The sequence below is a fragment of the Streptomyces indicus genome (genome assembly GCF_900100315.1).
Classification (GTDB): domain Bacteria; phylum Actinomycetota; class Actinomycetes; order Streptomycetales; family Streptomycetaceae; genus Streptomyces; species Streptomyces indicus.
In genome coordinates this window covers 1-56,963 of record NZ_FNFF01000006.1, presented here as the reverse complement: position 1 = coordinate 56,963, position 56,963 = coordinate 1, and the positions used below count along the sequence as shown (strand labels likewise).

Genomic DNA, 56,963 nt, shown 5'->3' with positions numbered 1-56,963 from the left:
GTCGTGGCGGTATCCGTTCGTCATGGGCCTCCGCTGCGCGTACGCGAAGAAGGCGGGACGGTACGCGTCGCCGAGGATGACCGGCAGTTCGGGCGCGACTTTCGCCACCACGTCCGCGCGCTTGGCGGTCAGCGCGCGGCTCTGCACCGCGAGCCGCCTGCGGTCGAAGCCCTCGGGTGCCGGGGTCCCCGCGACCAGCGCCGAGAGCAGCGCGGTCTGTGCGAGGGCGAGCCGGTCCCGGGCCGCCTCCGTGGAGGCGCCGGTCGGCGCCGCGGGACGCGAGAGTTCCGTGGGGCGGGGCTGCGAGGGGCGGTTGGCCCGGACCGTCTCGCGGATGGCGTCGAGCTCGCGCTCCAGCTCGGCCGGCTCGGGGAAGTGCTCGTCGCGCTCCAGGAGCACACCGGGCGGCGCCACGCGCGAGGCCAGGTCGGCCAGGATGTCGAGCACCGGCTGCGGCACGGGGTGCGCGTGGCTGTCGTGCCAGACGCCGTCCCGCTCGAAACCGCCCGCGACATGGACGTACGCGATGGCCTCGACGGGCAGCTCGGCGAGCGCCTTCGCCGGGTCCTCGCCCCGGTTGACGTGGTTGGTGTGCAGGTTGGCCACGTCGATGAGCAGCCGTACGCCCGTGCGCTGCACGAGCTCGGTCAGGAACTGCCCCTCGGTCAGCTCCTCGCCGGGCCAGGCCACGAGCGCGGCGATGTTCTCGAGAGCGAGCGGCACGGGCAGGGCGTCCTGCGCGATCCGCACGTTCTCGCAGAGCACGTCGAGCGCGTCCCAGGTGCGCGGCACCGGCAGCAGGTGCCCGGCCTCCAGCGGGGTGGACGCGGTGCGCTTCCCGCCCGCTCGTACGAACGCGATGTGCTCGGTGACCAGCGGCGCACCGAGCGCCTCGGCCCGCTCCGCGAGCGCCGTGAGCTTGCCCGCGTCCGGCCGCTCGGCGCCGCCGAGCCCGAGCGAGACCCCGTGCGGGACCACGGTCACGCCGCGCTCGCGCAGCCGTACGACCGGCTCCGGCAGGTGGCCGGGGCAGATGTTCTCCGCCACCACCTCCACCCAGTCGATCCCGGGCATCCGCTCCACCGCTTCGGCGATCTCCGGTCGCCAGCCGATCCCCGTCCCCAGTACGGGAAGGGTCGTCCCCTGTGCGGTCACGTGTGTCTTCATCTGTCGCCCCCCTTGCTCCTGCGGGCTGTGCCAGTCCGATCCAAGAGCACGACGTTGTGCGTGCAGGTGTCATGGCCCCGGCACGAGACGGTGAACCCACCCAGGGGGACGTTCAGAGCTTGATTTGAGGTTTCGGGGTGTGGGCCGTACGGGTCCGGCGTGCGGACGGAACCGGGCCGTGGCCGGTCAGTCCTCGGGCTCGGGACGTGAGGTGTTGATGTCGCCCGGACCCGGTGCGGACGGCCGTGACGTGAAGGACTTGTCGTCGGCGGTGGCCGAGACCGGGGGAGCGGACGGCGCCACGTCGTTCGGCGGCGGGGGACCGGTGGGGCTCGCGGTCAGCTTGCCGGCCGCCTCGTCGGCGATCCCGTCGAAGTCCACGCGTCCGGTGCGCTCCAGCATCGTGATGTGGTCGAGGACGGTCTGGTTCGCGTCGGTCGCGAGCTGCCGTACGAGGGTGTTGCGGGTGGTGTGCCGCACCTCGGCGATCAGCGCGAACACCTTGCCGTGCGCGTTGCGCAGCAGGTTCGCGAACTTCTGCTCGTACTCGATGCCGCGCGCGGCGGTCAGTTCGTCCAGCCAGCCCTGCTGCTGTTCGGTGGGCTGGTTGGGCAGTTCGATGTTGAGCCGTGCCGCCACCGAGCGGGCCCGCCGGTCCAGGTCGGTGTGCCCGACCACGAGGTGGTCGCCGCACTCCTTGATCGCCTCGGTGGGCGCGCGCTCGATGGCCTGCTGTCCGGCCGGCAGCTCCCACAAGCCTGCCAGCCGGACCTTCACTATGAAGTCGCGGTCGGTCGCGGTGAGCGGGCCCCACTGTGTGGAGACCGTGCCGGCGTCCACGTTCGCCTGCCCGGTGCCCGAGCGGTCCGCGTACGACCAGACGGGGAAGGCGAGCGCGGTCAGCGTCGCCACGAGTGCCGCGATGATGAGAGCCGTACCGTTGACGCGTCGCAGCAAGAGTGCCTCCCGGGTAGTGCGCGTTCCCGCACGAACCAACCGCCAACTGACCGGCCGTTCAACCTACTTGGCGGTATTGAGAGATACGCAATCCCGGGATGTTGTGTTCAGAGTGAGCGTGGCGGTTCCTGGTCGTCGGGTGACCAGTGGGGGTCGCGGCCGAGCAGTTGCAGGGTCGCGGTGAGCGGATCGGAGCCGGTGCCGGTGTCCGGTGCCGGCGGTACGGGCGGGGCGAAGTGCGGGGCCCGTCCCTCGGCCGGGACGCGGCGGGCGGTGCGCAGCACCGCGTCCCACACGGAGCCGGGGAGCCGGGGCCGGGCGCCCAGCGCGACGGCCAGGTCCCAGGCGTGCACGGCCAGGTCGAGCAGATGGAAGGCGACGGCCACCCGCGCGGGGAACGCTCCGCCGAGCGTCGGCAGCACGAACTCCCGCTCCCCGCCGCCGTGTTCGGCGAACGGCACGATGAGCGCGCCGACCGAGGCCCCGTACGCCGCGACGGGATCCGCGCCGAACTCCGCCGGCACGCGCCAGTGCGCGGGCAGCCCGCCCTCGCCGCGCGCGGCGGCCGCGAAGCCGTGGTTGAGGGAGGTCATATGGGCGAGCAGATCGCGGACCGTCCAGTCGGTGCAGGGGGTGGGCCGGTCCCAGTCCTTGTCGTCGAGGCCGCGGACGATCCGCAGCGTCTCGGTCGCGGCGACGCGGTCGAGCTCCACGCGGTCGATCACGCTTCCTGCGCGGGGATGACTCATGCTTCCTCCAGGTGAACGGGCCCGTGGGGCCAGGGAGTTGGACCGGTGATCAGGGAGTGGGCCCGGGACCACACCTCGTCGGGGTCGAAGTCCTCGGCCGTCCAGGCGGTGGCCCGCAGGGCGCCGCGGCCGCGGTGGGCGCGGACGATCGCGAGATGGTCGGGCCGGGTCACGAACTCCTTCAGGGCGACCTCGTCGGTCCACACGGAGACCGAGCCCGAGCGCCGGCCCGCGAGATCGGCCCAGAGCCACAGGCCGAGGGCGCCCGGTGTGCGGTGCCATGTGCGGCGCAGCCGCAGCCCGGCCAGCGCGACGGCGCCCGCCTGGACGTGCCCGCGGGCGGTGAAGTCGGTGACGCTCACATGGACCGGGCAGAGCGCGAAGGGGGTCGGGCCCGGGGTCCAGCGGGTGCGCAGGATCCGCGGCGGGCGGGGCCGGGTCGTCGTCATGCCGTCCAGCATAAAACTAAACGACCGGTCGTGCTATTAGTTTTCGGCCACGCATGAACGGGCGCCGGTTCGGCCACGCATGGCCCGGCTCCGGCCGGAGGGGAGGGAGGAGATCCGCCTCAGTCGAGGCCGCGTACGAAGGAAGGATCGGCCGCGGCCGCCCGCAGCCGCGCCACGACCCCCTTGCGGGCCAGCTCGTATGCGCGGGTGTCCCGGTGCAGTACGGAGTGCGCGTTGGCAGCCTCCATCAGCGCCGCCAGCTCGAAGGCGACCTGGGCCGCGTCCGTGTCCGGGGTCAACTCCCCGGCCTCGCGCGCCTGTTGCACGTACTCCTCGATCTGACCGAGCCAGGCGTCCTGCGTCCGCACGAGCGCGTCGTGCACCGCGCCCACGCGCGCGTCGAACTCCGCGAACACCCCGGAGAAGAAGCAGCCCCCGGGAAAGACCCGCCCCTGCGAGTACGCGAGCCACGAGGCGCACAGCCGCCACACCTTGTCCGCGCCCGCGGGCAAGTCCTGTACGGGGACGATGACTTCGTCGGTGAAGATCCGCGCCGCCGCGCGGATGGTGGACAGCTGGAGCTCCTCCTTGGAGCCGAACAGGGCGAACACCCCGCTCTTGCTCAGCCCGAGCTCCGTGGCGATCCGCCCCACGGAGAGTGCTTCGAGCCCTTCGACGGAGGCGATGTCCACGGTGTGCCGGAGCACGAGCCGGCGGGTGCGGTTGCCCCGCTCGACCCGGCCGTCGCGCGCGCCGGCCCCGGTCTCCTCGGTGCGCTGCGCGCTCATCGCCGCAGCGCCGGATGGTCGGCGACGACCGTGCAGCTGCCCGGTGCGATCTCGGTGAAGCCCGCGTCCCGTACGACCGGCAGACCGCTCGCCGTCAGGGCCGCCCACTGGTCGCGCGCCGCCGTGCGCACCGCCAGCGGGAAGCCCGCCTCGCGCCACTCCTCGCGCGCGGCGGCGGACAGCTCCCACCAGGCGAGCTGGGCGCCGTGGCCGGCCTGGGCCATGGCCTTGCCGGCCGACATGTCGACATCGGGGCTCATCCACAGGACCGGGCGCGTGGGGTCGGGGTCCGCGGGCGGCTCCGGATCGTCCAACTCCGTGCCGGACACCTGGAGTTTGGCCAGTTCCTTCGGCCAGCCGTCCAGCGGGACCGGCGGGAAGACGCGCACCTCCGCCGACTTGCCGGTGACGGTCAGGCCGGGCAGCGCGGAGGCCTTGCGCCACTCCGCGCCGCGCGCGCGGCGCACCACCTTGCGGATCCGGGCGTCCTGCCAGTCCCGCATCGCCTGCGCCCACTCGCCCTCGCCCAGCGAGCGGGCGTCGCTGAGCATCACGAGCACCGCGCGCGCCGCCGTCTCCAGGGCGTCGGTGCGCGCTGGGGGAGCGGTCTTCTCCAGGTGCACGACGAGCGGCAGGACGAACTGCGGTGCCTCGTCCCGCCGTACGCTCTCGTGTCGGAACGGGCTGTCGGCTGCGGTACCGGACGGTACGGGGGCGGTGTTCTCGCTGCTCACCCGTCCAGTCTGCCAGGCGTCCCCGTCCGCTCCGCCAGGCGTTCGCCCGGCCCTCGACGAAAGTCTGCCCTGCCGTATCCCTTGGTCTCTTGGCGCGCCCGGTGCCGCGCGCGAGGATGCACAGCATGAAGAGCGACCTGTTTGCCGCGCAGCACATGGCTCAGCCGGCGTCCGTACCGGGCATGAGCCTGCAGAACTCCAAGTCGATCAAGTACGTGGTCAACGGCGAGATGTTCGCCCGCCAGGGCGCCATGGTCGCCTACCGCGGAAGTCTGCAGTTCGAGCGCAAGGGGCAGGGGATCGGCGGCATGCTCAAGCGGGCCGTCACCGGCGAGGGGCTGCCGCTCATGGCGGTGCGCGGCCAGGGCGAGGCCTGGTTCGCACAGCAGGCGGCCAACTGCTTCATCGTCGACGTCGAGCCGGGGGACGCGCTCACCATCAACGGGCGCAATGTCCTGTGCTTCGATCCCACGCTCTCGTACGAGATCAAGACCGTGAAGGGGGCGGGGATCACCGGGGGCGGCCTGTTCAACAGCGTGTTCACCGGGCAGGGCAAGCTCGGCGTGATCTGCGAGGGCGAGCCCATCGTCATACCCGTGTCACCGCAGGCCCCGGTGTTCGTGGACACGGACGCGGTGGTCGGCTGGAACGCGCAGCTGCACACCTCCCTGCACCGCTCGCAGAGCATCGGCTCGATGGTGCGCGGCGGTTCGGGCGAGGCCGTGCAGCTGAAGCTGGAGGGCGAGGGGTACGTGATCGTCCGGCCCAGCGAGGCGCCGGCCACACAGCCGAAGGCGCACTGAGCCTGAGCCGACCGCGTCCGCAGGCCGGTGGTCAGCCGGAGCAGGCGGCCCGCTCCGCCTCCCGCCACTCGCACACGGGACACAGCGTGCTGCCCTTGGTGGACTCCGGGTACTCCGTCGGCTCACGGCACAGCACGCACTCCGCGTACGGCGGTCCGGAGGCCTTGTCGGTGTCGGGTGCCGCAGCCGGCGTACCGGATGCGCAGAAGGTGTCGTCGTCGGACATGCACCTAGCCTAGGACCGCGAGACAGCAGAGGATCGAGAGGCAGCAAAGGACCGCGAGACAGCAAGGGACCGCCCGGATCCGGGGAGCCGGATCCGGGCGGTCCTCCGTGCGGTCGGGCGGGTCAGCCCGCGAGCTGCTGTCCCACCCGTGCCGTGGGCGACGCCCCCGGGCAGTAGGTGATCTTGAACTGCGAGCCGGGCTCGACCAGTACGTCCCCGTCGCGCGAGTCGCTGATCGTCACATTGCAGAGCTCCGCGTCACCGCGCGCCCCGCCCATCGCGAGGATCCCCGAGCCGTTGTTGGACTTGGTGATGGTCACGTTCTGCACCTTCACGCCCGGCATCGCGCCGCCACCCGTCTTGAACTGGATGCCGTCGTACGTCGAGTCGTGGATGTCCGTGTCGCGGATCGTGACCCCCGGGATGTCCGGGCCCTGCGCGAAGAGCGTGATCGCGCCGAACTCCTGGTCCTCGTTCCAGAACGCGCCGCCCGTCCGGTACAGGCCGTTGTTCGCGATCAGGGTCTGGCCCGTGAACGGGATCGGGTCGTGGTCGGTGGCGAGCATGATGCCCGGGTAGTTCATGGTGTCGTAGACCAGATTGTTCTCCACCTTGTTGCCGTAACCGCCGTAGATCGCGATGCCGTTGGCGCGCCACGGGAGCTGGATTGTGTTGTTGCGGAACACGTTGTCGTGCCCGATGTCGACCGAGGTGTCCTTGACGTACTTGCTGGCCCAGACCGCGAGCGCGTCGTCGCCGGTGTTGCGGAAGGACGAGTTGTAGACGGTCGAGTTCCGCGTGCCGTTGGTGAAGTTGATGCCGTCCGCGTACGTGTTGCGGATGCGCATGCCGCTGAACTCCAGGCCGTCGCCCGGGTTCCACAGCTCCGGGATGTTGGAGTAGTCGCGGCCCACCCAGGCGCCGACGTTGGCGTGCTCGATCCAGACGTTGCTGATCTTCGTGCCCTTGCCGAGCCGTCCGTTGATGCCGACTCCGCCCTCGGCGTTGCCGTCGCCGCCGCGGATCTGGCCGGAGCCGAAGATCGCGATGTCCGAGATCTTGGTGTTGTCGTCGATGTCGAAGCCGAAGTTGCCCTCGTGCGGGTGGTTGATGCCGCCCGCCTGGTGCGGGGGCGTGAGCGTGTAGAGCTGGGAGTGCCACATGCCCGCACCCCGGATCGTCACGTCACGGATGCCCACCTGGTTGAACTGGCCGCGGTTCTGCGGGTCGTCGGTGAGGATCTTCTGCTCCTGGCGCCACTGGCCCGCCGGGATCCACACGCAGGAGATGTCGCCGTTCTGGTCGGCGGTCACCGCCTTCTGGAGCGCGGTGGTGTCGTCGATGCCGTCGTTCGGGATCGCCCCGTACTCCGTGATCGAGGTGCACTCGGCCGGCTTCTCGGCGGGCGGCGCGACCTGCTCCAGGTCGATCAGGTCGACGATGTAGTACGCGGCGTCGTCACCGGCGTCGCGCTGGAGCCGGAACTTGGTGCCCGCCGGGTAGGTCTGCGCGAGCAGCGCGTGCGACTCGTCGAAGAGGCGCCGTGCGTCCCCGCCGGGGGTGTTGGTCAGGCCCTCGGGCTGGTCGGTGTTCCCGTACAGCCAGCTGTGCTTGGAGGACAGCGTCACCTTCTGCACGAACTTCCCGTCCGCGTACAGGCTCAGCGTCTTCTGCTGGCCGCCGCCGCCCGGTGCGTCCGGGATGGAGTTGCGTACGACGATCGAGTTGGACGCGTTCGTGGCGGTGAACTCCACGTACTGGCCCGTCGAGTTGAGGCGCACCGACTTGCGCCCCGATGACTCGGTGGCGAAGTTGGTGTGCCCGAAGGTGCGCTCGGCGTCCGCCTCCAGGAGCGTGCCCTCGTACCGCGCGTCCTCCGCCTCGTACTCCACGTACGGCAGGGCGGCGCCGCGGCCGACGACGATGGAGCGCGCGAAGACGTTGTTGTCCTCGTTGGTCTCGGCGACCGTGCCCGTGGCGTCGGCGGTGGCGGTCAGGGTCGCTCCGCCGCTGGTCGCCGTCCAGGTGCCGTTGATGTCCACGGTTGCGGTCGCACCCGCGGCCACGGCGGGCGTCGTGCCGTTCAGGGTCTTGTCGCCGACGGTCAGGCGGGTCACCGAGCCGGCGCTGACCGCGCTGGTGCCGCGGTTGTGCACCTTGACGGCGAAGGAGACGTTCGCGCCCACCGCGGGGCTCGACGGGTTCGAGGTGATCCCCGTGACCTCCAGGTCCGGACCCGGCGTCTGCCCGACGGTCAGCTTGCCCTCGGCCGTCAGGCTGTTGTTCTCCTCGTCCTGCTCGGTGACGGTGTCCTTCGGGTCGACCACCGCGGAGACGGTGTAACTGCCCTGCGCCCGCTTGCCGAGCGCGACATCCACGGTGGCTGACTCGCCGGCGCCGAGCGCGGGCACCTGGGCGCTGCCGGCCACCGTGCCGCCGAGGCTCACCTCGGCCGCGGTCGCCGCGGAGGCCGCGTTGCCCGCGTTGCGCACCGTCGCCTTCGCCGTGATCGTGTCGCTTTCGCTGGGCGAGGACGGGGTCCAGGTCAGGCCCGAGACCGTGAGGTCGGGGTTGGGCGCGGGCTCGCCGAGGACCTGGAACTCGGCGACCTGGCCCGCGTAGCCGGAGGAGTTGGCGGTGATCTTCAGCTGGACGTCGGCGTAGCGCCCGGAGACCGGGATGCTCACCGTGTTCTGGTTGCCGGCCGGGTCGAACTCGTAGTCGGCCGCCGCCTTGATCGTGCTGAAGCTCTGGCCGCTCTCGGTCCGGCCGAGCACCTCGATGCGCTGGGTGCGCTTGGACCAGGCCGGGTCGGGGTTGAGCTTGAGGACCACCGAGGAGAGCTCGGCGTCCGCGCCCAGCTTCACGGTCAGGGTCGAGGGGTTGCCGGCGGCCTCCCAGTAGGTGCTGGTGGAGCCGTCGTTGGCGTTGGGGGCGAAGTAGTGCTGCGTCGAGGACGAGGCCTCGATGGGCTTGCCCTGGGCGAGGTTCTCGGCGGCTGCCGCCTTTGCCGCCGCCTTCGCGGAAGCGGCGCCGGCGGTCCGCGGCGCGGAGGCTGCCGCCGCCGTGGCGGGGACGAGTGCCGTGGCAAGCAGCCCGGCACCGAGGCAGGCGGCCAGCAGCCGCCTGGAGGTTCGACTTGCTCTCGTTGCGTTCGACCTGGTCGAAGGCGTGTGCATGACACGTCTGGACATCTGCGGGTGCGCCTTCCTGATGGGGGATGGGGGGAGCGGCGGGCCCGGGCGCCTACGGCCGCACACTCAAGCATCGCGACCAGGTGAGCACAAGATGTGTGCGAGGGATTGCAAATATTCGACAGCGCTACGAAAGGTTGGATCACAGTCGAGAGTGGGTGCGATATGCCCGCAATCTCCCGTAGGTCATGGGTCTACTCCCCGTTACGGCCAGCCGAAGTCGGGTTGCAACGAACGCGGCGGCCCGAGCAATGAGTCGACGCCTGTCGATGGGAAAATTGCCCGATGGGGTGGATCTGCTGGCCTGAAACGGGCCTCAAGTGTCTGAAAGCCTGCCGAACGCAGCGCCTGACGCTGCGTCACAGCGCTGCGCTCGTGACGCAGTCGTAATCTTGCAATTCTGGATCGAAATATTGCGCAGCTCTGGCTGCCGTCCTATGGTGACGCTCCGATCAGGGCAGTGCTTGGCGTCACCCCCAGAGGAGCCGTAATGAAGCCCCGTAATCTTGCGATCTTTCTGACCGCAGGTCTCGTCATGACCACCGCCGCCTGTGGTGGCGACAAGGACTCCGATGCGGGAGGCGACGTCACGATCACCGTGGCGTGCCAGCCGGCGAAGACCGCGGCCAAGCAGCGCGAGGCGTGGAACGCCGACGTCGCCGCGTTCGAGAAGGCCCACCCGGGTGTGAAGGTCAAGAGCACCGACCAGCAGCCCTGCTTCGACCCGAAGACCTTCGCCGCGAAGCTGGCCGGCGGCCAGATGGAGACGGTGTTCATGGTGCCGGTCACCAACTACGCCGATGTCATAGCCAAGGGACAGGCGAAGGACATCACCGCGTCGACCGGCCTCGTGAAGAACTTCGGCGACATCAAGCAGGACGTCCGGGACATGCTCACCAAGGACGGCAAGGTCTACGGCGTCCCCAACGTCAGCTACAGCGTCGGCCTCGTCTACAACCGCGCCGTGTTCGAGAAGGCCGGCCTCGACCCCGACGCGCCGCCGAAGACCTGGGACGAGGTGCGCGCCGCCGCGAAGAAGATCGCCGGCCTCGGCGACGGGTACGTGGGATTCGGCGAGTACGGCGGCGGCGGTACCGGCGGCTGGCACTTCGCGCAGGCGATCTTCAGCCGCGGCGGCGAGATGGTCGTGGACGGCAAGGCCGCCTTCAACAGCCCCGAGGGCAAGGCGGTCCTGCAGACCCTGCACGACATGCGGTTCGAGGACAAGTCCACCGGTTCCAAGCTGAACATCGGCTGGGAGTCGCTCATGCAGCAGATGGCGGCCGGCAAGACGGGCATGATGCTCGGCGCCCCGGACGTCGTCACCGACGTGGTGCAGAAGTTCCAGGGCAAGAAGGACGACTACGGCATCGCCGCCATCCCCGAGGGCAAGGCCTCGCTGACCGGTGGCGAGGCCTACATGATCAACCCCGAGGCGAGCGCCGCCGAGACCAAGGCGGGCCTGCAGTGGATCGACTTCCAGTTCAACACCCCGGGCAAGGGCCGGCACGACTACGCGCGCGGCAAGGCCAACGGTGAGGCCGTCGGCGTCCCCAACAACGACTACATGGGTGACTCCCCGACCGGCCAGAAGATCGCTGAGGACCGCAAGGCGAACGCCGTGCTGCCGGTCGAGTACTACCAGCCCTACGTCGAAGGCTCGAAGAGCGTCGAGTTCAAGCTGGAGCCGGAGAAGGCGCAGGAGATCTACGCGGTGCTCGACGTGGCCATGTCCGCGGTCCTGACCCGCGAGAACGCCGACATCGACAAGCTGCTCGCCGACGCCGAGTCCAAGGCGAACGCGATTCTGGCGAAGAGCTGACGCCCAGGTTCAGGGGTGCCGCCGAGCGGGCGGCACCCCGTACCGCGGGAACCGAACGGGAGATCACCTTGGACACACTCACCATGCCGGCGAAGCGGCCCGCGCGGCCGCGGCGCAGGCCACCCACACGCAAGAAGCGGACCGTCCGCACCAACCTGACCGCGTACGGATTCCTGTGTGCGGCCCTGTTCTGCTTCGCCCTGTTCGCCTGGTGGCCGATGATCCGCCAGATCATCATGAGCTTCCAGGAGACCAATCTGGTCGACGAACCCAAGTGGGTGGGCCTGGACAACTTCCGTACGGTCGTGGAGGACCCGGCGTTCGGACAGGCCTGGAAGAACACGTTCGTCTTCAGCGGGCTCGCCCTGCTGTGCGGATATCTGATCCCGTTCACCGTGGCCATCGTCCTGAACGAACTGCGCCACGCCCGCGCGTATCTGCGCTTCGTGGTCTATCTGCCGGTGATGCTGCCGCCGATCGTCTCGGTGCTGCTCTTCAAGTGGTTCTACGATCCCGGCCCCGGCCTGTTCAACGCGGTCCTCGACGGCGTGGGCCTGCCGACGCTCCAGTGGCTCGACTCCACGGACACGGCGCTGATCTCACTGGTGATCGTCTCCACCTGGATGAACATGGGCGCCGGCGTCCTCATCTACCTCGCCGCGCTCCAGAACATCCCCGGTGAGCTCTACGAGGCCGCCGAACTCGACGGCGCCGGCATCTTCAAGCGGATCTGGAACGTCACCATCCCGCAGACCCGGCTGATCCTGCTGCTCATGCTGATGCTCCAGATCGTCGCCACGATGCAGGTGTTCATCGAGCCGTACATGCTCACCGAGGGCGGTCCGGAGAACGCGACGGTCACCGTCGCCTACCTGATGTACCAGTACGCCTTCCGGTTCGGCGGCAACTACGGCGCCGGCAGCGCACTCGGCGTGATGCTCATGATCGTTCTCCTGGTGGTCGCCGCGGTACAGCTCCGGCTGACCCGCGACGAGAAGAGGTAGCACCTGATGGCCGAAACAGCGCACACCGTCCGCACGACAGAACGGCCCGACGCGGTGGAACAGACCCGCAAGGTGACGCCCCCGCCGGCGCACCGCAGGAGGAAGCGGCGCCGCGCCGCCTGGGCCGACGGCCACACGCGCACCGTCGTCTCACCCCTGGAGCTCAAGTCGCGCTGGGGGACCCGGATCTACTGGGCCGTGCTCGCCGGCGTCCTCACCGTCTTCACCCTGGTGTTCCTCTTCCCGCTGTACTGGATGGCCACCAGCGCCATGAAGTCGAGCGACGAGATCGCCCAGGTCCCGCCGACGCTGTGGCCGGAGAACCCGGACTTCTCCGTGTTCACGGACGCCTGGGAGCTCTTCGACATCGGCACGCTCCTGAAGAACACCCTGTTCTACGCGATCGGCGCCTGGCTGTTCGCGCTCGCCGTCGATGTCACGGCCGCGTACGCCCTGTCCAAGCTCCGCCCGCTGTTCGGGAACGTGATCCTCGGAGCGATGCTGGCCACGCTCATGATCCCGCCGATCGTCGTGATGATCCCGGCCTACATCACCGCCACCGACGTACCGATCTTCGGCTGGCACCTGCTCAACTCGCCCTGGGCGATCTGGTTCCCGGTGGCCGCCAACGGCTTCAACATCTTCCTGCTCAAACGGTTCTTCGACTCGATCCCCGACGAGATCCTCGAAGCGGCCGAGATCGACGGAGTGCCGCCCTGGCGGGTGCTGGTCTCGATCATCCTGCCGATCTCGCGGCCCATCCTCGGTGTGGTCTCCATCTTCACCATCGTGATGGTCTTCAAGGACTTCCTCTGGCCGCTCCTCGTCCTGCCCGACAGCGAGAAGATGACGATCAGCGTGGGCCTGTCCCAGACCGCGGGCGCCGTCCCGCAGAACCAGGTCATGGCCGGACTGGTGATCGCGAGCATCCCGATGATCATCGTGTTCTTCTTCTTCCAGCGAAGCATCATGGCGGGCCTCACCGCCGGCAGCCTCAAGGGCTGATCCGCACCCCTCACCTCTCTCGTCACCTCCGTTTCTTCGCTCCCTTTTCGTCACCTCCCTTTCGCCCCACCCATGAAAAGGCTCTCCGCCGCCGGTCAGTACATCCATGCCCCCGCTCTGACCGGCGGCGGAGCACCCACCTGCCCGAAAGGACCGTCACGTGGCAGCCGTGCCCTCCTCCCGAACCGACACATGGTGGCGAGACGCCGTCATCTACCAGGTCTATCCACGCAGCTTCGCGGACGGCGACGGAGACGGCACGGGGGACCTCGCGGGCGTCCGCGCGAACCTGCCGTACCTCGCCGAACTCGGCGTGGACGCCGTGTGGTTCACGCCCTGGTACCTCTCCCCGCTGGTCGACGGCGGCTACGACGTGGCCGACTACCGCACCATCGACCCCGCCTTCGGCACCCTCGAAGAGGCCGAGAAACTCATCGCCGAAGCAGGCGAGTTCGGCATCCGCGTGATCGTCGACATCGTCCCCAACCATGTCTCCGACCAGCACGCCTGGTTCCAGGCCGCGCTCGCGGCCGGCCCGGGCAGCGCCGAGCGGGAGCGGTTCCACTTCCGGCCCGGCCGCGGCGAGCACGGCGAACTCCCGCCGAACACCTGGCCGTCCCAGTTCGCCGGCGACACCTGGACCCGGGTCCCGGACGGCGAGTGGTACCTGCACCTGTTCGCCCCCGAGCAGCCCGACCTCAACTGGTCGCACCCGGAGGTGCGCCGCGAACACGAGGACGTGCTCCGCTTCTGGTTCGAGCGCGGCGTGGCCGGGGTCCGTATCGACTCGGCGGCGCTGCTCACCAAGCACCCGGATCTGCCCGACTTCACCGAGGGCGTGGACCCGCACCCGTATATCGACCAGGACGAGATCCACGACATCTACCGCTCCTGGCGGGCGATAGCCGACGAGTACGACGGCATCTTCGTCGGCGAGGTGTGGCTGCCCGACTCCGAGCGCTTCGCCCGCTACCTGCGCCCCGACGAGCTGCACACCGCCTTCAACTTCAACTTCCTCGCCTGCCCCTGGGACGCGGAGCGGCTGCGCCGCACCATCGACGACACCCTCGCCGAGCACGCCCCCGTGCGGGCCCCGGCCACGTGGGTGCTCTGCAACCACGACGTCACCCGCACCGTCACCCGGTACGGCCGCGAGGACACCGCCTTCGAGTTCGCCACGAAGGCCTTCGGCACCCCCACCGATCTGGAGCTCGGCACCCGCCGCGCCCGCGCGGCCGCCCTGCTCACGCTCGCGCTCCCCGGCTCCGTATACCTGTACCAGGGCGAGGAGTTGGGCCTGCCGGAGGCCGACATCCCGCTCGACCGCATCCAGGACCCCATGCACTTCCGCTCCGGCGGCACGGACCCCGGCCGCGACGGCTGCCGCGTCCCGCTGCCGTGGTCGGCCGCCGAGGAGCACGCCGGGTTCGGCGGCGAACCGTGGCTGCCGCAGCCCGCGTACTGGCCCTCGTACGCGGTGGACCGGCAGAGCGCGGACCCGGACTCGATGCTCAGCCTCTACCGCACGGCCCTGAAGCTCCGCCGGGAGATCCCGGGTTTCGGCGACGGCCCGATGACCTGGCTGCCGGCCGACAACGGTGTCCTCGCCTTCGCGCGCACGGACGGACTGGTGTGCGTGGTGAATCTCGCCGCCACCCCGGTCGACCTGCCGCCGCACGAGGAACTCCTGCTCGCCAGCGGCCCGTTGGACGGCGACGGACGGCTGCCCGGTGACACGGCGGTATGGCTCCGCCGGTGACCTGACACCGGCGGCACGAGCCCGGCTCCGCACCGTGCGGGGCCGGGCTCGTCTGCGGCGGGCGGCCGGGATGGCCGGTGGCGGGGCCGGGATGGCCTGCGGATCGGCTTGCCCGTCCGGCCTGTCCCTCGACTTGCTCCTCGACCTGCCCTTCGACCGACAAGAGGGCGTAAGTTGCTTGCATTCTTTGCGTTATTCTTGCGGACATGACACGACGACTTGCTCATGTGGCCAAGAAAGTAGGGGTCAGCGAAGCGACGGTCAGTCGTGTCCTGAACGGCAGGCCCGGGGTCTCGGAAGCGACGCGGCAGTCCGTGCTGACGGCACTGGACGTCCTCGGCTACGAGCGGCCCACGCAGCTGCGCGGCGAGCGCGCCCGCCTGGTCGGCCTGGTGCTCCCGGAGTTGCAGAACCCGATCTTCCCCGCGTTCGCCGAGGTCATCGGCGGCGCGCTGGCCCAGCAGGGGCTGACGCCCGTGCTGTGCACGCAGACCAGGGGCGGGGTCTCCGAGGCCGACTACGTGGACCTGCTGCTGCAACAGCAGGTCTCCGGCGTCGTGTTCGCCGGGGGACTGTTCGCGGAGGCCGACGCCTCGCACGAGCACTACCACCGGCTTGCGGAGCGCAACATCCCGGTCGTCTTCGTCAACGCCCCGGTCGCGGGCCTCGACTTCCCCTGCGTCGCATGCGACGACGCCGTCGCCGTCGAACAGGCCTGGCGGCACCTCGCCTCGCTCGGACACGAGCGGATCGGCCTGGTACTCGGCCCGGCCGACCACGTGCCCTCGCAGCGCAAGCTGGCGGCCGCCCGCAAGGTCGCGCAGGACGAGGGCGGCCGGCTGCCCGACGCGTTCGTCGAGCGGGCGATCTTCTCCCTCGAAGGCGGCCAGGCCGCTGCCGCACGGCTGCTCGGACAAGGGGTCACGGGCATCGTGTGCGGCAGCGACCCGCTCGCTCTCGGGGCCGTGCGGGCCGCCCGCAGGAAGGGGCTCTCCGTCCCCGCCGACGTATCGGTCGTCGGGTTCGACGACTCGGCCTTCATGACCTGCACGGAGCCCCCGCTGTCGACGGTGCGGCAGCCCATCGAGGCGATGGGCCGCGCGGCGGTCGACCTGCTCTGCGCGCAGATCCGGGGATCACAGGCCCACCCCGGAGAGCTCCTCTTCGAGCCCGAACTCGTCGTCCGGGGCTCGACCGCGCCGCCGCGCGCCGGCTGAACTCCCGGCCGGCGCCCCTCAGCTGCGCAGCGTCCGGTCGAGCCGGCGGTACGCGACCGCGAGCGCGAGGCCGCCGAGGACGAGCAGATAGACCGCCGGGAACAGCAGCCCCGTGCCGAACTGGCCGAGGGAGGGCTGCCGGATCAACTCGATGCTCTGGTAGAGCGGCAGGCATTCCACCAGGACCTGCACCGGCCGAGGGTAGACGTCCAGCGGGTAGAAGGTGGTGGCGAACAGGAACATCGGCAGCATGGCCAGCTGGACGTACTGGAAGTCCTGCCAGTCCCGCAGGTACGTCACCACGGCCAGGCCGAGCGCCGCGAAGGCGAACCCCACAAGCAGCGCGCCGGGCACCACCAGGAGCACCAACGGGCTGTGCACCAGCCCGAAGACGGTCACGGCGAGCAGGAATCCGGCCGTCACCAGCGCACCGCGCAGCAGCGCCCAGCACACCTCGCCCAGTGCCACGGTGCGCACCGTCATCGGCGTGGTCAGGATCGACTCGTAGGTGTGGTTCGTCTTCAGCTTGTTGAACAGGTTGAACGTCGTCTCGTTCATCGCGCCGTTCATCGCCGTCGTGGCGAGCAGCGCCGGGGCGACGAACTCCGCGTACGGCACATCGGTGTCGGCGAGGCCGGGCACGGTGCCGACGAGCCCGCCGATGCCGACGCCGAAGGCGAGCAGATAGAGCACGGGCTCGAAGATCTCGGCCACCAGGAGGAGCCAGGTGTGCCGGTAGATCATCAGGTTGCGCTCGACCATCGCCCGGACGCCCCCGGAACGCGGGGCCGGTGCGGAGCGGACGGAGACATGCGGCGCCGGCACGGCCGACATGGGATCCCTTCCTTTCAGGGGTGGGGTGCTGTGATCGCCAGGAGTGCGGGTACCGCTCGTCAGAAGTGCGGATACTGCTCGTCACAAGCGCAGGTACCGCTCGTCAGGAGTGCAGATGCCGCTGGTAGGTGCGCCGGCCGGCCAGCAGGCCGACGGCCATGAGGGCCACCAGGTATCCGATGTGCACCGCGGTGCCGCCGGCCGTGCCCGTGCCGAGCGCGGCCGTACGGCACAGCTCGACCCCGTGCCACAGCGGTGTCGCCTGCATCACCGGCTGGAGCCAGCCGGGCAGTTGGGAGAGCGGGAAGAAGGTGCCGGAGAACATGAACATCGGCATCACGCCGAACCGCAGCACCGCGAGCACCGTGGACTGACGCCGTGTGGTCACCGCCCAGGCTGCGGACGGCGCGGCGAACGCGGCCCCGACGAGCAGCGTGGCGAGCACGGCCAGGGGAGCCCGCGCCGCGTCGACCGCGCCGAAAGCGACCGCCACCGCTGTGAAGGCCGTGGCGGACAGCGCCACCTTGAAGACGTTGAACAGCACGTGGCCGTGGAAGATGTCGACGGGGGAGAGCGGTGTGGCGTTCGCGGCCCAGTAGTGGCCCTTGGCCTGCACCGACTGGTGCACGGGATCGGCCGAGTCCATGAAGGCGGTCTGCGTGGCCGAGGCCGCGAGCAGACCCGGGGTGAGGAACGCCAGGTAGGACAGGCCCTCCAAGGCGGCGCTGTTGTTGTCGTTGACGAGGGTGCCGAGCCCCGCACCGATACCGGTCAGGAACAGCAGCGGGTTCGCCACGTTCAGGACCACGGTGCCCCGCCAGGTGCGGCGGTAGCGGTGCAGCCAGTAGGCGAACTCGCGCAGGGCGGGCGGGACGGTGCGGGCACGGACGGACGGGCCGTACGGGCGCGGGGCATGCGTGGTCATCGGGCACTCTCCGTTGCGGCGCCAGGACGAGGGGCGGGGGCGACGCGGTGCATCAGTCGGCCAGGCTGCGACCCGTCAGGGTCAGGAAGACGTCCTCGAGGCTCGCCCGGCGCGTCAGGGCGGTCAGCGGTTCGATGCCGCGCGCGTGGGCGGCCGCCAGAGTGGCCTCCCCCTCGTCGGTGTACAGCAGGATGCGGTCCGGCAGTTCCTCGATCCGCTCCACCAGACCCCGGGCCTTGTCCGTCATCGCCTCGCGCTCACCCGGGCCGAAGCGGAGTTCGAGCACCTCGCGCGTGCAGTACCGCCGGATCAGGCCGCCGGGTGAGCCCTCGGTGACGATCCGCCCGCCGTCCATCACCACGAGCCGGTCGCACAACTGCTCGGCCTCGTCCATGTAATGGGTGGTCAGGATCAGCGTGATGCCGTCCTCCTTGAGCCGGAACAGCCGCTCCCAGAGGAGGTGGCGGGCCTGCGGGTCCAAGCCGGTGGTCGGCTCGTCGAGGAGGAGGATCTCCGGCTCGTTGATGAGCGCCCGCGCGATCGTCAGCCGGCGCCGCATGCCGCCGGACAGCGCCTCCACGCGCTCGTCCGCCTTGTCGGTCAGCCGCGCGAAGTCGAGGAGCTCCGAGGCGCGCCGCCGTATCTCGGCCTTCGGCAGCCCGAAGTAGCGCCCGTAGATCAACAGGTTCTCCCTGACCGTCAGTTCGACGTCCACGGTGTCGTCCTGCGGGACCACGCCGATCCGCGCGCGGATCCGGGCGCCCTCGGTCCGCGCGTCGAGTCCGAGCACCTCCAGGCTGCCGCCGGTCGGGGGCGAGGTGCAGGCGATCATGCGCATGGTCGAGGACTTGCCGGCTCCGTTGGCCCCCAGAATGCCGAAGGCTTCCCCGGGCCGTACGTCGAAGTCGATACCCGCGACCGCGGTGAACCCGGCGCCGCGGGCGGCTTCGTAGCGCTTCTGAAGAGACTTGGCGCGGATGAGGGGCGGCTGTCCGGGCGTCGCACTCTGCGGCTGTGTCCTGGTCTCAGTCATTCCGGGTTCCTTGCGGCCGGCGTCGGAACCGGTCGACGAGTTCGCCCACCGGGGTGTCGGGGTGCCGGGCTGCGTGCACCGTCAACTGCTCGAGGTCGTGCAGGAAGTCGAAGGCCGATGCGGGCAGGAAGCGGGGATCGGTGCAGAGGGTGAGCTCGCACGCGTCGCGCAGTCCGTCGAGAAAGAGGAAGAACTTGGCGCCGGACTGCCGTCCTTCGCTGTCCAGGCGGGTCAGCCGCGTGCGCGCCAGAGCCTCGTCCAGCTGGGCGGGCAGCTTCAGCGGATCGATCGCGGGGGCCGGGGCGTTGCGCTCCGCGGCACTGAACCGGATGTCGTTGAAGAAGCAGTACCCGCCGGGGGTGATCCCGCGCCGGCGGGCGATCTCCTCCAGCTGCTCCTCCATCTTCACCGGGCAGGCCTCCGTGTGCCGGTACGCGTTCAGCGCGGTGCGGGCCGCACGGGCCAGGAACTGCTCGGCGGTCTCGTCCGCGAGCTGCAGCCGGACGATCGCGTTCTGGTTGAAGGCCCCGACCAGCTCCTCGTCCTCGGGCTTGAAGCGGGTGGACACGATCACCCGCAGCGCCGTCTCGGACTCACCGAGCCAGGAGGCCAGGAGCAGAGCGGTCGAGCCCAGCAGGACCGTGGCCGTATTGGCGCCGCTGCGCTCGGCCAGTGCGTGGACGGCCAGCGCAAGGGCGGGCGAGTGGATGTGCCCCCAGTCCCGGTCGAGCTGCTCCGGCGCCGAGGTGGTCGCCAGCATGCTCGCGGGTACGAGCTCCGCCTGGCGGGCCCAGTAGTCCAGCGTGCGCCGCTCGCGTCGTGCGCCGGCCTCGGAGGTCTCGAACCGGGCCCGGTCCACGGGTTGTCGGGAGCGCTCACGCAGGGCGTCCGGGCCCGTGGCGATCAGGGTGCGCAATTCGTCCATGACGATCTGGAAGCTCCAGCCGTCGACCGCCAGATGGCTCGCGGCGAGCGCCACGGCCGCAGGTACGCCCGCGCGCAGCCCGATCGCCGCGCGGACCGGCAGTCCTGCGGAGCTGTCGAAGGCGCCGGCCCGGATCCGTTCGCCGAGCGGGGCGATGGCTTCGGCCAGCTCGCCCGGTCCGAGTTCGGCGAGCAGGATCTCGATCTCGCCCGAGCCGGCGACCTGTTGCACCAGTCCGCCCGCGCGTTCGGCATACGTCGTACGCAGCGACTCGTGCCGCTCCACGAGCAGCCGGACCATGTCGCACACCTGCGCCACGCTCGCGGAGCCGACGGGCGCCCAGCCGAGCTGGTTCAGCGAGTCGTCGTCGGGCGGCAGCCAGCGGATCACCTCCCAGATCGCGCGCTGACCCCAGGTCATCGGCCCGCTCCGCGGAGAGCCCTCGTGGAACCGCAGCAACGCGGTTGTCGAGTCTGTCACCTGTCCTCTTCCTGTCGGTCCTGTCGGTCCTGTCGGTCCTGTCCGCCGCGGCAGCCCGCGGAAGGGCTAAAGAGTGGCGCGGGTTGCAGTAATTTCTCAACAGGTCTCGCTGAATTTTTTGACATCACAGCGATGGATCGGCGATGAGAGCGAGAGGGCTCGCGTGAAATGTGCCTATCTTTCGGTGGGCGTGCGGGGTGATTCGCCCAACTTCCTTGCGTTCCAGTCGATTTGAGAGGGTGAGATCTGCTCAAGGTGACCCGAAACACGAGCATCTCATCTATCGAGATTTTGCTGATTCCTGTGAATCATTTGCAGTCATCCGGTCCCGACGCTACCTTCTGTCTCCGTAGTTCAGGCCGAAGCGCTGCAACTCCCCGGAAGCGAGGAGCAGATGACGATGGAAGTCCGCGGAAAACCGCTCTGGACACGGATGGCGGTCGACTCCGCGGGGAGTGCACGGGCGCCCGCACTCACCCCGGCCCGAGGGCTGCGCACCGGCCTTGCCGTGCTCGACCTGGGCATGGTCGGCACCGACCGCTCACGCCGTGCCGTGCCCTCGGCCGGCGCCACGCACCCTTCCGAGTGCTACGTCCTGGCCAGGGACGACGACGGCGCGACCGGCGTCTATCAGATCGATCCGGGCCGCCGGATCTGCCAACTCGTCGGCCGGGGGCCGCAGTTGGACGAGGCGCTCTGCCAGGCCGCCCTCGCCGTACCTGAAGGCGGCGCGGTCATCGTGCTGGCCACCAGGCCCTGGCTTTCGATGCGCAAGTACGGCGACCGGGGCTACCTGTACACCCAACTGGACACCGCACACCTGCACATGAACCTGGTGCTGGCCGCCGACAGCCTCGGTGCGCGCGTCGTGCTGCGCCGGCGACCGCCGGGACTCGGTGCCCTGGTCGAGGAGCACGGCGAGTGCGCGGAGATCCACTCCGCGCTGGCCGTCACCGCGCTGCCGGGCGGCCGCGGCGCCGGGGCCCAGTCGCCCGGCTGGTCCGTGCGCGACGCCCGGGCCGCCCGGCAGCAGGCGCCGCACCGGCAGCCGCACTGGCTGGAGCGGATCTGCTGGGAGTCGCTCGTCACTCATGCCGAGAGTGCGGCGGCCGGGCCGCGCACAGGGGCTGTCACTCTGCCGCTGACGGTCCGGCGCAACGGCACGGCGCCTCTGGTCCCGCAGTCCGCCTTCCGCAGCCGCCGGTCGGCCACCGGCTTCGCGCCCGGCACGGTCCGTACGGTGGACGTGCACGGCACCGTCGACCGGGCGATATCCGTCCTTGAGGCCGTACCGACCGGCGACGCACCGCTGCACACCACCCTCGTCCTCCGCCAAGTCGACGGAGACGTGCGGGAGATGGCCTGGCCGGACGGTCTCGGCGTCCGCCGCACCGCCGGCCTGTCCGGCGACTCGGTCACCGAGGCCTTCATGGGGCAGCGCCATCTGGCCGAGGCGTCGGCCGTGCTGCTGCTGCACGCACCCACCGACTCGCTCATCGACGAAGCCGACGGCTCCGGACTGTGGCGGGTCCTCTTCCGCGCAGGGGCGCTGGCGCAGCTGGTCTACCTGGAGGCGGCCCGGCGCGACCTCGCGGTCACCGGAGTCGGAGGCTTCGACAGCGCCCGCTGGAAACGGCTGGCCGGACTGCCCGACACACACGACGTCGTGTACGCGGTCGCGATGGGCGTGGAGACCCCCGACGTTCCCAAGCTCGACCGCCTCGCGGTCGCCTACGCACAGAATGAGCGCTCATGATTCTCGCCGCCGAGTTCGAGCGATGTGCCGACCGGTACGGGGGCGGAACGGCGGTGTCCGGCCCCGACTCCTGCCTCGGCTACGACGCGTTGCACCGGGCAGGCCTGCGGGCCGCGGAGTGGTTCGGCGGCGTCCGGGCCGCGGACGAGCGCCCGCGGATCGGTCTGGCCGCGCGGAACAGCACCGCCTGGGTGACCGCCTACCTCGGCATTCTCCACGCGGGCGCGGTCCCGTTCCTGATCGACGCCTCGGCGAGCGACGGCGAACTGGAACGCATCAGCGAGGACTGCTCCCTCGACCTCCTCCTGCACGACCGCGACGCGGCGGGCGAGGCGGTCCCCGTGCTGCCCGGCCTGACCGCCGTGCAGCGGTACACCGCCGGGCGCCGCCACCCGCTCCACCCCGACACCGAGGTGTGCCGCTTCACCTCCGGTACCACCGGCAAGCCCAACTGCCTGGAATTCTCCGGCCAAGCGGTCCGCGCGGCGGCGGCGAACTGGGCGGCGGGCACGGGAATGACCGCCGACGACCGCGTCCTGTGCTGCGCGGGTCTGTCCAACGGACTCGCCTTCAACACCTCTCTTCTGGCCGCCTTCCTCGTCGGTGCGCAGCTGCACCTGGCGCACGGCCTGCCGACCAGCGGCCGCATCCGCCGGCTCGTCGCCGGCTCCCGGGCCACCCGCCTGGTCGCCTTCCCCGCCCTCTACGACTCCTTCGTGCGCACCGGCGGCGGCCGCGCCGACTTCGCCTCCGTACGCGTCGCCATCTCCTCGGGCGCTCCACTGCGCCCCGAGACCAAGGAGCGGTTCACCGCGCTGACCGGTGTGCCGATGGGCAACTACTACGGGGTCGCGGAGGCCGGGCCGCTGACGTACTCCACCTCCACCGCGGCCGAGAGCCTCGGCCGTCCGCTGCCGGGCGTGGACATCCAGACCCGGGGGCCGGACCCGCAGGACGGGGCCGTCCATGTACGCAGCGCCTCGATGGCCACCCGTTATCTCAACGCCCCCGGACTCCTGGAGAGCCGGATCGACGACGCGGGCCGTTACGCCACGGGCGACCGCGGCCGGCTCGAGGACGGCGAACTGGTCCTGACCGGACGCTCCCACCGCATGATCAACGTGGGCGGGCGCAAGGTCGACCCGGTCGAGGTCGGCGAGGCGGTGGGTGCCGTGCCCGGAGTGGAACAGGCCGTGGTCCTCGAAGCGCCCGACCAGCACGGCGAACCCGCCGTGGCCGCGGTGCTCGTGCTGCGTGCGGGGTCCGACCCCGGCGAGGTACGCCTGCGGCTCCGCGGCAGCCTCGCGGACAGTCTTGCGGCGCACAAGATCCCCACCCTGATCCGTGTGGTCGACGCCCTCCCCACCACGGTGATCGGCAAGCCCGTGCTGCACGAACTTCGGAGCCTGTTCGACACCGGCACCCGTTGACCGGGCCGGACCTGCCCAACTCCCTTTCACAGCCCGGCACTTCCGGGCACACCCTGCCCGGCCCCCGCGGCCGGCGGCCGAGGCCGCCGGCCCCATCCCGAGGAGTCAGTCATGCCAGCCGGCCCGCAGCTCATCCGTGACGGCGTGCTCCGTCTGATCGTCGCGTCCCACGAGGGCGAGATCAGCGTGCAGGACGTAGAGGCACAAGGAGGCGTACTGGAAGCCGTCAACTACACCTCGCTCTCCTACATCCGCCTGCTCGACGCCATCGAGAACGAGTTCGGCGTCTACCTGGACGCCGACGAGGGTGGCGAGGCCCTCGGCACGGTGGACGGGATCGTCACCGCCGTCCTGGCCGAGCTGGGCTCCGATGCGGCCTAGCGTGGCGTCGGCCAGGAGCGCACCGGAGCCGGCCCGCGCGCAGGACGCACCACCGTTCACCGTGGGCATCGTCGGCGCGGGACGGCTCGGCAGCGCCCTGCTCAAGGCCTGCGCGGACGCCCGCGTGCCGGTGAGCCTGCGGGCGCGGGCGAGCACCGGCTGGACCGTGGAGTCCGTGCCCGCCGTCCTCATCGACGCCGGTGCGCCGGACGGTTTCCCGGAGGTCGCCGCGTACTGCCTGCGGCACTCCGTTCCGCTCCTCGAGTGCGTCTCCCATCTCCGCGACACCCACCCGGGACCGCTCTCCGAGGTGGCCGCCGCCGTGCCCGTGCTCGAGGCCGTCAACCTCTCGTTCGGCAGCTATCTGCAACGCAGGATCGCCGGTCTCGTCGCTGCCGCCCACCACCTCACCGCACCGGTGGTGGACGTCCTCGACCGGCACCCCGTGCGCAAAGCGGCGCGGGTCAGCGCGACCGCCCAACGGCTCGCCGCCGCCTGGACGGACGCCGGCGGCCATCCCGGGGCGGAGCTGGGACTGCGGCGCGGCGGCCCCGAGGTCAGCGAGCACTCGATCACCTGGACCTGGGGTGCCGAGGAGGCACTCACCGTGCACCACCAGGTGACGTCCCTGCACGCCGTGGCGCGTACCGCCCTGGGCCTGGCCCGGCACCTGCCCGGGCGGGCTCCCGGCCTGGTGACCGTGGACGAGGTCTTCGACACGCTCTCGGCCGCCCCTTGGCCGACCACGCAATGAGAGAGGTACTCCGATGACACGACGGTTGGCCGCCCAGCTCGCCCTGGGCGGGCGGATGCTCTCCCTGGACGGGCACGACGACTTCAACCAGGGCCAGATATCCGCCAGGATGCCCGGCGCGGACACCTTCCTGATCAAGAACGCGCTCTGCGGGTTCGACGAGGTCACCCCCGAGGAGACCGTGACCGCCGCCGTGGACCACGAGCAGCCGGCCCCGCGCTCGGCGCCCCCCGAACTCCCGCTCCACCAGGCGATCTACCGGGCCCGCCCGGACGTCAACGGCATCGTGCACAGCCACGCCCCGTACACCCTGCTGTTCGGCGCCTGCGACCTCGAACTGCGCCCCCTGTCCCACGAAGGCGCCTGCTTCGTGGACGCGACCGGCGTCTTCACCACCACCAGCAACACCGTCCTCGACATCGCCACCGGCGACCAGATCGCGAAGGAACTCGGGGACACCGGCCGGGCCGTCTTCCTGCGCAACCACGGAGGCGTGGTCGTCGGCAAGAGCGTGCGCCATGCCGCGGTCTTCGCCCAAGTCCTCGAGCGCGCCTGCCGGCTTCAGCTCGCCGCGCTCTCCACGGGGCAGGCCTACCACTACTCGAGCCCTCAGGACGTTCGGCTCAAGCAGGACTTCATCTACGCGGACCTCTCCGTCCGTTCGTACTGGGACTACGCGGTCCGCCGTGCCGTGCGGCGCTGGCCCGAGGCCGGGCAGTGGCTGCCGGCCTGATCCCGGCCGGCTTCACCGCGAGGCCGGTCCTGATGCGTCTCGCGGCTGCCGGCGCGACGACGGTGACGCTGCTCGGACGCGCGGACGGTACGCCGCCTCCGGCCGACCCCGACGACCTGCGGGCCGCGCGCGCCATGACCGGCCTGCGCCGCCGGGAATTCCTCGCAGGACGCGCCCTGGTGCGCCGCGCCGTCGCCGAACTCACCGGAGAATCCGCCGAGTCGGTGCGCATCGTCGCGCGGGCAGACGGCAGGCCCGTCTGCGTGAGCGCTCCCGAGATCGCGGTGAGCATCTCGCACAGCGCGGGCCGGATCGCGGCCACGGCCGCCCACGGCTGCGAGGTCGGCGTCGACCTCCAGATCCCCGTACCGGTGGGCACCCGGCTGCTGCGCCGGTACGGGGTGGCCGGGGCCGGTCCCGCAGTCCGTACCGGACCCGCAGTCCGTACCGGACCCGCAGTCCGTACCGGACCCGCAACCCGTACCGGACCCGCAACCCGTGTCGGTCCCGCCCCCGACGCCGCAACCTCCCAAGTCACCTGCGCCCAGCTGGAGTTCGCCGCCGCATGGACCGTGCGTGAGGCCTGTGCCAAGGCGCTGGGGCTGCGGGCCGGCCCGGGGCTTCGCCGGATCCCGGTCCCGGCAGGCGCACGGCACGGCAGCTGGGGCGGTGCGCACTGGTACCGGATGCCTCCGTTCCAGGGCTGTCCGGTGGCGCTCGCGGTCTGTCCCGGAGTCCCGGACGCCGGCCTGCGCGCGTAACGCCTTCCTCCTCCCGCCCCTGAAGCGGATCCCCCGACCCCCCTCCGCAGCCCCGGGCACCCCCTGTGGCGCTGCTCCACCGAATCCGAGGACGCTGCCATGACCACCACCTCCGCCCCGGCCCGACGCCCGCGGCCCTTGCCCACCGGGCCCGCCTGGACCGAGGAAGCCATCGACCTGCTGAAACTCGTCCGGCACCTGGCGGCCGCCGAACTCGCGCCCCGCGTGGAGGAGTACGAGGCCGAGGCGGCCTTCCCGCGCGACCTGCTGCGCACGCTCGGCCGGGCCGGACTGCTCGGGCTGCCCTACCCGCAGGAGTACGGCGGAGGAGGCCAGCCCTATGAGGTGTACCTCACCGTGCTGGAGACCCTGGCCCAACAGTGGCTGGGTGTCGCCCAGTCGGTGAACATCCACGTGCTCTCCTGCTACGGCCTTGCGGCCTTCGGCACCGACGAACAGCGGGCCGCCTGGCTGCCGGACATGCTCGGCGGCGAACTCCTCGGCGCGAACTGTGTCTCGGAGGCCGAGGCCGGCTCCGACATCTCCGCGCTGCGGACCACGGCGGTCCTGCGGGAGGGCGGGTACGCCGTGAACGGCGTCAAGTCCTGGGTCAGTCACGCGGGCGCCGCCGACTACTACAACGTGTTCTGCCGCACGGGAGGCGACGGCGTGCGCGGACTGTCCCTGCTCCTTGCGCCCGCCGGCACACCGGGCATCCGGCCGCAGGCCCTTGAACGCAAGATGGGCGTCCGGTCCTCGCCGACCGCCCAGATCGTCTTCGACGGGGCGGAGATCCCCGAGGAGCGGCGGATCGGCAGGCCCGGCAAGGGATTTCTGATCGCGATGGGCCTGTTCGACCGGGGGCGCCTCGGCATCGCCGCCTGCGCGGTGGGACTGGCCCAGGCCGCGCTCGACTATGCCGTCGCCTACGCCAAGACCCGGCAGCAGTTCGGCAAGGCGATCATCACCTTCCAGGGCCTCGGCTTCCTGCTCGCCGACATGGCGACCCAGGTGGCCGCTGCCCGCTCGCTGCTGCTCGACGCGGCCCGCCGACTGGACGCCGGAGAGCCTGTCTCGGCCGCCGCCGCCCAGGCCAAGCTCTTCGCCACCGACACCGCGATGCGGGTGACCACGGATGCCGTCCAGGTACTCGGCGGCTACGGATACGTGACCGACCACCCGACGGAGCGATGGATGCGCGAGGCCAAACTGCTCCAGCTCATCGAGGGCACCAACCAGATCCAGCGCCTGGTGATCTCGACCTCGCTGTGAAGCGGGCGGTGCCCCCGGGGGCAAGCGGACGGCCCGCCGGACCCGGGAAGCGTCCTCGCCGAGCCGGTCTCAGTAGGTGGGCATCTCCGGATCGATCCGTTCCGCCCAGGCCAGGATGCCCCCGCCCAGGTGGACCGCGTCGGGGTGACCGCTCCGCTTGACCACGGCGAGTACCTCCGCGGAGCGGATCCCTGCCCGGCACAGCAGCACGGTCCTGCGGTCCGTGGGCAACTGTGCGGCGGCGTCTGCGTGCAGGAACTCGCCCTGCGGGACGAGCACCGAGCCCGGCAGGCGGGCGAAGGCGTACTCGTCCGGCTCGCGGACGTCCACCAGGTGGACCGGGGCGTCCGTGTCGAGCAGTTCCTTCAGCTGCTCCGCGGAGATGGTGGACTCCCGCGCGGCCTCGGTCGCCTCCGGCGAGAGCAGCCCGAAGAAGGGCTCGGCGGCGGTGGGTTCGGCCGGGCGCGCGGCCCGCTCCTGCGGCCGCAGCGGCACGGTCGCGCACGTGCCGGCCATCGCGTCGTACTCCATCACCCGGCCCACCAGCGGTTCGCCCTGACCCGTGAGCAGCTTGACCACCTCGGTGGCCAGGGCGACCCCCAGCCAGGCGCCGACCACCTTCAGCGCGCCGGACACGCCACGGAAGTAGGGGGCGGGAGGCTCCGGGAACAGATCCCTGAAGCCAGGGCCGTGCCGGTCCCAGAAGACCGAGACGCGCCCTCCGGCGGCCCCCATGGAGCCCCACACGAAGGGCAGGCCTGCCTCGGCGCACACGTCGTCGACGAGCTGACAGCGGGCCGGGTCCTCACCCGCGCACACCACGAGGTCGTAGTCCCGCACGAGTTCGCGTGCGCGGGGCAGCTCGAACCAGCCCTCAGCCACGGTGCGCACGAACGGATGGGTGCGTTCGAGCACGCGGGCCCAGGCTGTGGCCCGGTCCGCGGGTTCCGCGTCGGGCAGCCCGAGGTAGCGGTCCCACGGGTCCAGGCGAGAGCCGTCGGCGACACCGATCATCCCCACGCCGGAGTCGGCGAGGTGCGCGATGAGCGGGGCGCCGATCTCGTCGGCGCCGACGACCAGGACCCGGCTTCCGGCCAGTCGGCGCTGCCCCTCGGAGCCGTGCCCGGCGCGTATCAACTGATGTGCCTGACGGGTCGATTCCGAGGCGGGCAGGCCGGTGACGGGTCGCGCCAGCGGGGGAAGCGGCATGGGGTCTCCTGGGGTGTCCGGGCGGGAAACGCTCAACTCGGCGCCTCTGGAACGCAATTGCATCTCACTGCAACGCAGTTTCTCAACATGTCGCAGAAAATTTTGCACATAACTCTTGTGTGGACCCTGCCCCGTGCTTAGGGTCCGAGCCACTCTCGGCCGTACGGCCCAGCCGGGCCCGGCCCCCAACTCCAGGCGGATGTCCATGAGTCACGCCATCGAACTGCGCGAAGTGAGCAAGAGATACGGGGACGCGTACGCCGTGCGCCAGGTGTCCCTCTCCGTGGCGCCGGGGGAGTTCCTGGTGCTGCTCGGGCCCTCGGGCTGCGGCAAGTCCACGGTCCTGCGCATGATCGCCGGGCTCGAGGACATCAGCGAGGGCGAGCTGCTGCTCGGCGGGGAGCCCGCGAACGACGTGCTGCCGCGCGAACGCGACATCGCCATGATGTTCCAGAGCTTCGCGCTCTACCCGTCGATGACCACCCGCGAGAACATCGCCTTCCCGCTGCGGCTGCGCGACCCCGCGACGGACCACGACCCGCAGGTGCGGTCCACCGCGCGCATGCTGGCCATCGAGGATCTCCTCGACCGTTTCCCCGCGCAGATGTCGGGCGGTGAGCGGCAGCGCGTGGCGATGGGGCGGGCGATCTCCCGGCAGCCCTCGGTGTTCCTGCTCGACGAACCCCTCTCCAGCCTCGACGCGAAACTCCGCAGCCATCTGCGCGCCGAGATCGCCCGGATCGTGGCCGAACTAGGCGTCACCACCGTCTATGTGACACATGATCAGGCGGAGGCGATGTCGCTCGGCGACCGCGTGGCGGTGATGCGCGACGGGGTGCTCCAACAGGTCAGCAGGCCACGGGAGTTGTACGCGCGCCCGGTGAACGTCTTCGTCGCGGCCTTCATCGGCACCCCGCGCATCAACCTCCTGGAGGGTGTGGTCCACGCCCCGCTCGGCTCGCCCATGGCGCTCGACCTGGGCCGGCAGCGCCTGCGCCTGCCCGAACCGCTGACCACCGACCACCAGCTGCTCCGTATCCAGCAGGGCCGGCCGGTGATCGTCGGGCTGCGCCCCGAGGCCGTACGGATCGCCCCGCCGAGCCAGGCGCGTTCCGCGGAGGCCGTGCTCGGCGGGGTCGTGGAGCATGTCGAGTACCAGGGCCACGAGGTGCTCGTGCACGTGAACACCGGCTCCCGCCGCGCCCTCGTCCCCGAACTCGAAGCCTCCCGGCCCGCCGTGGACCTGGCCCCCGCGGGCGCCGCGCGCCGGCCCTGGCTCGCCGCGCGCTCGCCCACGCCCGCGCCCTGGGCGGCGACCGCGCGCGGGCCTCCGCGCCGTCCCGCCCCGGGAGCCCCGTGTCCGTACCGCCGGAGCGCCGTACGACGGCCGGCGGCGACCTGGTGCTGCGCGCCGGACCCGAACACCGCATCCGCGCCGGCGCGCACATCCCGCTCCTCGTCGACCTGGAGCGGCTCTACGTGTTCGACCGCGCGGGCACGCGCATCTGCCCGGCCCCGGACTCGATGCCGGGGCTGCAGCCGTGATGTGGGTTCGGGGCTGATGCGCCGTAGCGCCGTAGCGCCGTAGCGCCGTGGCGCCGTGGCGCCGTGGCGCCCGCGCAGGGTCAGCGGGAAGCGCCCGCCGATGCGCCCATCAGCTCCGAGACGCGCACGAACCGGTAGCCGCGCTTGCGCAGCTCCGGCACGATCGTCCGGATCGCCTTCTCGGTCGTGGGTGCCGCGCTGCGCGTGCAGTGCATCACGACCACCGATCCGGGCCTGACCCCGCCGAGCACGTCCTGCGCCACGGCGTCGGCGTCGGTCGCGAACGCGTCCCCGCTCACCACGTCCCACTGCACGGCGGTCACCCCGCCGGCCGCCAGCGCCTTCAGCGCGGTCCTGTCGTAACAGCCGCCGGGGAAGCGGAAGTAGGGCACGGTGTTGTGCACGCCCACCTTCTTGAACGCCGTGAAGGCCTTCTCGACGTCGGCCCGCATGTCCTTCGGCGCGACCGTCGGCAGTCCGTAGCAGTCCTTCGTGAAGGCGTAGTGGCTGTACGAGTGGTTGGCCACCTCGAAGCGCGGGTCCGCGCCGATCGCCTTGGCCTGTGCCGGGTACTCCTCGGCCCACCGCCCGGTCATGAACACGGTGGCGGGCACGTCGAGCCGGCGCAGTGTGGAGATCAGCTCAGGGTTGTCGAAGCGCTCGCCGCGCGCGGCCCGCGCACCCTGGTCGGCCGTCATGTCGGCGTCGAAGGTCAGCGCCACCACCTTCTCCGCGCGCTTGCCGTTCTTGAACACCGGGGCGAGTCCCTGCGGGCCGGGCGCGAGCGTGGGCGGACGCGATGCGGTGGTCTCGGGAGACGGCGCGGGCTTCGTGACCGGCGCCTCGGGGGCGGACGAGCAGCCACCGAGCGCGGCGGCGAGCAGGCAGCAGGCGAGGGCGGTGCGGGTGCGGGCAGTCAGGGTGGTGGGGGTCGTGAGGGTCGTCATGCGCGGACGTTAACCCGGCAAATCGGATAAACCGCTCATTTCGCGAAGGTGCCGCAGGCGCTGCGAGGCCGTTCCCGATGCGCCGTGCATCCCGGTATTCGATGCACCACGCATCCGGTTTTCGATACGCCGGCGATATGTGCCGCCTCGTACCCTTCGCAGCATGTGTGTGCTGAAGAGCGCGGGGCCGCGCCCCGACCCGTTCCACCCGGAAGGTGTGGGCCGTGGATAGGGCGCCCGGCCTGAGCGTCCGTCTCAAGCTCACCCTCAGCTACGCGGGGTTCCTGATGCTCGCCGGCGCCCTGCTGCTCGCCGCCATCGGCGTGTTCCTGCTGCGCGAGGGCTGGCTGCGGACCAACGAGGAAGGTGCCTGGAGAGCGACACCCGGGACCTATTTCGTCCGCGGTTTCGCGCCGACGGCGGTGGCCGTCATGGTCTTCCTCCTCCTCTTCGGACTGATCGGCGGATGGTTCCTGGCCGGCCGCATGCTCGCCCCCCTGGACCGCATCACCGACGCCACCCGTACGGTCGCGAACGGCTCCCTGTCGCACCGGATCAGGCTTCCGGGCCGCCGGGACGAGTTCCGCGAGCTGGCCGACACCTTCGACACGATGATCACGCGCCTCGAATCGCACGTCGCCGAACAGCAGAGATTCGCGGCGAACGCCTCCCATGAGCTCCGCACCCCGCTGTCCGTCTCGAAGTCACTCCTGGAGGTGGCCCGCGCCGATCCGGCCCGCGCCGCCGACCCCTTGGTCGAGCGGCTCTACGCCGTCAACACCCGGGCCATCGACCTCACCGAGGCGCTGCTCCTGCTCAGCCGGGCCGGCCGGCGGTCCTTCGCGCGCGAACACCTCGACCTGTCCCTCATGGCCGACGAAGCCACCGAGACCCTCCTGCCGCTCGCCGAGAAGAGCGGCATCACATTGGAGACGGACGCGGACATCGCCCCCACGGTCGGCTCGCCGGCGCTCCTGCTTCAGCTGACCACGAACCTCGTGCACAACGCGATCGTCCACAACCTGCCGGAGCACGGCAGCGTGTGGGTGACCACCCGGGTCCGCCCCAGGACCGTGGTGCTCACCGTCGAGAACACCGGGGAGCCGATCCCTCCGGGCGTGGCCGCGAAGCTCACCGAGCCGTTCCAGCGCGGCACCGAGCGCGTGCGGTCCGACCATGCGGGCGTCGGCCTCGGTCTGGCCATCGTCAACACCATCACCCAGGCGCACGACGGCACCCTCACCCTCACACCGCGTCCCGCCGGAGGTCTGCGCATCACGGTGGAGCTGCCCCGCGCCCCGCTCGCGTGAGTCGCCCGCCGCACCAGGTCCCCTCGCGGCGGCCGGTCAGCTCCCCTTCAGCAGCCGCGCCCTGCACTCCGCCACGTCGAAATCCGCCTTCGGGTACTGAGGGTCGAGGGCTTCGAGGTGCTCCAGGAGGAGCCTGCTGATCGCCCAGTTCCGGTACCACTTGCGGTCCGCCGGGATCACGTACCAGGGCGCGGCCTCCGTCGAGCAGCGCTCCAGGGCGATCTCGTACGCCTCCTGGTACGCGGGCCACAGGGCGCGCTCCTCGATGTCGCCCGGGTTGAACTTCCAGTGCTTGTCCGGGCGGTCGAGCCGTTCGAGCAGCCGCTCGCGCTGCTCGTCGAAGCTGATGTGCAGGAAGCACTTGATGACGGTGACGCCGTCGTGCGTCAGGGACTTCTCGAAGCGGTTGATCTGCCCGTAGCGGCGCCCGAGCTGGCTGCGTGGCACGAGCTCGCGGACGCGGGCGATCAGGACGTCCTCGTAGTGCGAACGGTCGAAGATGCCGATCTCGCCCCGCTCCGGCAGCGCCTTCATGATCCGCCACAGGAACGGGTGGTTCTGCTCCTCGGGCGTGGGCGCCTTGAAGGCCTTGATCCGGCAGCCGGACGGGTTGAACAGGCCGATGACGTGCTTGACCGTGCCGCCCTTGCCGCTGGTGTCCATGCCCTGGAGGACGAGGAGGACCCGGCGCCGGTCGCCGGAGGTGCTCGCCGCGTACAGGCGCTCCTGGAGGTCGGCGAGACGTTCACCCATACGGGCCATGTCGGCCAGGGCCTCGGCCTTGCCCGCCGGTCCTGCCGGGGTGGCGCGCGCGTCGTACGAGGAGAGGTCGAGGCGCTCGCCCTCGGGCACGCGCAGCAGGTCGCGCAGCGCGCCGCCGGCCACGGTGGCGTGGAGCCCGGCAGACCTGTCCTCAGCGGCCTTCGCGGCCTTCCCGGTCTCAAGCCCGGCGGCCCCGCCCTTCGCGGCCTTCGCCTTGATCTGCCCGGCCTTCGCCCCGGCCTTGATCAGCTCCGCCTTCGCCTTGGCCTTCCCGCTCTTGACCTTCTCGTTCTTGGCCTTCTCGCTCTTGGCCTTGGCCTTCTTCGTCACGGAGCGCACACCGGCCGCGGCCTTCCCGGGCTTCTTCCTGTCCGCCTCGGCGGAGGTGCCCGGCTGCTGCGTCCTGTTCCTCGTCTTCGCCACGTCCTACCCCTTGCGTCCGTACGACAGCCCTTCCGATCGTGCGACGGAACGGCGGCGCCCGCGACCGGTGCGCGGGCGCCGCCTCACTGCCTCAGGAGCCGCGGCGGGAACTCACGCTCCGCCTACCGGTGCCAGGGCCCTGTCACCGCGAAGGTTGTGCCCGGGGTGTAGCAGTTCACGTACATCGTGTCGAAGTCCGGCGAGAACGTGACGCCCGCGAACTCGCCCCACTCCGGCTCCTCGGGCGTCCCGATGTTCTGCCGGTTGCCGGCCATCGGGTACACCTCGCCGCGCCGCGTCAGGCCGTACACGTGCTGGGCGCCCTCGCCGTCCTCGCACACCATCAGGCCGCCGCTGGGCGCGAGGCAGATGTTGTCCGGCTCCTCGCCCGGCAGCTGGACGTCGGTGTCCGGGCCGAACACGATCACCAGCGTGAGCCGGCGCGACGAAGGGTCGTACTTCCAGATCTGGCCGTAGTGGTCGCCGGCCGAACCCTCGCGGCTGCGCGCGTACGAGGACACGAAGTACACCGAGCGGCCGCCCCAGTAGCAGCCCTCCAGCTTCTGGGCGTGCGTGATGCCCTTCGGCCCGAAGTCCTGGAGCCGGATGGGGGTCTGGGCCGCGAGCGGGTCCGGTACGTCCACCCACTCGATGCCGTCGAAGGTCGCGCCGGTCTCCTGGATCGAGGAGAGGTCCGGTACGCCCGGCACCCGCATGGCCTGGAGCCGGCCGCCCGCGCGCAGCGAACCGCGGCCGCCCTCGGGCTTGTTGGGCAGGAACCGGTAGAAGAGCCCGAACGGCTGCTGGAACGCGTCCTCGGTCTCGTAGACGACACCCCGCTTCGGGTCGACCGCGATCGCCTCGTGCTGGAAGCGGCCCATCGCGGTGAGCGGGACGGCGCCGGTGCGGCGCGGGTCCACCGGGTCGACCTCGAAGATGAAGCCGTGGTCCTTGGTGTAGCCGTTGGTGCCGGCCTTGTCCTCGTTCTCCTCGCAGGTGAGCCAGGTGCCCCAAGGGGTGGGCCCGCCCGCGCAGTTGACGGCCGTACCGGCGATGGCCACGCGCTCGTCGAGCACGTTGTTGCGCCGGTCGAGCGCGAGCGCCGTACAGCCGCCCCGCGCCGCCGGGTCGTACGTCAGGCCCTCGACCACCGGCACGCCGATCCTGCCGTTGTGCCGGTTCTCGTGGTTGCGGACGAGGTGCGTACCGCCCCGCCTGCCCGCGAAGGCGGCCATGCCGTCGAAGTTGGTCGGCACCTTCCCCTCGCCGGAGCGCAGCGCCTCGCCCTCGCGCGAAAGCACCTTGTACGTGAAGCCCTTGGGCAGGTCCAACAGACCGGCCGGGTCGGGCGCGAGCGGCCCGTAGCCGCCTCTGCCGTGCGCGGCCGCGCTGCCGGCGAACAGATCGGTGAGGGAACCGGCGAAGGTGATCCCCACGCCCAACGCGCCACCTGCGGCGAGGACTTGGCGCCGGGAAGCGGGCATGCTTGTCTCGGTCATTCGGGCAACTCCCTGTTGGCGGACAGGAATGTGACCCGCCTGTGTGTAGCACGCAGGTGCCTGCGCGGGAACCACGCGCGTAGAACTCCGCACCGCGTGTCCCGCTGCGGATTCCGTCGCCGCTGCGGCCCCGCCGGCCGTCAGACGCCCTCGACCAGCCGCTTCCCGTCCCGGGCGAGCGCGGTCAGCCGGGAGATCGCGCGGAAGTACTTCTTGCGGTAACCGCCCTTCAGCATGTCCTCGCCGAAGATCCGGTCGAACGGCAGTCCGGACGCGATCACCGGCACCTCGCGGTCGTAGAGCCGGTCGGCGAGCACCACGAGCCGCAGCGCCGTGGACTGGTCGGGCACGGCCGACACCCCGTTCAGGCACACGGCCGCGAGGTCGTCGGTCAGCGCCCCGTACCGGCTCGGGTGCACCTTGGCGAGGTGGTCGAGCAGATGCGGGAAGTCGTCCAGGCTCGCGCCCGGGACGGCGTACGCGGTCTTGGCGACCTGCTCGTCGCTGTACGGCTGCGGGGCCTCGGGCAGCCCGCGGTGGCGGTAGTCCTCGCCGTCGATGCGCAGCGTCTTGAAGTGCGCGGAAAGCCCCTGGATCTCGCGCAGGAAGTCGGCCGCGGCGAACCGGCCCTCGCCGAGCTTGCCGGGCAGCGTGTTGGAGGTCGCGGCCAACGCGACGCCCGCATCGACGAGTTTGCCGAGCAGCGTGGACACCAGCACGGTGTCGCCCGGGTCGTCGAGCTCGAACTCGTCGATGCACAGCAGCCGGTGGCCGCTGAGCGTGGCGACGGTCTGCTGGAACCCGAGCGCGCCCACCAGGTTCGTCAGCTCCACGAAGGTGCCGAACGCCTTGAGCGAGGACTCGGCCGGGGTGGCGTGCCACAGCGAGGCGAGCAGATGCGTCTTGCCGACGCCGTACCCGCCGTCGAGGTAGACCCCGCGCGGACCGGCCGGGACCGCGGGCGCCTTCTTCTGGAACCAGCGCCGCTTGCCCGCCCCGCTCGCGTGCGCACCGCCGAGCGTGCCCGCGAAGCTGCTCAGGACCTCGACGGCCTGCGCCTGCGAGGGCTGCGATGCGTCCGGCACGTACGTCTCGAAGCGCGCCTTCTGGAAGCGCGGCGGCGGCACCATCTCGGCGACGAGGCGCTCGGCCGGGACATGCGGCTCACGCGCGCAGAGGGACTGGGGGGCCGGGCCCGCCAGCGGGAAACGGCCGGCTGCGGCGGTGGAGTCAGGAGAAGGCGACACAGCTCTCCAGCCTACGTCCGTGCCAGACTGCGGGGCATGCGCAGCCTGTTCCCTGTGACCGAAGCGACAGTCGTCCCCGGCTCCGAGAAGGGAGCCGACGAGGCCCGTGAGCCGCGTTCCGACCAGGATCGCGAGCAGAGTTCCGGCCCGGTCCGTGAGCGGAGTTCCGCCGAGGACCGGGAGTGGAGCCTCGACGAGCTCGCCGACCGGTACGCGTACCCGCCGGGGGGAGACCCCTGGCTGCGCGCCAACATGGTGTCCACGCTGGACGGCGCGGCCCAGCACGACGGCCGCTCGCAGCCCATCTCCAGCGAGGCCGACATGCGGATCTTCGGCACGCTGCGGGCGCTCGCGGACGTGGTCCTGGTCGGTGCGGAAACGGTACGCCTGGAGGGGTACCGGCCCGCACGGGCCCGCGATGCCTTCGCCGCGCGCCGGGCGGCCGCCGGACAGGGCCCGGCCCCGGCGATCGCCATCGTCAGCGGCAGCCTGGACCTCGACTTCACCCTGCCCCTGTTCACCGAACCCCTGGTGCCCACGCTGATCCTCACGGGCGCCGAGGCCCCGGCCCACCGGGTGCGCGCCGCGGAGGACGCGGGCGCCAGGGTCCTGGTCGCCGGGGACACCGCCCGCGTGGACCCCGCCGCGGCCGTACGCGCGCTCGCGGACCTCGGCCTGACCCGGCTGCTCACCGAAGGCGGTCCGCAGCTGCTCGGGCAGCTGGTCGCGGCGGACGTCCTGGACGAGCTGTGCCTGACGGTCTCGCCCATGCTCACCGCGGGCGACGCGCAGCGGATCGGCGGCGGCCCCTGCGTCGAGGTGCCCAAGCGGCTGCACCTCGCGTCGCTCCTGGAAGAGGACGGGTTCCTGTTCTGCCGCTACCGTCGAAGCTGACAATCGGCGGAATCTGTCGTTCCGTTTCGTCTGCGCTGGGCACACTTAGACACGCAGACCCCGTGCGGGCACGGGGAAGGATGGTTTCCGCAGGGGCCGCGAGGCCCCCGAGGTTCCACAGGGGCCGCAAGGGTCCCGAAGGAGAAGGGCGCCGGACGTGTTCACGAGCGTATTGATGATCGAGAAGGCCCTGTCGGCCATCGACGTGGAGTTCGTCACGACCCTGCACGGAGACGACACGGTCTCCTTCGTCGTCCTCATGCAGCCGCGCGGTGACCAGGACCGGCTGCTGCGCGCCGTGGACGACGTGGCCCTGGGCGAGCTGGAGGAGGCCGTCCACGAAGGCGACGAGCCCGAGGGCAAGGACGCGGTCGGCCCCGCGCAGCAGGCGCTCGACCACTCCCTGGCGGCGCTGCGCGAGGCGGGCTGCGAGGCGGTCGGACATCTGGTCGAGGACCACCCCCTGGACGTCCTGACCGCGATCGCCGACGAGACGGGCGCGGACGAGGTCATCGTCCTGACGGCGCCGCACTACGTCGAGGAGTTCTTCCACCGCGACTGGGCCTCGCGGGCCCGTCACAAGGTCGGCGTCCCGGTGCTCAAGCTGTACGCGCACAACGAGTAGGCCGTACGTACGCGTAGGCCGTACGCGCGGAACGAGGCGCCCGTAGCCCGAGGGCGCGCTCCACATCCGGAGGCCGCACCCCGCATCCCGAAGTGGCGCCCCGGCCGTGCCGCACCGCGAGCCGGCCGGGGCGACACGGACCGTTGCTCAGCGCGCCCCCGCGCACCGCATAGGCTGGTCCCCGACTTGGAACGCGACCCTCGGGAGACCCGCATGACCCCCGGCATCCCCCCTGCCCTGGACCGACCGCACTTCATCGGCATCGGCGGCGCCGGAATGTCGGGCATCGCGAAGATCCTCACGCAGCGCGGCGCCCAGGTGGCCGGCAGCGACTCCAAGGCCTCGGCCACCACCGACGCCCTGCGCGCCCTCGGCGCCACGGTCCACCTCGGCCACGACGCCGCGCACCTGGCCGAGGACGCCAGCGCGATCGTGGTCTCCTCGGCGATCCGCGCCGACAACCCGGAGCTGGCCGCCGCCAAGGAGCGCGGCATCCCGGTCGTGCACCGCTCGGACGCGCTCGCCGCCCTCATGGACAACCTGCGCCCGATCGCGGTGGCCGGCACCCACGGCAAGACCACCACGACCTCGATGCTCGCGGTCGCGCTGTCCTCCCTCGGCCTGAACCCCTCGTACGCGATCGGCGGCGACCTGGACGCCCCCGGCTCCAACGCCGACCACGGCAGCGGCGAGATCTTCGTCGCCGAGGCGGACGAATCGGACCGCAGCTTCCACAAGTACGCCCCCGAGGTCGCGATCGTCCTCAACGTGGAGCTCGACCACCACGCCAACTACGCCTCGATGGACGAGATCTACGACTCCTTCGAGACCTTCGCGGGCAAGATCGTCCCCGGCGGCACCCTCGTGATCGCCGCCGACCAGTCCGGCGCCGTCGAACTCACCCGCCGCCTGCGCGACGTCTCCTCGCTCAACATCGTCACGTACGGCGAGTCCGAGGGCGCGGACGTCCGCATCCACAAGATCACCCCGCGCGGCCTGACCAGCGAGGTCACCGTCCTCATCGGCGGCAAGCTGCTCACCTTCACGGTGTCGGTCCCCGGCCGCCACTACGCGCACAACGCGGTCGCCGCCCTCGCCGCGGGCGTCGCGCTCGGCATCCCGGCCCACAACCTGGCCGCCGCCCTGAAGTCGTACACCGGAGTCAAGCGCCGCCTCCAGCTCAAGGGCGAGGCGGCCGGCGTCCAGGTCATCGACTCGTACGCGCACCACCCCACCGAGATGACCGCCGACCTGGAGGCCATGCGCGCGGCCGCCGCGGACTCCCGCATCCTGGTCCTCTACCAGCCCCACCTGTTCTCCCGCACCCAGGAACTGGGCACGGAGATGGGCCAGGCCCTCGCCCTCGCCGACTCCTCCGTCGTCCTCGACATCTACCCCGCCCGCGAGGACCCGATCCCGGGCGTGACCAGCGACCTGATCATCGACGCGGCCCGCACCGCCGGCGCCGACGTCGTCGCGGAGCACGACAAGGACAAGTCCGTCGCCGTGATCGCGGGAATGGCGAAGCCGGGCGATCTCGTTCTCACCATGGGCGCGGGCGACGTCACGGACCTGGGCCCGCGCATCCTGGACCACCTGTCCGGGGACACCGCCACCGCTGCCGAGTGAGGAGCCGAGGATCATGTCGTACGAGGTCGAAAAGCCGGACGAGCAGTGGCGCGCGGAGCTGACCCCGGCCGAGTACAAGGTCCTGCGCGAGGCGGGCACCGAGCCGGCCTTCATCGGTGAGTACACCGACACGAAGACCAAGGGCGTCTACTCCTGCCGCGCGTGCGGAGCCGAACTCTTCACGTCCGAGGAGAAGTTCGACTCCCACTGCGGCTGGCCGAGCTTCTACGACCCCAAGTCGACGGACGCCGTGGAACTCCTCGAGGACCGCTCCCACGGCATGGTCCGCACCGAGGTGCGCTGCGCCCGCTGCGGCTCGCACCTGGGACACGTCTTCGAGGGCGAGGGCTACCCGACGCCCACGGACCAGCGGTACTGCATCAACTCGATCTCGTTGCGGCTGGAACCGACGGAGGCCTGACGGCTTGCGCAGGTAAACGGGTGCCCCCACTCCGAGAGATCGGAGTGGGGGCACTTCGCGTTCCGCCGGCGGCATGGGATCCGGGGCGCCGGTCACCAGTCCGTGATCAGCGGCGTTCCCCCTTCGTACCGGCGCCACGCGTCCGTGAGGCGGGTCAGGCGTTCGGGGGCGGCGATGCCGCGGACCGTGGTGATGCGGCTTGCGGTGAGGTCGAAGGTGACTGCTCCGATGACCGTGTCGTCGGGGACGAAGAGGATGGCCGGGGCGCCGTTGAGGAGTGCGTAGTGGACGGCGGAGGGGCCGCCCGCGCGGCGCTGCTTCGCGCGCGTGGACTTGAAGCCCGCGCGTGCGATGGCGGCGATCCGCTCCGGGGTCTCGTAGCGCAGCAGCTTGTCGGTGAGGCCGGCGCCGTCGGAGATCGCGGTGGCGTCGTCGGTGAGCAGGGCCACCAGGCGTTCGGTGCGGCCCGAGACGGCCGCGAGCATGAACTCCTCGACGATCCTGCGTGCGGAGGCGGGGTCCGGCTCCGCGCCGGTGTGACGGCGGGCCGCGGTGATGCGGTTCCTGGCGCGGTGCAGGTGCTGCTGGCTTGCGGACTCGGAGATGCCGAGGATGTCGGCGATCTCGGCGTGGCTGTGGGCGAAGGCCTCGCGCAGCACGTACACGGCCCGCTCCTGCGGGGAGAGCCGTTCCATCAGGGTGAGCACGGCGAGCGAGACCGACTCGCGCTGCTCGAAGGTGTCGGCCGGGCCGAGCATCGGGTCGCCGTCGAGGAGCGGCTCGGGCAGCCAGGCGCCCATCGTGCGCTCGCGTCGGGCCTGTGCCGAACGCAGCCGGTCCAGGCACAGGTTCGTGACGACCTTGGTGAGCCAGGCCTCGGGCACCCGGATGCGGCCGCGGTCGGCGGCCTGCCAGTGCAGGAAGGCGTCCTGTACGGCGTCCTCGGCGTCGGCGGCGGAGCCGAGCAGGCGGTACGCCAGCGAGGCCAGCCGGGGGCGGCCGGCCTCGAACCGGTCCGTGTCGAAGCGGTCGACGGCGGTGCTGTCCACGGAGCTCACCCTAGGCGGCCGGCTGCCGCGCCGGGGGTTCGGTCGTCGGTTCCGGCCGGGTGGTGGGCGAGGCGACCAGCCGTCGCTTGCGCAGGGGCATGCCGAACGTGGGATGCGCCGTGCCCCACAGCGCGCCCTTCTCGATGACGGACTTGATCCGCGCGACCTTGCGACCACCCGCGTAGCGGGGCCTGGCCTGCGCCCGGCCGTCCACCGACTGCCAGATGGCGTCCTTCCGGCCGAGGCTGATCGCGTTGTACCGGTAGACGAGCTTGGCCTGCGCGACCTTGCGTCCGGTCAGGCTTCCCACGATCGCCTCGATGGCCTGCCGCCCGGTGTAGCCGGCCGAGCCGCAGGACATCGGCAGGGCCAGGCCGTTGTCGGCGACGGCGTGGACGCTGTCGCCGACCGCGTAGATGTCCGGGTGCGACAGCGACCGCATGGTGCGGTCGACGACGATCCGGCCTTCCTCGGTCACGTCGAGACCCGCCTCGGCCGCGACCGGGCCGACCGCGAAACCGGCCGTCCACACCGTCACATCGGCCGTGCGGACCGTGCCGTCGGCGCACGTCACCCGGCCCGCTTCGACGGCCTCGACCGCCGTGTGCTCCAGGACGGTGACGCCCAACCGCTCGCAGGCCCGGCGCAGATGGCCGCGCGCTCCTGCGGACAGCCGCGCGCCCAGCTCGCCGCGCGCGACCAGCGTCACCGACAGGCCGGACCTCGCCTCCGCGATCTCGGTGGCGGTCTCGATCCCCGTCAGCCCGTCCCCGACGACCAGGACGTCCCCGCCTTCGCCCCTGCGCTCAAGGCCGTCCAGGCGCTCGCGCAGCCGCAGCGCGGAGGGCCGGCCGGCGACGTCGAAGGCGTGCTCGGCCACACCGGGTACATGGTGGTCGGCGACCCGGCTGCCCAGCGCGTACACCAACGTGTCGTAGCCGAGCTGCGCGCCGCCTTCCGCATCGGCCACGTCGACCGTCCGGCGCGCGGGGTCGAGGCCGGTCACGCGGCCGATCCGCAGCCGGATTCCCGTACCCGCGAAGATCTCGGCGAGCTGAGGCGCCTCGATCTCCCGGCCCGCGGCCAGCTGGTTCAGACGCATCCGCTGGACGAAATACGGAACCGCGTTGACCACGGTGATCTCGGTGTCCGCGGGGGACAGCCGACGGGCCAGGTTCCCGGCCACGTAGGCCCCGGCGTAGCCCGCGCCCAGGACGACGATGCGGTGCCGGGCGCCGCCGCGGTCCTTCGTGCCGCTGTGCCGCCGCTCGCCGTTGCGCTGCTTCATGGGGTGCTCCCGTCGGATCGCTGTCTGCCTCGCGGATTGAGCGGGGCGGCCGGTCGATTCCTGACAGGGTGCGGCTGTGATCCAGGTCACGTGACGGGGGTCTTCGGTCGGGGTGCCACGCGATGCCGGGCGATATTCGCGTGAACCTTCGAGCCGGTGAGCGGCACAATCGCCGCATGCCGCGCACCGCCGACGACCTGCTCGCCGCTCTCGAACCCCTCGCCCATCCGCAGCGTCTGCGGCACCTGTCCCTGGCCGCGCGCTCGCTCGCGGCCGAAGGCGGGCTGCCGGAGGTGCTGGCCGAGCTGGACGGGCGGGGGCCGTACGAGCGGCGGCTCGCGGCGCTGGCCGCCCTCGTCGGGCGGCAGGCCGGGTTCCTGGAGGCCCGGCTGGCCGATCCCGACCGTGTGATCAGGGGGTATGCGCTGCGGGCCGCGCGGACTCTGCTGTCGGACGAGGCGATCGAGGCGGCGTACACCGACGCGAGCGCGGAGCAGCGGCGGCGGCTCGCCCAGGTCGTCATCGGCTCCGGGCGTACGGCGCCGGCCGAGCGTCTGGTGCCGCGGCTGCGCGAGGAATGGGGTGACGAGGAGGCCGCGCGGCTGCTGCCGGGCTGTTCCGCCGCGTTCGTGGCCGTACGGCTGCCCGAGCTCGCGCATGCGGTCACCTCGTGGACCGGCCTCGCCCGCCGCCATCCGGACCTGGTCATCGACCACGCCGCTCGTGAACTCGCCGCACAGAAGCAGCAGGTGCGGCGCGCGCAGTGGTGGGAGCTGCACGCGTCCGGGATCGCGGCCGCCGCCCCGCTGCGGCCCGAGCGGGTCCTGACGCTCCTCGAGGAGTACGGTCCCGCCGCCCTTCCCCCGCGCCTTCGGGACCAGTTGGGCGCGCTCATCGCAGCCGACGCGGAACGGACCGTCCGCTGGCTGCTCGCGCCCGAACGCGAGACGCAGCGCTACGAGCCCCTGTGGTCGCCGGGTCTGCTGCGCAAGCTCGTGCGCGCCGACCCGCCGTCCCTGACGGAGCTCGGCCGGCGGTGGCTGCTGCGTCCCGACCACCTGGCCGCGCTGCTCAAGGCGATGCCGCCGGGCCGCCGCGGCGCCTTCCTCGACGCCTGCCGCGCCACGGTCTCCCTCGGTGAACAGCCCACGCCCGAGGCCGTATTGGATCTCCTTCCGCGGGAACGGCAGCGGGCCGAGGCCCGCCACTGGGTCCCCAAGGGGCGTGCCGAGGACTGGTTCTGGGGCGATGTCCTGGAGACCCTCTCCTACGGTCCCCTGGACGAGGCGGAGCCCGAGCTGCTCGCCGCCCTGCGCCGGCCCGACGCGCAGGACCGCGCCCTGGTGTGGCCGCTGCTGATCGCCTGCGTCGGGCGCAGCGGTGACCGCGCCGCCATGACCGGGCTCCTGGAGCGGATGCGGGGGCTGCGCAACGAGCAGGATCCCGTACGGGCCAAAGCGCTCGGCGCGCTCGCCGGACTGCACCCGCGGCTGTTCGCCGCCGAGGACGTGGCGGCGCTCGACCGGATCCTGCTGGACGCCCTGGAAGCGCGGGACAGTTCGGCGGAGACCAGAACCGCTCTGCGCCGCCTCGCGGTCCGGCTGCTCGTCGAGCACGCGACCGCGGGAGGGGAAGAGGGCGCGGGGGAGGACGGCCGGCCCGCCCTGCTGGTCTGGGGGATGCGGGCGCTCGAGCGCCTGGCCGGGTACGCCGGGCTGTTCTCCTTCGGACGGCTTGACCGCACCCTGCGCCGGGGCCAGGAGCACGCGCTCTTCGCGACGCTGCGGCCCTGGCTCGAAGCGGCCGCCGACAAGGCGGAGTTCGGGCTGCTCTTCGCCCTGGCCGCCGCGCTCGGCGACCGGGCGCGCGCCATGCCCGCGCTGCAGTCCATGCTGGAGCAGGCGGTGACGTACGGATCCGACCGCGACGTCGCCACGGCCGCCCCGCTGTGGCTGGCCGACCCGGCAACACGGGACGAGCGGGCCGCCGCGATCCTGGCACGCGAGCCCTCAGCGGCCGTGCTCGGATCCGTCCAGGCGGTGCTGACCCGGCGGCGCACCGACCTCCTGGACGTCCTGCTCGGTGAACAGCCGCCGTACGGACGCTTCCTGACCGCCGGCAAGCGACGCCCCCTGCCCGGCTTCCACGACGCCGGACGCTGGCTGCCCCGCCAGCAGGAAGCGGCGGTCCGGCTGGCCGCCGAGGTCGTCGCGGACACCACACGGCCGGCCTCCGAGCGGGTGGCCGCACTGCGTGGCGCCGCACAAGTGCCGCTGTACGGACGCCAGTTGGCGCTGGCCCAGATCGATTCGGCGGAAACGGTCATCGCCGAGGCGGCCCTCGGTGCGCTGCCGTGGACCGACCGGCCCGAGGAGTCGCTGCCGCTGCTGCTCGCCCACGCCGGCGGCGACCGGGCGCGGGTCGCGGTGTACGCGGCCGGAGGGGTCGCGCGCTGCACGGCTCCCTCCGAGCTGAGCGTGCAGCTCGGCGAGGTGCTGTCCCCGGCGCGGGGCGCGAAGGTGACCAGCCGCAAGGAAGCCGTGCGGCTCGCGGCCCGCTTCCTGCCCGTACGGCAGGCAGTGGCGCTGTTGGCGGACGTGTTCCACGCACCGGACCAGCACCCCGACGTGCAGGCCGCCGTGGTCTCCGTACTGCCGCGCCTGCTCGGCGCGCCCGAGGCGTGGGATCTGCTCGGCGCGGCCGCGCAGGGCCCGCCGCAGGCGCAGCGGGCCGTCATCGGTCTGAGCCCCTGGGCACTGCCCGCGGCCCACCGGCCCCGCTACGCCCGGCTGGTCGGCGGGCTGTGCCGCAGTGCGGAGCGCGAGGTGGCGACGCGTGCGCTCAACTCCCTGCCCCAGTGGGCCGATGACGCCCCCGACGTCGTGACCCACCTCGGCCGAGCGGTCGCGGACCTGGAGGAGCGCACCAACTGGCGTACCGCCGCCTGGGCGTTGGGGAGCCTGGCCGTCTCCGCACTGCCCCATCCGGCAGGCGGCGTGGCCGAAGGAAGCCTGCTCCACTCGACGGTGGCCGAGCTCCTGGAGGCCGTGCGAAGCGGCGCGTACGAGGCGCAGGCGGACCGGGACCTGCCGGCCCGCCGACGGCTGATCTCCCTTGTGGAGGGGCTGCCCGCGGAACCCGTCGCACTGGTGCGGCCCGTACTGGAGTCGCTGGCAGGTCAACTGGCCGGTGAGCCCTCCCTGGGGGATCTGCGCGCGGGAATCCTCCGGCGCCTGGTGGACCTGCGCGCCGACCTGCCCGAACTCATGGCCCGCCTGACGGCGCTCGCGGACGCCGTGGACGGCCGCCCGGTGCTCGCCGCCGAGCAGGCCAGGCACCTCAACCACCCTTCCCCGTACGGCACTCCGCTCGCCCCGCAGGAGAGCGCACTGGCCGCGGCCCGGTACCTCGCGGAGGACGGCCGGACCACCACCGGTCTGCTGGCCGCCGGACTCGTGGCCACGCTCGGGCAGCGGCTCTCCTGGCCCGAGGAATGGCGGGCGCTGCTGCGGCAGTTGCGGCGGCACGGGGACGCGGATGTGCGGCACTTGGCGTACGGGACGACGACCGGGCAGGAGTGACGCAAGGGGCGCCCTCGACCGCGCGCTCCCGACCGCGTCCCGGTTGGCCGTGGGCGGCTGCCCGGGCCTCCCTAGCCGTGGTCAGGGCCGTCCGTGGGCTCCCTCACGGGCGCCGACGTACGAAAACGCGCCCGGTACGCCGAGGGCGTCACTCCCAGGTGGCGCAGGAAGGCGCGGCGGAGGGTCTCGTCGCTGCCGAGGCCGCTCAGGCGGGCCGCCGAGGTGACCGATGCGCCGCTGTCCAGGAGGTGTTGGGCGGCTTCCAGGCGGATCGACTCCACGTGCCCGGCCGGGGGCTGGCCGATCTGTTCGTTGAACAGGCGGGTGAGGTGGCGGGCGCTGAGGCCGGCCCTGCGGGCCAGTTCCGGCAGTGAGTGATCCGCCGCAGGGTCCGCCGCGATGGACTGCACCAGCGACGCGAGCGCGTCGTGGCGGGGCGGCGGGGTGCGGGACGCGACGGAGAACTGGGACTGCCCGCCGGGCCGTTGGAGGTAGACGACCAGGTCGCGCGCCACTTCGCGGGCCAGTCCGGCGCCCTCGTCCGCCTCGACCAGGGCCAGGGCCAGATCGAGTCCCGCGCTGACGCCCGCCGAGGTGTAGGTGCGGCCGTCCCGGACGAAGATGGCGTCGCCGTCCACGTCGATGTCGGGATGGCGGTGCGCCAACGTGGTGGCGTACCGCCAGTGCGTCGCCGCCCGCCGGCCCTTCAGCAGGCCCGCCTCGGCCAGCGCGAAGGCGCCCGTGCAGACGGAGGCCGTGCGCCAACTGCGGCCGTGCAGGGTGCGGAGGGTCTCCAGGAGGCCGGGCGGGATCCGGTGCGGCAGGCCGGGGGAGCCGGGCACGAGCAGAGTGTGGACATGGCCCGCCTCGGCTTCGGCCGGGTCGGTGAGCAGGCGGGTGCCGGCCGAGGTGGTGACCTCGCCGCCGGACGGGGACAGCAGGCGCACGGTGTAGCGGGCCCCCAGGACGGTTGCCGTGCTGAACACCTCGAGCGGGGCGGTGACATCGAGCAGGCGTACGCCGTCGTAGGCGAGGACGGCGATGGTGCGGGGGTGCCGGGACGGACGTGTCTCCGCGCCCGAACGCGTCCGCGCCTCCGCGTCCGCACGCGTCCGTGCTCCGGCAGTCGTGCCCCTGTTCCGGTCCATGCCGCGAGGGTACCGCCGACCCATGTCCATATGTGTGGGATACCTGTCCGGATGGACATGGCGGCTCCCTGACCAGGAGCGGCAGGCTGATGCCGTACCGAAGACCACGGACGATGAGCAGGAGCACGCCATGACGACCCGTATCGCCGGAATCGAGATCCCCGACAGCGCGCTCGCGAAGGAGGCGGACGAGCTCGTCCGCGACACCGCCGGGCCGCTCCTGTACGACCACTCCCGCCGCGTCCACCTCTTCGGCGCCTTGCGCGGCCGGCGGCGGGCACTCGCCTTCGACCCCGAACTCCTCTACGTGGCGGCCCTGTTCCACGACCTTGGCCTCACCGCGCAGTACGCGGACTCGCAGCAGCGCTTCGAGCTCGACGGGGCCGACGCGGCCCGGGACTTCCTGCTGCGGCACGGCCTCGGCGCCGAGCAGGCCCGGATCGCCTGGACCGCCGTCGCCCTGCACACCACGCCGGAGATCCCGTACCGCATGGAACCCGAAGTGGCGCTGGTGACCGCGGGGGTCGAACACGACGTCCTGGGCCTCGGGTTCGACGAGATCACCGACGCGCAGCGGGCCGCCGTCGTGGCCGCGCATCCGCGTCCCGACTTCAAGCGGCGGATCCTTGAAGCCTTCACGGAGGGCATCGCCCACCGCCCCGGCACCGCGTTCGGCAACGTGAAGGCCGATGTGCTGGCCCGCTTCTCGCCCGGCTTCGTCCGTACGGACTTCGTCTCCGTCATCGAGGACTCGCCGTGGCCCGAGTGACCGCCGCCCCGCCCCGTATCCGTACGACCCTCCCACCCGATCGCTCAGGAAAGGACGCACCCATGTCCAACTCTCAAGTCAGGCCCCCCGTACCGCCGTTCACACACGCCGACGCCCTCGCCAAGGTGCAGGCCGCCGAGGACGCGTGGAACACCCGCGACCCCGACCGCGTGGCGCTCGCGTACACCGAGGACTCGGTCTGGCGCAATCGCGACACCTTCGTCACCGGCCGGCAGCAGATCCGGGAGTTCCTCGCCGGCAAGTGGCGCAGGGAGCTCGACTACGCGCTGCGCAAGGAGCTGTGGTCGTACGGGGACGACCGGATCGCCGTCCGCTTCCAGTACGAGTGGCGCGACGCGGACGGCGGGTACTGGCGGTCGTACGGCAACGAGTTGTGGGAGTTCGCCGCGGACGGGCTGATGCGGCGGCGCGAGGCGAGCATCAACGACGTGCCGATCAAGGCGGAGGAACGGCGCATTCTCGGACCGCGGTTGCCGGAGGAGCGCGGGGTGTTGTTGCCGCTCGCCTGAGCGGTCGGCGGCGGAATCCTCACCCGAACCAGTGACGGTCGAAGTGGCGGGCCAGCGAGAAGAGAGCACGCGGGTCGGTGAGGAGGCGGTGGAGGCAGGCGGATGCCGAGGCGGCCATCGGCTCGAACTCCCTGAAGTCGTCCTCGGTGGCCAGGACGGGCCAGTGGTCGGGGTCCGGGTCGTTCATGTGCCAGTAGAACGTGCCGTGTTCGCTGCCGGCCCATGACAGCAGGGCCTTGCCGGGAGTGTCGGCGCAGGCGGCGCGGACCTCGGTGAGCGTGGTGTGCCATTCCACCCGGGCGTCGGACCCCTTGGAATCGTGTACGGACAGGAAGTGCCCCGTCGGCCAGGGGCCGTCCTGCCGTGGCAGGTCGAGCGAGACGAAGTAGTCGAACTGGCCGGGCCCCAAGATCTCCACCAGCTGCTTGTAGTCCTGCGGCAGCCGAGTTCCGAGGCGTGCCTCCGCCTCCGACCAGTCCACGGGGTAAGTGGGATCCATGGTCCGGCCCGTCAGCTCGACGACGCGCTCCACGTACGAGGCCTCGGGCGAGGTGGGGTCGTAGGGCTCGGCCGGTGCGACGCGTTCGGCGACCGCCACGAAAGGACGGCCTTGCACCGTCCGGCCGGCCCCGATCCAGGAGCGTCCGCAGGACCAGACGTGCAGGACGTCGACTTCGAGACCGTCCACCACGGGGAGCAGCGGCGCCCCTGTCCGGTCGTCCGCCGCGGGGTCCGGCCCGCCGTCGAGGATCACCGTACGGAGGCGGCCGTAGCGTGCGCCGAGCGATTCCACCAACTCGGCCAGGTCCAGGTCCGGATCACCGACCAGAGGAGGCGACGGCGGGGTGGCACGTGCCGCATACGCGACGAGATCGTCGAGCGAGGGGTGCATGGCCGGTTCGTGCATCGCGGGGCGGGCCTCCGGGCGGGGGAGCCTGCGGCTCCCGTCGAGGGTACGGACGCTTGATACAGCGCCACCCGCGCCTCTCGTGTCACCCCACGGCCCCACTCCGCCCGCTGCCCGGCGTCAGGAACCGTCCGTGTCCTCCAGCCGCGCCGCGATGTCCTGGCGGGACCCGACGCCGAGTTTCGCCAGGATGTGTTCGACATGGACGTCGATGGTGCGTTTGGACAGCACCAAGTGTTCGGCGATCTCGCGGTTGCTGAGGCCCTGGGCGACGAGCTGGGCGACTTCGCGTTCGCGTGGGGTGAGGGGCTTTTGGCGCTTGCCCGCGGGGAGTTCGGCGATGGCGCCGCCTCCCGCGCTGGCCCGTTCGATGACGGCGGCGAGCGGGTGGGTGGCCCCCTCGTGCCAGCGGGCTTCGAAGCGCTCGTCGGTCAGGGAGCCGCGGAGTTCGCGTTCGATCTCCTGGTGCCGTTGCTCCATGACAGGGTTGCCGATCAGGCGTCCGCCCAGCCGGTTCCACTGCGTGTCGGCCGCTCCCAGGAGCCAGGCGGCGCTCTCGTGGCGTCCGGTGCGGGTGGCGATCCACGCCAGGTTCTCCAAGTTGCAGGCGGCGCCCAGGACATCGCCCATGCGGGTCCCGAGCCGCAGGGCGGTGACGGCCGCGGTCGTGGCGCCGGGATACTCGGCGAGTTCGTACCGGGCCAGGCTCTGCACGTAGAGGGTGGTGGCGTGCAGCCATCCCGGTTCCAGGCCGTGCTCGTCCAACCGCCGCAGGTTGCGCTCCATGGTCTCCAGGGCCTTGCGGGCGTCCCCGACGGCCACCTCGATGAACCCTTGCTGCGCCTCCAGCGTCACCGCCGAGCTCAGGTCGGCGGCCGCGCGCAGGATCGCGGTTCCGCGCTCCGCGGCGGCATAGGCCTCCTGGACCTTGCCCACCGTGGCCGCGGAGATGTGCATCACCTGGTGCGCCCGCCCGGTGAGTGCGGGGTCGTCGACCGCCGTGGCGATCGCCATCGCCTCCTCGGCCATGCCGTACGACGCGGCATCGGCCTGTGAGGCGGCCAGATACGCGTTCGTCGAGAGCACCCAGGCCCGCTCCGAGGTGCCCGGCGCGAGGTGCTCGGCGACCCGGTAGCACCAGTAACGGCCCTCTGTGGCCCGGCCCGAGATGAACCAGTACATCCACAGCGACCGGGCCAGGAGCGCGGCCTGCTGGTACCGGCCCGCGTCGAGCGCGTTCTCCAGGGCCCGGCGCAGTTGACCGTCCTGGTGGCGCAGGGTGGTGAAGCGGGCGAGCTGGCCCGCGGAGTCGAAGTCCCGGTCGAAGATACGGGCCAGCTCCGTGTAGTAGACGCCGTGCCCCTCCCGCAGGGTGTCCGTGGTGCCGGCCGAGCGTGCCAGCTCGGCCCCGTACTCACGGATCATGTCGAGCATCCGGTACCACTCGCCGTCCCGGATGAGCACGCTTTTGTCCACCAGGCCCGCGAGGGACTCGACCAGCTCGGCCGGGTCCAGGATCCCGCCGGCGCACACGTACTGCGCGGCCTCGAAGTCGAAGGGGCCCGAGAACACCGAAAGCCGTTCCCACAGCACCTGTTCGGCCTGGGTGCACAGGCCGAAGCTCCAGTCGATGGCCGCGCGTAAGGTCTCGTGCCGCGGGGTGCCGCCGCGCAGCCGCGCGAGCAGCGGCACCCCGTTCGCGAAGTGCTCGATCAGCACGGACAGTGGCAGCGCGCGCAGCCGTACCGCGGCGAGCTCGATGGCGAGCGGCATTCCGTCCAGGGAGCGGCACAGCCTGGTCGCCAGCTCCCGGACCTCCTCGTCCACCACCAGGCCGGGCACGGCGGCCTGGGCCCGGCTGACGAACAGTTCCACGGCGTCGCCGCCGTCCGCCTGTACGGGCAGCGGCCCGACACTGAACACGTACTCGCCGGACACGTTGAGGGACTGCCGGCTCGTGGCCAGGACGGTGACGCCGCCCGCGTGCCGCAGCAGGGCCTGCGCCAGCTCGGCACAGGCGTCCACCAGGTGCTCGCAGGTGTCGAGGACCAGCAGGGAGTTGCCGGTCTGGAGACGGCGGACGACCGCGTCCAACGCGGACACCGCGTCGCCCTGCGCGAGCCCGAGCGCGCTCGCCACGGTGTGCGGAAGCAGGGCCGGGTCGGTGAGTGCGGACAGCTCCACCCAGAACGCGCCGTGCCCGTGCGTGTCACGGAACCGCCGGGCGGCCCGCAGCGCAAGCCGTGTCTTGCCGACCCCGCCGGGCCCGGTGACGGTCACGAGCCGCGACTGGCCCAACGCGGCCTCCAGGGCGCCCAGTTCACCGCCACGGCCCACGAAATCGGTCGCCTCCAGCGGCAGGCCCCCCATGGGGCCCACACCCGGCTCCTGCGTCACGCGCCACTCCTCGGTCGGTTCCGGAACCGGCCCGGGCGCCGTACGGCACGCCCCAACTCACCAGTTCCGCACCCATTTTGGATGCGTGCATGCGTCCAGTCGTACGGAACGGCACAACTTCGGCCCAGCGTCCACACAACTGTGGCCCCGACCGGGGAGTTGCCCCGGTCAGGGCCACAGCGTTCAACCGGTGAGCCTCGGCTCATACGGCTGCGGTGAACTCAGGCGCGTACGGCCGTGGTGAGCTCAGGCGCGGACGTCGAACCGGTCCAGGTCCATGACCTTGGCCCAGGCGGCGACGAAGTCGCGCACGAACTTCTCCTTGGCGTCGTCGCTCGCGTACACCTCGGCGAGGGCACGGAGCTCGGAGTTCGAGCCGAAGACCAGGTCGGCGCGGGTGCCGGTCCACTTGACCGCACCGGAGGCGTCGCGGGCCTCGAACTCGTCCTGCGCGGAGGAGGTGGACTTCCAGGTGACGTCCATGTCCAGCAGGTTGGCGAAGAAGTCGTTGCTCAGCGTGCCGACCTTGTCGGTGAACACACCGTGCTTCGAACCGCCCGTGTTCGCACCGAGGACGCGCAGACCGCCGACGAGCACGGTCATCTCCGGGGCGGACAGGGTCAGCAGGTTGGCGCGGTCGAGCAGCAGGTACTCGGCCGGCAGGCGCTGGCCCTTGCCGACGTAGTTGCGGAAGCCGTCGTACTGCGGCTCCAGGGCGGCGAAGGACTCGACGTCCGTCTGCTCCTGCGAGGCGTCGACACGGCCCGGCGTGAACGGGACCTCGACCTCGAAGCCGCCGTCCTTCGCGGCCTGCTCGACGGCCGCGGTGCCCGCGAGCACGATCAGGTCGGCAATCGAGACCGGCTTGCCGAAGGAGGACTGGATGCCCTCCAGGACCCGCAGGACCTGGGCGAGCTCGTCCGGGTTGTTGACGGCCCAGCCGCGCTGCGGCTCCAGGCGGATGCGGCCGCCGTTGGCGCCACCGCGCTTGTCGCTGCCGCGGAAGGAGGCGGCGGCGGCCCAGGCGGCACCGACCAGCTGCGAGACCGTGAGGTCCGAGGCGAGGATCTGCTCCTTGAGCGCGGCGATGTCCGCGGCCTCCAGGGCCGGGCCCTGCTGCGCCGGCAGCGGGTCCTGCCAGATGAGCTCCTCGGAGGGGACCTCCGGGCCGAGGTAGCGGACGACCGGGCCCATGTCACGGTGCGTCAGCTTGAACCAGGCGCGGGCGAAGGCGTCCGCGAACTCGTCCGGGTTCTCGTAGAAGCGGCGCGAGATCTGCTCGTAGACCGGGTCGAAGCGCAGCGACAGGTCGGTGGTGAGCATCTGAGGCTTGTGCTTCTTGTTCGGGTCGTGGGCGTCCGGAATGATCTCCGGGGCGTCCTTGGCGACCCACTGGTGCGCACCGGCCGGGCTCTGCGTGAGCTCGTACTCGTACTCGAAGAGGTGCTTGAAGAAGTCGTGGCCCCACTTCGCGGGCGTCGTGGTCCAGGTGACCTCGAGGCCGGAGGTGATCGCGTCCCCGCCCTTGCCCGTGCCGTACGTGGAGGCCCAGCCCAGGCCCTGCTGCTCGATGGAGGCGCCCTCGGGGTCGGCGCCCACGTTGTCCGCGGGGCCTGCGCCGTGGGTCTTGCCGAAGGTGTGGCCACCGGCGATGAGGGCGACGGTCTCCTCGTCGTTCATCGCCATGCGGCGGAAGGTCTCACGGATGTCGCGGGCCGCGGCGACCGGGTCCGGGTTGCCGTTGGGGCCCTCGGGGTTGACGTAGATGAGGCCCATCTGCACGGCGCCGAGCGGGGACTCCAGCTCGCGGTCGCCGGTGTAGCGCTCGTCGTCCAGCCAGACCTTCTCGGGACCCCAGTAGACGTCCTCCTCCGACTCCCAGACGTCCTCGCGGCCGCCGGCGAAGCCGAAGGTCTTGAAGCCCATGGTCTCCAGCGCGACGTTGCCGGTGAGGATCATGAGGTCGGCCCAGGAGATCGCCTGGCCGTACTTCTTCTTGACGGGCCACAGGAGGCGGCGGGCCTTGTCCAGGTTGCCGTTGTCCGGCCAGGAGTTGAGCGGCGCGAAGCGCTGCTGGCCGGCGCCCGCACCACCGCGGCCGTCGCTGATGCGGTACGTGCCGGCGGAGTGCCAGGCCATACGGATCATGAGCGGGCCGTAGTTGCCGAAGTCGGCGGGCCACCAGTCCTGCGAGGTGGTGAGCACCTCCGCGATGTCGCGCTTGACCGCGGCCAGGTCGAGGTTGTTGAAGGCCTCGGCGTAGTCGAACTCCTCACCGAGCGGGTTCGCCACCGCGGGGTTCTTCGCCAGGATCTTCAGGTTCAGCCGCTCCGGCCACCACTGCCGGTTGCCGCCACCCTGGGTGGGGTGGAGTGCGCGCTCACCGTGCGCTACGGGGCAGCCCCCGGTGGGCGCAACGACTTCGTTGTTCTCGGACATGGAAATCCCTCCGGACGGGGCGGATCGCGGTGCTCAAGTCCTGCATAGGTCCTGCATCGGTCCTGCATACGAGCTGAGCTCTGGGTACTGCGTAAGAACTGTCCAAGCGGAACAGCCGGCGAGAGGCGGCGCCACGCTGGTGGCCCCCGTACTCTCCGCCGAACTGGAACCTTCCTGGTCACTTGGCTCTCGTCGAGCCTGATCCTACAATGGACAGAGTCCAAGTCAAGAAACACGCTAAACCTTGCACAGCTGTTTGTCCTGCCGGCCTGGCTGCACCGACTGAGAAGAATGGTGATCCGAGATGAGCGACCTCCTGGAGCGACTGCGTGGCCGCGGCTGGCGGATGACCTCGCAGCGACGAGTCGTGGCGGAGGTGCTCGACGGCGAGCATGTGCATCTGACCGCGGACGAGGTCCACGTCAGGGCGGCGGCCAAGCTGCCCGAGATCTCGCGCGCGACGGTCTACAACACCCTCGGCGAGCTGGTCTCGCTCGGTGAGGTGATCGAGGTCTCCACGGACGGCCGCGCCAAGCGCTACGACCCCAACGCACACCGGCCGCACCAGCACCTCGTGTGCTCGGGCTGCGGCGCGATCCGCGACGTCCGCCCGCAGGGCAACCCGCTCTCGGACCTGCCGGCCGAGGAGCGCTACGGCTTCACGGTCGAGGCGGTGGAGGTCACGTACCGCGGGGTGTGCCCGTCCTGCTCGGCCTGAGCCGGGTCCGGGCGGTCACAGGACCTTGCTGTGGTCACAGGACCTTGTTGCGTACGAGCACGGAGAGGATCAGCGCACCCGGCAGCAGCGGCAGCCAGCCGCTGATCAGGCGGTAGCCGATCACCGCGGCCGTGGCCAGCGTCATCGGGGTACCGAACACGACCAGCGTGAACACCAGCGCCGCGTCCACCGGCCCTATCCCGCCGGGCGCCGGCACCGCACCCACCATCGCGCTGGCCGCGAGGTGTGCGAAGACCAGATGCGTCCACGGCAGCGGGATGCCGAGCGAGGCGCCGACCGCGGCGAGCGTCGCGGCCTGGAGCAGCGGCAGCGCGGCCGCGCCGCCCCACAGCGCCAGCGCCCGGCTCGGCCTGCTGTGCAGCAGCCGCGCGTCCGTGAGCGCCGTACCGAGGAAGGTCATCAAAGGCCGGCGCAGCGGACGCACCACCTTGAACACCACCACCGCGGCCACGAGCCCGGCGGCCGCACAGCCGAGGACGACCAGGAGGGTCTCGCCGCTCGGCAGCAGCTGCCCGACGGGCAGCGTGTCGGGGAACGCCAGCAGGAACGCGAGGATCAGGGCGAACTTCGCCACCGGCTTGACCAGCGAGTACAGCGCGATCGACGCGGTGGCCCGGGGCAGCGGGATGCCGCGCCCCTGGAGGAACCGCAGCGTGACGGCGTGCCCGCCGAGCCCCGCCGGCACCACGTGGTTGGCGGCGCAGGCCGCGAACTGGGAGGCGAGCAGCTGGCCCGGAGGCAGCCGCTCGGGGATCGCGCCCTGCCGGATGAACGAGGCGCTCACGCTGCTCAGCGCGGTGAAGGCCACGGCGACGAGCAGCCACCACGGGTCGGCGGACGCGAGGCGCGCGGTGCCGTCGCGCACGGACTCCCAGTCGAGAGCGGCCCAGATCCCGATGAGGACGACGGGCAGCACGCTGAGCACGAGCCGGGTCTGCCGGCCGCCGAGGGGGAGCCGCTTCAGGCGGGCGGTGACAGCGGTGACGGTGACGGCGGCGGGTTCGCCGGAGTCGGGCCGTGCGGGTGACAGCGGGTCGGCGGATGCGGGGAGCGGGGCGGCCGCGGAGGGCCCGGGAGCGGACAGCTCCGATGGTCTGAGCGGGGACACGGCGCACGCATTCCTTCCGCGTCGTGCCCGCTCGGAGGGGACTTCCGGGCGCGGGCCGGTCGGACAGTGAGAGGTGGGGTCGGGTACAGGGTTCCCGTTTTGAGGTGTTCCCATCCTTGATGACGAATCGGTGTCTCGTAGCGGAATAGTCACTTCTGTACGGCGGACCGTCAATTGTCCGTCCGTGCCCGGACCTTCACCGGGTCATCCCTGCGGGTGACTGCGGCGCGGCGGCGCAGGAACGGTTGCCCCGCTGGGCGATCTTCTTTTCCGTCACCGAGCCGTGCGCTGTGAAGGAGTGCGATGTCCGACCGTCCGGCTGCCCTGGCCCGCCGCTGCAGAGCCCTCACCGAGGCCCGTTGGTTCGCCGTCGTCGTGATGACGTTGATCCTGGTCAACGCCGTACTGCTGGGCCTCGAGACCTACTCGGGATTCGCCGCCGAATGGCAGTCCGCGCTCCGCATCGCCGAGCACCTCTGCCTCGCCGGATTCACCGTCGAGATCCTGCTGCGGATGGCCGCGCACGCGGACCGGCCGCGGGACTTCTTCCGCGACCCCTGGAACGTTTTCGATCTCCTCGTGGTCGGCTGCGCCTTCCTGCCGGTTGTGAGCGAGAACACCACGCTCCTGCGGCTGCTGCGCCTGGCGCGCGTGCTGCGCACGGCGCGCTTCCTGCCGCAGCTGCGGGTCGTCATGGTGGCGGTCGCGCGCAGCGTGCCCGGCACGCTCAGCTTCCTGCTCGTGGGCGGGCTGCTCCTCTACGTGTACGCGATGGTCGGCTGGCTCTTCTTCCGCGAGGCCGACCCCGGCCACTTCGGCTCGCTCGGCCGCGCGCTGCTCACCCTGCTCCTCCTGATGACCCTCGACGGCCTCGGGGACGCGGTGCGCGCGGGCCTCGAGTTCTCGCGCTGGACGCTGCTCTATTACGGGGCGTACGTGGTGATGGCCTCGTTCGTCCTCGTCAACGTGCTGATCGGCGTGGTCATCAGCTCGCTGGAGGAGGCGAAGGAGTTGGAGCAGCAGGGGGAGGAGGAGGCGCGGGAGAGGGCGGCGCGGGGGCGAGGTGCGAGGCAGGAGGACGCGTCGGGTGCGCGGGGTGCGGGGGATGCGTGGGAGCGGGAGGAGCAGGAGGAGCGGGAGATTCCCGCGCTGCGGATGCGGATTGTGGCGGCGCGGCAGGCGCTGGACGAACTGGAGCAGAGTCTGCCGGGTGGCCGGGGCTGAGCTCGCCGTGTCGTCGGGGGCGCTTGATCGTTTGACGTGATCGGTGCGGTCGGTGCGGTCGGTGCGGTCGGTGCGGTCGGTGCGGTCGGTGCGGTCGGTGCGGTCGGTGCGGTCG

General features: G+C 71.5%; 47 protein-coding genes and 1 pseudogene (1 of these 48 running past the window's edge). 24 read left to right on the top strand and 24 right to left on the bottom strand.

Annotated features, from left to right (window positions below):
- The 6 genes from BLT97_RS17085 to BLT97_RS17060 form a co-directional block, all read right to left on the bottom strand.
- A protein-coding gene (locus BLT97_RS17085; RefSeq protein ID WP_093611044.1) for an MbnB/TglH/ChrH family RiPP precursor modification enzyme crosses the window boundary here: on the bottom strand, positions 1–1,167 show its 5' portion. It extends 168 nt beyond the left edge of the window; 1,167 of the gene's 1,335 nt are visible here — the first part of the coding sequence; the start codon lies at positions 1,165–1,167; its stop codon lies off the left edge, out of view.
- 186 nt (positions 1,168–1,353) lie between these two features.
- Entirely contained in the window at positions 1,354–2,121 is a 768-nt protein-coding gene (locus BLT97_RS17080) for a DUF4142 domain-containing protein (RefSeq protein WP_176953815.1), read from the bottom strand.
- 110 nt (positions 2,122–2,231) lie between these two features.
- Positions 2,232–2,873: a TIGR03086 family metal-binding protein gene (locus tag BLT97_RS17075; RefSeq protein ID WP_245769381.1), complete on the bottom strand. Its 642-nt coding sequence runs from the start codon at positions 2,871–2,873 to the stop codon at positions 2,232–2,234.
- Positions 2,870–3,322: a hypothetical protein gene (locus tag BLT97_RS17070; RefSeq protein WP_143041345.1), complete on the bottom strand. Its 453-nt coding sequence runs from the start codon at positions 3,320–3,322 to the stop codon at positions 2,870–2,872. The genes BLT97_RS17075 and BLT97_RS17070 overlap by 4 nt, the downstream gene beginning before the upstream one ends.
- A 119-nt stretch (positions 3,323–3,441) precedes the next feature.
- Positions 3,442–4,110, bottom strand: coding sequence for a TetR/AcrR family transcriptional regulator (locus BLT97_RS17065; RefSeq protein WP_093611038.1), 669 nt, complete (start codon positions 4,108–4,110; stop codon positions 3,442–3,444).
- A complete protein-coding gene (locus tag BLT97_RS17060) occupies positions 4,107–4,844 on the bottom strand; it encodes a peptidyl-tRNA hydrolase (RefSeq protein ID WP_093611036.1) in 738 nt (245 codons plus the stop codon). Before BLT97_RS17060 ends, BLT97_RS17065 begins: the two co-directional genes overlap by 4 nt.
- A gap of 125 nt (positions 4,845–4,969) precedes the next feature.
- Between BLT97_RS17060 and BLT97_RS17055 the strand changes: the two genes are divergently transcribed.
- Positions 4,970–5,647, top strand: coding sequence for an AIM24 family protein (locus tag BLT97_RS17055; RefSeq protein WP_093611034.1), 678 nt, complete (start codon positions 4,970–4,972; stop codon positions 5,645–5,647).
- A 31-nt stretch (positions 5,648–5,678) separates the two neighbouring features.
- Here the strand turns inward: BLT97_RS17055 and BLT97_RS17050 are convergent, their stop codons facing one another.
- Positions 5,679–5,873 carry a hypothetical protein gene (locus tag BLT97_RS17050; protein WP_093611032.1) on the bottom strand — a complete coding sequence of 65 codons (195 nt, stop codon included), beginning with the start codon at positions 5,871–5,873 and terminating at the stop codon, positions 5,679–5,681.
- Between the two features lie 122 nt (positions 5,874–5,995).
- Positions 5,996–9,067 carry a CARDB domain-containing protein gene (locus BLT97_RS17045; protein WP_245769380.1) on the bottom strand — a complete coding sequence of 1,024 codons (3,072 nt, stop codon included), beginning with the start codon at positions 9,065–9,067 and terminating at the stop codon, positions 5,996–5,998.
- Positions 9,068–9,557: 490 nt separating this feature from the next.
- Between BLT97_RS17045 and BLT97_RS17040 the strand changes: the two genes are divergently transcribed.
- The 5 genes from BLT97_RS17040 to BLT97_RS17020 all read left to right on the top strand — a co-directional run bounded on the left by BLT97_RS17040 (position 9,558) and on the right by BLT97_RS17020 (position 15,874).
- A complete protein-coding gene (locus BLT97_RS17040; protein ID WP_093611028.1) occupies positions 9,558–10,889 on the top strand; it encodes an ABC transporter substrate-binding protein in 1,332 nt (443 codons plus the stop codon).
- An 83-nt stretch (positions 10,890–10,972) separates the two neighbouring features.
- Positions 10,973–11,893, top strand: a complete 921-nt coding sequence (locus BLT97_RS17035; RefSeq protein WP_093611492.1) for a carbohydrate ABC transporter permease — start codon at positions 10,973–10,975, stop codon at positions 11,891–11,893.
- Positions 11,894–11,899: 6 nt separating this feature from the next.
- A complete protein-coding gene (locus tag BLT97_RS17030; protein ID WP_093611026.1) occupies positions 11,900–12,898 on the top strand; it encodes a carbohydrate ABC transporter permease in 999 nt (332 codons plus the stop codon).
- A gap of 160 nt (positions 12,899–13,058) precedes the next feature.
- Positions 13,059–14,657 carry a glycoside hydrolase family 13 protein gene (locus tag BLT97_RS17025; RefSeq protein ID WP_093611024.1) on the top strand — a complete coding sequence of 533 codons (1,599 nt, stop codon included), beginning with the start codon at positions 13,059–13,061 and terminating at the stop codon, positions 14,655–14,657.
- A 206-nt stretch (positions 14,658–14,863) separates the two neighbouring features.
- Positions 14,864–15,874, top strand: a complete 1,011-nt coding sequence (locus BLT97_RS17020; protein WP_093611021.1) for a LacI family DNA-binding transcriptional regulator — start codon at positions 14,864–14,866, stop codon at positions 15,872–15,874.
- A gap of 18 nt (positions 15,875–15,892) precedes the next feature.
- On the opposite strand, the gene BLT97_RS17015 is transcribed toward BLT97_RS17020, so the two are convergent.
- From BLT97_RS17015 to BLT97_RS17000, 4 genes are all read right to left on the bottom strand, one after another.
- Positions 15,893–16,708, bottom strand: coding sequence for an ABC transporter permease (locus BLT97_RS17015; protein ID WP_093611018.1), 816 nt, complete (start codon positions 16,706–16,708; stop codon positions 15,893–15,895).
- 103 nt (positions 16,709–16,811) lie between these two features.
- Entirely contained in the window at positions 16,812–17,633 is an 822-nt protein-coding gene (locus tag BLT97_RS17010) for an ABC transporter permease (RefSeq protein ID WP_093611016.1), read from the bottom strand.
- A 52-nt stretch (positions 17,634–17,685) separates the two neighbouring features.
- Positions 17,686–18,666: an ABC transporter ATP-binding protein gene (locus BLT97_RS17005; RefSeq protein ID WP_093611014.1), complete on the bottom strand. Its 981-nt coding sequence runs from the start codon at positions 18,664–18,666 to the stop codon at positions 17,686–17,688.
- The gene (locus tag BLT97_RS17000; protein ID WP_143041344.1) at positions 18,659–20,071 is read right to left on the bottom strand and encodes a condensation domain-containing protein; all 1,413 of its coding nucleotides are present in this window, start codon (positions 20,069–20,071) and stop codon (positions 18,659–18,661) included. Before BLT97_RS17000 ends, BLT97_RS17005 begins: the two co-directional genes overlap by 8 nt.
- A gap of 394 nt (positions 20,072–20,465) precedes the next feature.
- Here BLT97_RS17000 and BLT97_RS16995 point away from each other — a divergent pair, with 394 nt between their 5' ends.
- The 7 genes from BLT97_RS16995 to BLT97_RS16965 all read left to right on the top strand — a co-directional run bounded on the left by BLT97_RS16995 (position 20,466) and on the right by BLT97_RS16965 (position 27,158).
- Positions 20,466–21,827: a nitroreductase family protein gene (locus BLT97_RS16995; RefSeq protein WP_093611010.1), complete on the top strand. Its 1,362-nt coding sequence runs from the start codon at positions 20,466–20,468 to the stop codon at positions 21,825–21,827.
- Entirely contained in the window at positions 21,824–23,257 is a 1,434-nt protein-coding gene (locus BLT97_RS16990; protein WP_093611008.1) for a class I adenylate-forming enzyme family protein, read from the top strand. The genes BLT97_RS16995 and BLT97_RS16990 overlap by 4 nt, the downstream gene beginning before the upstream one ends.
- Before the next feature lie 111 nt (positions 23,258–23,368).
- The gene (locus BLT97_RS16985) at positions 23,369–23,638 is read left to right on the top strand and encodes a hypothetical protein (RefSeq protein WP_093611006.1); all 270 of its coding nucleotides are present in this window, start codon (positions 23,369–23,371) and stop codon (positions 23,636–23,638) included.
- A 1-nt stretch (position 23,639) separates the two neighbouring features.
- On the top strand, positions 23,640–24,392 hold the full coding sequence (locus tag BLT97_RS16980; RefSeq protein ID WP_093611004.1) for a dihydrodipicolinate reductase C-terminal domain-containing protein: 753 nt from the start codon (positions 23,640–23,642) through the stop codon (positions 24,390–24,392).
- Positions 24,393–24,405: 13 nt separating this feature from the next.
- Positions 24,406–25,125, top strand: a complete 720-nt coding sequence (locus BLT97_RS16975; RefSeq protein WP_093611002.1) for a class II aldolase/adducin family protein — start codon at positions 24,406–24,408, stop codon at positions 25,123–25,125.
- A complete protein-coding gene (locus BLT97_RS37300) occupies positions 25,110–25,886 on the top strand; it encodes a 4'-phosphopantetheinyl transferase family protein (protein WP_107407021.1) in 777 nt (258 codons plus the stop codon). Before BLT97_RS16975 ends, BLT97_RS37300 begins: the two co-directional genes overlap by 16 nt.
- A 99-nt stretch (positions 25,887–25,985) precedes the next feature.
- On the top strand, positions 25,986–27,158 hold the full coding sequence (locus BLT97_RS16965) for an acyl-CoA dehydrogenase family protein (RefSeq protein WP_093610998.1): 1,173 nt from the start codon (positions 25,986–25,988) through the stop codon (positions 27,156–27,158).
- 69 nt (positions 27,159–27,227) lie between these two features.
- Here the strand turns inward: BLT97_RS16965 and BLT97_RS16960 are convergent, their stop codons facing one another.
- Complete coding sequence (locus tag BLT97_RS16960; RefSeq protein ID WP_093610996.1) at positions 27,228–28,367, bottom strand: ThiF family adenylyltransferase; 1,140 nt, start codon at positions 28,365–28,367, stop codon at positions 27,228–27,230.
- Positions 28,368–28,572: 205 nt separating this feature from the next.
- Here BLT97_RS16960 and BLT97_RS16955 point away from each other — a divergent pair.
- Positions 28,573–29,912, top strand: a pseudogene (locus BLT97_RS16955) (ABC transporter ATP-binding protein).
- An 80-nt stretch (positions 29,913–29,992) separates the two neighbouring features.
- Here BLT97_RS16955 and BLT97_RS16950 read toward each other — a convergent pair.
- Positions 29,993–30,859, bottom strand: a complete 867-nt coding sequence (locus BLT97_RS16950; protein ID WP_093610994.1) for a polysaccharide deacetylase family protein — start codon at positions 30,857–30,859, stop codon at positions 29,993–29,995.
- Between the two features lie 224 nt (positions 30,860–31,083).
- Here BLT97_RS16950 and BLT97_RS16945 point away from each other — a divergent pair, with 224 nt between their 5' ends.
- Positions 31,084–32,169: a sensor histidine kinase gene (locus tag BLT97_RS16945; protein WP_093610992.1), complete on the top strand. Its 1,086-nt coding sequence runs from the start codon at positions 31,084–31,086 to the stop codon at positions 32,167–32,169.
- A gap of 36 nt (positions 32,170–32,205) precedes the next feature.
- Here the strand turns inward: BLT97_RS16945 and BLT97_RS16940 are convergent, their stop codons facing one another.
- The 3 genes from BLT97_RS16940 to zapE all read right to left on the bottom strand — a co-directional run bounded on the left by BLT97_RS16940 (position 32,206) and on the right by zapE (position 36,100).
- Positions 32,206–33,054, bottom strand: coding sequence for a polyphosphate kinase 2 family protein (locus BLT97_RS16940; protein WP_093611490.1), 849 nt, complete (start codon positions 33,052–33,054; stop codon positions 32,206–32,208).
- Positions 33,055–33,476: 422 nt separating this feature from the next.
- Positions 33,477–34,853, bottom strand: coding sequence for a PhoX family protein (locus BLT97_RS16935; protein ID WP_093610990.1), 1,377 nt, complete (start codon positions 34,851–34,853; stop codon positions 33,477–33,479).
- A gap of 140 nt (positions 34,854–34,993) precedes the next feature.
- Positions 34,994–36,100 carry a cell division protein ZapE gene (gene zapE, locus BLT97_RS16930; protein WP_093610988.1) on the bottom strand — a complete coding sequence of 369 codons (1,107 nt, stop codon included), beginning with the start codon at positions 36,098–36,100 and terminating at the stop codon, positions 34,994–34,996.
- Between the two features lie 36 nt (positions 36,101–36,136).
- On the opposite strand from zapE, the gene BLT97_RS16925 reads away from it, so the two are divergent.
- The 4 genes from BLT97_RS16925 to msrB all read left to right on the top strand — a co-directional run bounded on the left by BLT97_RS16925 (position 36,137) and on the right by msrB (position 39,669).
- A complete protein-coding gene (locus tag BLT97_RS16925; RefSeq protein WP_093610986.1) occupies positions 36,137–36,994 on the top strand; it encodes a pyrimidine reductase family protein in 858 nt (285 codons plus the stop codon).
- Positions 36,995–37,151: 157 nt separating this feature from the next.
- Entirely contained in the window at positions 37,152–37,619 is a 468-nt protein-coding gene (locus BLT97_RS16920; protein WP_093610984.1) for an indole-3-glycerol phosphate synthase, read from the top strand.
- Positions 37,620–37,832: 213 nt separating this feature from the next.
- Entirely contained in the window at positions 37,833–39,248 is a 1,416-nt protein-coding gene (murC, locus tag BLT97_RS16915) for a UDP-N-acetylmuramate--L-alanine ligase (protein WP_093610982.1), read from the top strand.
- A gap of 13 nt (positions 39,249–39,261) precedes the next feature.
- On the top strand, positions 39,262–39,669 hold the full coding sequence (gene msrB, locus BLT97_RS16910) for a peptide-methionine (R)-S-oxide reductase MsrB (RefSeq protein WP_093610980.1): 408 nt from the start codon (positions 39,262–39,264) through the stop codon (positions 39,667–39,669).
- Positions 39,670–39,761: 92 nt separating this feature from the next.
- Here msrB and BLT97_RS16905 read toward each other — a convergent pair whose 3' ends face one another.
- Together BLT97_RS16905 and BLT97_RS16900 are read right to left on the bottom strand one after the other, a co-directional pair.
- Positions 39,762–40,718: a sigma-70 family RNA polymerase sigma factor gene (locus BLT97_RS16905; protein ID WP_176953795.1), complete on the bottom strand. Its 957-nt coding sequence runs from the start codon at positions 40,716–40,718 to the stop codon at positions 39,762–39,764.
- A gap of 10 nt (positions 40,719–40,728) precedes the next feature.
- Positions 40,729–42,006, bottom strand: a complete 1,278-nt coding sequence (locus BLT97_RS16900; protein ID WP_093610976.1) for an NAD(P)/FAD-dependent oxidoreductase — start codon at positions 42,004–42,006, stop codon at positions 40,729–40,731.
- Between the two features lie 176 nt (positions 42,007–42,182).
- On the opposite strand from BLT97_RS16900, the gene BLT97_RS16895 reads away from it, so the two are divergent.
- Positions 42,183–45,587 (top strand): hypothetical protein, encoded by a 3,405-nt coding sequence (locus BLT97_RS16895; RefSeq protein WP_093610974.1) that lies wholly within the window; start codon positions 42,183–42,185, stop codon positions 45,585–45,587.
- A gap of 71 nt (positions 45,588–45,658) precedes the next feature.
- Here BLT97_RS16895 and BLT97_RS16890 read toward each other — a convergent pair whose 3' ends face one another.
- Positions 45,659–46,735, bottom strand: a complete 1,077-nt coding sequence (locus BLT97_RS16890; RefSeq protein ID WP_093610972.1) for a GlxA family transcriptional regulator — start codon at positions 46,733–46,735, stop codon at positions 45,659–45,661.
- 130 nt (positions 46,736–46,865) lie between these two features.
- Between BLT97_RS16890 and BLT97_RS16885 the strand changes: the two genes are divergently transcribed.
- Complete coding sequence (locus BLT97_RS16885) at positions 46,866–47,504, top strand: HD domain-containing protein (RefSeq protein ID WP_093610970.1); 639 nt, start codon at positions 46,866–46,868, stop codon at positions 47,502–47,504.
- A 62-nt stretch (positions 47,505–47,566) separates the two neighbouring features.
- Positions 47,567–48,034: a nuclear transport factor 2 family protein gene (locus tag BLT97_RS16880; RefSeq protein ID WP_093610968.1), complete on the top strand. Its 468-nt coding sequence runs from the start codon at positions 47,567–47,569 to the stop codon at positions 48,032–48,034.
- A gap of 19 nt (positions 48,035–48,053) precedes the next feature.
- Here the strand turns inward: BLT97_RS16880 and BLT97_RS16875 are convergent, their stop codons facing one another.
- The 3 genes from BLT97_RS16875 to katG all read right to left on the bottom strand — a co-directional run bounded on the left by BLT97_RS16875 (position 48,054) and on the right by katG (position 53,777).
- A complete protein-coding gene (locus BLT97_RS16875) occupies positions 48,054–48,941 on the bottom strand; it encodes an SMI1/KNR4 family protein (RefSeq protein WP_093610966.1) in 888 nt (295 codons plus the stop codon).
- A gap of 120 nt (positions 48,942–49,061) precedes the next feature.
- On the bottom strand, positions 49,062–51,338 hold the full coding sequence (locus BLT97_RS16870; protein ID WP_093610964.1) for an ATP-binding protein: 2,277 nt from the start codon (positions 51,336–51,338) through the stop codon (positions 49,062–49,064).
- A gap of 246 nt (positions 51,339–51,584) precedes the next feature.
- The gene (gene katG / locus BLT97_RS16865; RefSeq protein WP_093610962.1) at positions 51,585–53,777 is read right to left on the bottom strand and encodes a catalase/peroxidase HPI; all 2,193 of its coding nucleotides are present in this window, start codon (positions 53,775–53,777) and stop codon (positions 51,585–51,587) included.
- A 304-nt stretch (positions 53,778–54,081) separates the two neighbouring features.
- Between katG and BLT97_RS16860 the strand changes: the two genes are divergently transcribed.
- Complete coding sequence (locus tag BLT97_RS16860; RefSeq protein WP_093610960.1) at positions 54,082–54,495, top strand: Fur family transcriptional regulator; 414 nt, start codon at positions 54,082–54,084, stop codon at positions 54,493–54,495.
- Between the two features lie 34 nt (positions 54,496–54,529).
- Here the strand turns inward: BLT97_RS16860 and BLT97_RS16855 are convergent, their stop codons facing one another.
- Positions 54,530–55,624: a lysylphosphatidylglycerol synthase transmembrane domain-containing protein gene (locus BLT97_RS16855; protein WP_245769379.1), complete on the bottom strand. Its 1,095-nt coding sequence runs from the start codon at positions 55,622–55,624 to the stop codon at positions 54,530–54,532.
- A gap of 303 nt (positions 55,625–55,927) precedes the next feature.
- Between BLT97_RS16855 and BLT97_RS16850 the strand changes: the two genes are divergently transcribed.
- Entirely contained in the window at positions 55,928–56,848 is a 921-nt protein-coding gene (locus tag BLT97_RS16850) for an ion transporter (RefSeq protein ID WP_093610956.1), read from the top strand.
- Positions 56,849–56,963: the final 115 nt, after the last annotated feature.

What these genes read in the sequence shown, in the direction of transcription:
- BLT97_RS17075 (WP_245769381.1), bottom strand. Translation starts at nt 2,873, where the DNA reads ATGAGTCATCCCCGCGCAGGAAGCGTGATCGACCGCGTGGAGCTCGAC.
- BLT97_RS17070 (WP_143041345.1), bottom strand. Translation starts at nt 3,322, where the DNA reads ATGACGACGACCCGGCCCCGCCCGCCGCGGATCCTGCGCACCCGCTGG.
- BLT97_RS17065 (WP_093611038.1), bottom strand. Translation starts at nt 4,110, where the DNA reads ATGAGCGCGCAGCGCACCGAGGAGACCGGGGCCGGCGCGCGCGACGGC.
- BLT97_RS17055 (WP_093611034.1), top strand. Translation starts at nt 4,970, where the DNA reads ATGAAGAGCGACCTGTTTGCCGCGCAGCACATGGCTCAGCCGGCGTCC.
- BLT97_RS17050 (WP_093611032.1), bottom strand. Translation starts at nt 5,873, where the DNA reads ATGTCCGACGACGACACCTTCTGCGCATCCGGTACGCCGGCTGCGGCA.
- BLT97_RS17045 (WP_245769380.1), bottom strand. Translation starts at nt 9,067, where the DNA reads ATGTCCAGACGTGTCATGCACACGCCTTCGACCAGGTCGAACGCAACG.
- BLT97_RS17040 (WP_093611028.1), top strand. Translation starts at nt 9,558, where the DNA reads ATGAAGCCCCGTAATCTTGCGATCTTTCTGACCGCAGGTCTCGTCATG.
- BLT97_RS17035 (WP_093611492.1), top strand. Translation starts at nt 10,973, where the DNA reads ATGCCGGCGAAGCGGCCCGCGCGGCCGCGGCGCAGGCCACCCACACGC.
- BLT97_RS17030 (WP_093611026.1), top strand. Translation starts at nt 11,900, where the DNA reads ATGGCCGAAACAGCGCACACCGTCCGCACGACAGAACGGCCCGACGCG.
- BLT97_RS17020 (WP_093611021.1), top strand. Translation starts at nt 14,864, where the DNA reads ATGACACGACGACTTGCTCATGTGGCCAAGAAAGTAGGGGTCAGCGAA.
- BLT97_RS17015 (WP_093611018.1), bottom strand. Translation starts at nt 16,708, where the DNA reads ATGTCGGCCGTGCCGGCGCCGCATGTCTCCGTCCGCTCCGCACCGGCC.
- BLT97_RS17010 (WP_093611016.1), bottom strand. Translation starts at nt 17,633, where the DNA reads ATGACCACGCATGCCCCGCGCCCGTACGGCCCGTCCGTCCGTGCCCGC.
- BLT97_RS17005 (WP_093611014.1), bottom strand. Translation starts at nt 18,666, where the DNA reads ATGACTGAGACCAGGACACAGCCGCAGAGTGCGACGCCCGGACAGCCG.
- BLT97_RS16995 (WP_093611010.1), top strand. Translation starts at nt 20,466, where the DNA reads ATGACGATGGAAGTCCGCGGAAAACCGCTCTGGACACGGATGGCGGTC.
- BLT97_RS16990 (WP_093611008.1), top strand. Translation starts at nt 21,824, where the DNA reads ATGATTCTCGCCGCCGAGTTCGAGCGATGTGCCGACCGGTACGGGGGC.
- BLT97_RS16985 (WP_093611006.1), top strand. Translation starts at nt 23,369, where the DNA reads ATGCCAGCCGGCCCGCAGCTCATCCGTGACGGCGTGCTCCGTCTGATC.
- BLT97_RS16975 (WP_093611002.1), top strand. Translation starts at nt 24,406, where the DNA reads ATGACACGACGGTTGGCCGCCCAGCTCGCCCTGGGCGGGCGGATGCTC.
- BLT97_RS16965 (WP_093610998.1), top strand. Translation starts at nt 25,986, where the DNA reads ATGACCACCACCTCCGCCCCGGCCCGACGCCCGCGGCCCTTGCCCACC.
- BLT97_RS16960 (WP_093610996.1), bottom strand. Translation starts at nt 28,367, where the DNA reads ATGCCGCTTCCCCCGCTGGCGCGACCCGTCACCGGCCTGCCCGCCTCG.
- BLT97_RS16950 (WP_093610994.1), bottom strand. Translation starts at nt 30,859, where the DNA reads ATGACGACCCTCACGACCCCCACCACCCTGACTGCCCGCACCCGCACC.
- BLT97_RS16935 (WP_093610990.1), bottom strand. Translation starts at nt 34,853, where the DNA reads ATGACCGAGACAAGCATGCCCGCTTCCCGGCGCCAAGTCCTCGCCGCA.
- BLT97_RS16925 (WP_093610986.1), top strand. Translation starts at nt 36,137, where the DNA reads ATGCGCAGCCTGTTCCCTGTGACCGAAGCGACAGTCGTCCCCGGCTCC.
- murC (WP_093610982.1), top strand. Translation starts at nt 37,833, where the DNA reads ATGACCCCCGGCATCCCCCCTGCCCTGGACCGACCGCACTTCATCGGC.
- msrB (WP_093610980.1), top strand. Translation starts at nt 39,262, where the DNA reads ATGTCGTACGAGGTCGAAAAGCCGGACGAGCAGTGGCGCGCGGAGCTG.
- BLT97_RS16900 (WP_093610976.1), bottom strand. Translation starts at nt 42,006, where the DNA reads ATGAAGCAGCGCAACGGCGAGCGGCGGCACAGCGGCACGAAGGACCGC.
- BLT97_RS16895 (WP_093610974.1), top strand. Translation starts at nt 42,183, where the DNA reads ATGCCGCGCACCGCCGACGACCTGCTCGCCGCTCTCGAACCCCTCGCC.
- BLT97_RS16890 (WP_093610972.1), bottom strand. Translation starts at nt 46,735, where the DNA reads ATGGACCGGAACAGGGGCACGACTGCCGGAGCACGGACGCGTGCGGAC.
- BLT97_RS16885 (WP_093610970.1), top strand. Translation starts at nt 46,866, where the DNA reads ATGACGACCCGTATCGCCGGAATCGAGATCCCCGACAGCGCGCTCGCG.
- BLT97_RS16880 (WP_093610968.1), top strand. Translation starts at nt 47,567, where the DNA reads ATGTCCAACTCTCAAGTCAGGCCCCCCGTACCGCCGTTCACACACGCC.
- BLT97_RS16875 (WP_093610966.1), bottom strand. Translation starts at nt 48,941, where the DNA reads ATGCACGAACCGGCCATGCACCCCTCGCTCGACGATCTCGTCGCGTAT.
- katG (WP_093610962.1), bottom strand. Translation starts at nt 53,777, where the DNA reads ATGTCCGAGAACAACGAAGTCGTTGCGCCCACCGGGGGCTGCCCCGTA.
- BLT97_RS16860 (WP_093610960.1), top strand. Translation starts at nt 54,082, where the DNA reads ATGAGCGACCTCCTGGAGCGACTGCGTGGCCGCGGCTGGCGGATGACC.
- BLT97_RS16850 (WP_093610956.1), top strand. Translation starts at nt 55,928, where the DNA reads ATGTCCGACCGTCCGGCTGCCCTGGCCCGCCGCTGCAGAGCCCTCACC.